Annotated in this window: 56 protein-coding genes (1 of these 56 running past the window's edge); 21 read left to right on the top strand and 35 right to left on the bottom strand. The window is 50.1% G+C overall.

The features are described 5' to 3' along the window. Positions 1–109: 109 nt before the first annotated feature. The 5 genes from LAT77_RS08725 to LAT77_RS08745 form a co-directional block, all read right to left on the bottom strand. Positions 110–844: a GAF domain-containing protein gene (locus LAT77_RS08725; RefSeq protein ID WP_290564176.1), complete on the bottom strand. Its 735-nt coding sequence runs from the start codon at positions 842–844 to the stop codon at positions 110–112. Between the two features lie 38 nt (positions 845–882). Next, complete coding sequence (locus LAT77_RS08730) at positions 883–3630, bottom strand: HAD-IC family P-type ATPase (protein ID WP_290564177.1); 2748 nt, start codon at positions 3628–3630, stop codon at positions 883–885. 59 nt (positions 3631–3689) lie between these two features. Next, on the bottom strand, positions 3690–4967 hold the full coding sequence (locus LAT77_RS08735; protein WP_290564178.1) for an acetyl-CoA hydrolase/transferase C-terminal domain-containing protein: 1278 nt from the start codon (positions 4965–4967) through the stop codon (positions 3690–3692). A 10-nt stretch (positions 4968–4977) separates the two neighbouring features. Further along, positions 4978–6339, bottom strand: coding sequence for an MBL fold metallo-hydrolase (locus tag LAT77_RS08740; protein WP_290564179.1), 1362 nt, complete (start codon positions 6337–6339; stop codon positions 4978–4980). A gap of 172 nt (positions 6340–6511) precedes the next feature. Further along, on the bottom strand, positions 6512–8230 hold the full coding sequence (locus LAT77_RS08745) for a bifunctional diguanylate cyclase/phosphodiesterase (RefSeq protein WP_290564180.1): 1719 nt from the start codon (positions 8228–8230) through the stop codon (positions 6512–6514). Between the two features lie 161 nt (positions 8231–8391). Here LAT77_RS08745 and LAT77_RS08750 point away from each other — a divergent pair, with 161 nt between their 5' ends. After that, on the top strand, positions 8392–9267 hold the full coding sequence (locus LAT77_RS08750) for an MBL fold metallo-hydrolase (RefSeq protein WP_290564181.1): 876 nt from the start codon (positions 8392–8394) through the stop codon (positions 9265–9267). A 15-nt stretch (positions 9268–9282) separates the two neighbouring features. Next, on the top strand, positions 9283–10086 hold the full coding sequence (locus LAT77_RS08755) for a TlpA disulfide reductase family protein (RefSeq protein ID WP_290564182.1): 804 nt from the start codon (positions 9283–9285) through the stop codon (positions 10084–10086). Positions 10087–10123: 37 nt separating this feature from the next. Here the strand turns inward: LAT77_RS08755 and LAT77_RS08760 are convergent, their stop codons facing one another. The 4 genes from LAT77_RS08760 to LAT77_RS08775 form a co-directional block, all read right to left on the bottom strand. After that, a complete protein-coding gene (locus LAT77_RS08760) occupies positions 10124–11290 on the bottom strand; it encodes a VWA domain-containing protein (RefSeq protein WP_290564183.1) in 1167 nt (388 codons plus the stop codon). 9 nt (positions 11291–11299) lie between these two features. Further along, positions 11300–12157, bottom strand: a complete 858-nt coding sequence (locus tag LAT77_RS08765; protein ID WP_290564184.1) for a MoxR family ATPase — start codon at positions 12155–12157, stop codon at positions 11300–11302. Between the two features lie 81 nt (positions 12158–12238). Continuing rightward, positions 12239–12442 carry a DUF3185 family protein gene (locus LAT77_RS08770; RefSeq protein WP_290564185.1) on the bottom strand — a complete coding sequence of 68 codons (204 nt, stop codon included), beginning with the start codon at positions 12440–12442 and terminating at the stop codon, positions 12239–12241. A gap of 137 nt (positions 12443–12579) precedes the next feature. Continuing rightward, positions 12580–13650, bottom strand: a complete 1071-nt coding sequence (locus tag LAT77_RS08775) for an alpha/beta hydrolase (protein ID WP_290564186.1) — start codon at positions 13648–13650, stop codon at positions 12580–12582. Positions 13651–13813: 163 nt separating this feature from the next. Between LAT77_RS08775 and xthA the strand changes: the two genes are divergently transcribed. Next, positions 13814–14629 carry an exodeoxyribonuclease III gene (gene xthA, locus LAT77_RS08780; RefSeq protein ID WP_290564187.1) on the top strand — a complete coding sequence of 272 codons (816 nt, stop codon included), beginning with the start codon at positions 13814–13816 and terminating at the stop codon, positions 14627–14629. Here the strand turns inward: xthA and yfbV are convergent. Next, entirely contained in the window at positions 14626–15051 is a 426-nt protein-coding gene (yfbV, locus tag LAT77_RS08785) for a terminus macrodomain insulation protein YfbV (protein WP_290564188.1), read from the bottom strand. The genes xthA and yfbV overlap by 4 nt on opposite strands. Positions 15052–15400: 349 nt before the next feature. On the opposite strand from yfbV, the gene LAT77_RS08790 reads away from it, so the two are divergent. Genes LAT77_RS08790 through LAT77_RS08805 form a run of 4 tightly spaced genes read left to right on the top strand, consistent with a single transcriptional unit; the run spans position 15401 to position 17814 of the window. After that, a complete protein-coding gene (locus LAT77_RS08790; protein ID WP_290564189.1) occupies positions 15401–15751 on the top strand; it encodes a Spx/MgsR family RNA polymerase-binding regulatory protein in 351 nt (116 codons plus the stop codon). Further along, positions 15741–16901, top strand: a complete 1161-nt coding sequence (gene dapE, locus LAT77_RS08795; RefSeq protein ID WP_290564190.1) for a succinyl-diaminopimelate desuccinylase — start codon at positions 15741–15743, stop codon at positions 16899–16901. The genes LAT77_RS08790 and dapE overlap by 11 nt, the downstream gene beginning before the upstream one ends. A 2-nt stretch (positions 16902–16903) precedes the next feature. After that, positions 16904–17599 carry a M15 family metallopeptidase gene (locus LAT77_RS08800; protein ID WP_290564191.1) on the top strand — a complete coding sequence of 232 codons (696 nt, stop codon included), beginning with the start codon at positions 16904–16906 and terminating at the stop codon, positions 17597–17599. Beyond that, the gene (locus LAT77_RS08805) at positions 17599–17814 is read left to right on the top strand and encodes a DUF2897 family protein (protein WP_290564192.1); all 216 of its coding nucleotides are present in this window, start codon (positions 17599–17601) and stop codon (positions 17812–17814) included. The genes LAT77_RS08800 and LAT77_RS08805 overlap by 1 nt, the downstream gene beginning before the upstream one ends. Before the next feature lie 56 nt (positions 17815–17870). Here LAT77_RS08805 and purC read toward each other — a convergent pair whose 3' ends face one another. Genes purC through dapA form a run of 3 tightly spaced genes read right to left on the bottom strand, consistent with a single transcriptional unit; the run spans position 17871 to position 20603 of the window. Further along, positions 17871–18581, bottom strand: a complete 711-nt coding sequence (gene purC / locus LAT77_RS08810; RefSeq protein ID WP_290564193.1) for a phosphoribosylaminoimidazolesuccinocarboxamide synthase — start codon at positions 18579–18581, stop codon at positions 17871–17873. Between the two features lie 17 nt (positions 18582–18598). Beyond that, positions 18599–19714, bottom strand: coding sequence for an outer membrane protein assembly factor BamC (gene bamC, locus LAT77_RS08815; RefSeq protein WP_290564194.1), 1116 nt, complete (start codon positions 19712–19714; stop codon positions 18599–18601). Next, complete coding sequence (dapA, locus tag LAT77_RS08820) at positions 19701–20603, bottom strand: 4-hydroxy-tetrahydrodipicolinate synthase (RefSeq protein WP_290564195.1); 903 nt, start codon at positions 20601–20603, stop codon at positions 19701–19703. Before dapA ends, bamC begins: the two co-directional genes overlap by 14 nt. A gap of 139 nt (positions 20604–20742) precedes the next feature. Here dapA and bcp point away from each other — a divergent pair, with 139 nt between their 5' ends. Beyond that, positions 20743–21204: a thioredoxin-dependent thiol peroxidase gene (gene bcp, locus LAT77_RS08825; protein WP_290564196.1), complete on the top strand. Its 462-nt coding sequence runs from the start codon at positions 20743–20745 to the stop codon at positions 21202–21204. Positions 21205–21482: 278 nt separating this feature from the next. Here bcp and LAT77_RS08830 read toward each other — a convergent pair whose 3' ends face one another. After that, positions 21483–22544 (bottom strand): AI-2E family transporter, encoded by a 1062-nt coding sequence (locus LAT77_RS08830; RefSeq protein ID WP_290564197.1) that lies wholly within the window; start codon positions 22542–22544, stop codon positions 21483–21485. Between the two features lie 251 nt (positions 22545–22795). Here LAT77_RS08830 and LAT77_RS08835 point away from each other — a divergent pair, with 251 nt between their 5' ends. The 3 genes from LAT77_RS08835 to LAT77_RS08845 are packed head-to-tail and all read left to right on the top strand — an operon-like array spanning position 22796 to position 25109. After that, positions 22796–24280 (top strand): M48 family metalloprotease, encoded by a 1485-nt coding sequence (locus tag LAT77_RS08835; RefSeq protein ID WP_290564198.1) that lies wholly within the window; start codon positions 22796–22798, stop codon positions 24278–24280. A gap of 50 nt (positions 24281–24330) precedes the next feature. After that, positions 24331–24687, top strand: a complete 357-nt coding sequence (gene arsC / locus LAT77_RS08840) for an arsenate reductase (glutaredoxin) (RefSeq protein ID WP_290564199.1) — start codon at positions 24331–24333, stop codon at positions 24685–24687. Further along, the gene (locus LAT77_RS08845; protein WP_290564200.1) at positions 24684–25109 is read left to right on the top strand and encodes a DUF2069 domain-containing protein; all 426 of its coding nucleotides are present in this window, start codon (positions 24684–24686) and stop codon (positions 25107–25109) included. The genes arsC and LAT77_RS08845 overlap by 4 nt, the downstream gene beginning before the upstream one ends. Here the strand turns inward: LAT77_RS08845 and hda are convergent. Together hda and LAT77_RS08855 are read right to left on the bottom strand one after the other, a co-directional pair. After that, positions 25106–25843 carry a DnaA regulatory inactivator Hda gene (gene hda, locus LAT77_RS08850; RefSeq protein WP_290564201.1) on the bottom strand — a complete coding sequence of 246 codons (738 nt, stop codon included), beginning with the start codon at positions 25841–25843 and terminating at the stop codon, positions 25106–25108. The genes LAT77_RS08845 and hda overlap by 4 nt on opposite strands. Then, a complete protein-coding gene (locus LAT77_RS08855) occupies positions 25834–27063 on the bottom strand; it encodes a DUF2066 domain-containing protein (protein ID WP_290564202.1) in 1230 nt (409 codons plus the stop codon). Before LAT77_RS08855 ends, hda begins: the two co-directional genes overlap by 10 nt. A gap of 198 nt (positions 27064–27261) precedes the next feature. Here LAT77_RS08855 and LAT77_RS08860 point away from each other — a divergent pair, with 198 nt between their 5' ends. Continuing rightward, positions 27262–28557, top strand: a complete 1296-nt coding sequence (locus LAT77_RS08860) for an MFS transporter (RefSeq protein WP_290564203.1) — start codon at positions 27262–27264, stop codon at positions 28555–28557. 67 nt (positions 28558–28624) lie between these two features. On the opposite strand, the gene pgm is transcribed toward LAT77_RS08860, so the two are convergent. Continuing rightward, entirely contained in the window at positions 28625–30262 is a 1638-nt protein-coding gene (gene pgm / locus LAT77_RS08865) for a phosphoglucomutase (alpha-D-glucose-1,6-bisphosphate-dependent) (protein ID WP_290564204.1), read from the bottom strand. Further along, positions 30259–30786, bottom strand: a complete 528-nt coding sequence (gene seqA / locus LAT77_RS08870; RefSeq protein WP_290564205.1) for a replication initiation negative regulator SeqA — start codon at positions 30784–30786, stop codon at positions 30259–30261. The genes pgm and seqA overlap by 4 nt, the downstream gene beginning before the upstream one ends. Before the next feature lie 156 nt (positions 30787–30942). Between seqA and LAT77_RS08875 the strand changes: the two genes are divergently transcribed. The 6 genes from LAT77_RS08875 (at position 30943) to LAT77_RS08900 (ending at position 34570) form a co-directional block, all read left to right on the top strand. Beyond that, the gene (locus LAT77_RS08875) at positions 30943–31728 is read left to right on the top strand and encodes an alpha/beta fold hydrolase (RefSeq protein ID WP_290564206.1); all 786 of its coding nucleotides are present in this window, start codon (positions 30943–30945) and stop codon (positions 31726–31728) included. A gap of 85 nt (positions 31729–31813) precedes the next feature. Next, positions 31814–32032 carry a DUF2788 domain-containing protein gene (locus tag LAT77_RS08880; RefSeq protein ID WP_290564207.1) on the top strand — a complete coding sequence of 73 codons (219 nt, stop codon included), beginning with the start codon at positions 31814–31816 and terminating at the stop codon, positions 32030–32032. A 2-nt stretch (positions 32033–32034) separates the two neighbouring features. Continuing rightward, the gene (ybfE, locus tag LAT77_RS08885) at positions 32035–32310 is read left to right on the top strand and encodes a LexA regulated protein (protein ID WP_290564208.1); all 276 of its coding nucleotides are present in this window, start codon (positions 32035–32037) and stop codon (positions 32308–32310) included. Between the two features lie 33 nt (positions 32311–32343). Beyond that, positions 32344–32868 (top strand): flavodoxin FldA, encoded by a 525-nt coding sequence (gene fldA / locus LAT77_RS08890; protein ID WP_290564209.1) that lies wholly within the window; start codon positions 32344–32346, stop codon positions 32866–32868. A gap of 146 nt (positions 32869–33014) precedes the next feature. Continuing rightward, positions 33015–33476 carry a ferric iron uptake transcriptional regulator gene (gene fur / locus LAT77_RS08895; RefSeq protein WP_290564210.1) on the top strand — a complete coding sequence of 154 codons (462 nt, stop codon included), beginning with the start codon at positions 33015–33017 and terminating at the stop codon, positions 33474–33476. A 59-nt stretch (positions 33477–33535) separates the two neighbouring features. Further along, positions 33536–34570: a saccharopine dehydrogenase NADP-binding domain-containing protein gene (locus LAT77_RS08900; protein WP_290564211.1), complete on the top strand. Its 1035-nt coding sequence runs from the start codon at positions 33536–33538 to the stop codon at positions 34568–34570. A gap of 160 nt (positions 34571–34730) precedes the next feature. Here the strand turns inward: LAT77_RS08900 and glnS are convergent, their stop codons facing one another. The 11 genes from glnS to LAT77_RS08955 all read right to left on the bottom strand — a co-directional run bounded on the left by glnS (position 34731) and on the right by LAT77_RS08955 (position 45209). Next, on the bottom strand, positions 34731–36404 hold the full coding sequence (gene glnS / locus LAT77_RS08905; protein ID WP_290564212.1) for a glutamine--tRNA ligase: 1674 nt from the start codon (positions 36402–36404) through the stop codon (positions 34731–34733). Between the two features lie 144 nt (positions 36405–36548). Continuing rightward, entirely contained in the window at positions 36549–37475 is a 927-nt protein-coding gene (locus LAT77_RS08910; RefSeq protein WP_290564213.1) for a biotin-dependent carboxyltransferase family protein, read from the bottom strand. Continuing rightward, complete coding sequence (pxpB, locus tag LAT77_RS08915; protein ID WP_290564214.1) at positions 37472–38233, bottom strand: 5-oxoprolinase subunit PxpB; 762 nt, start codon at positions 38231–38233, stop codon at positions 37472–37474. The genes LAT77_RS08910 and pxpB overlap by 4 nt, the downstream gene beginning before the upstream one ends. 47 nt (positions 38234–38280) lie before the next feature. Then, positions 38281–39021, bottom strand: coding sequence for a 5-oxoprolinase subunit PxpA (locus LAT77_RS08920; RefSeq protein WP_290564215.1), 741 nt, complete (start codon positions 39019–39021; stop codon positions 38281–38283). A gap of 3 nt (positions 39022–39024) precedes the next feature. Beyond that, on the bottom strand, positions 39025–39465 hold the full coding sequence (locus LAT77_RS08925; RefSeq protein WP_290564216.1) for a hypothetical protein: 441 nt from the start codon (positions 39463–39465) through the stop codon (positions 39025–39027). Positions 39466–39614: 149 nt separating this feature from the next. Further along, positions 39615–40550, bottom strand: a complete 936-nt coding sequence (locus LAT77_RS08930) for an alpha/beta fold hydrolase (RefSeq protein ID WP_290564217.1) — start codon at positions 40548–40550, stop codon at positions 39615–39617. Between the two features lie 25 nt (positions 40551–40575). Continuing rightward, positions 40576–41400: a PhzF family phenazine biosynthesis protein gene (locus LAT77_RS08935; RefSeq protein WP_290564218.1), complete on the bottom strand. Its 825-nt coding sequence runs from the start codon at positions 41398–41400 to the stop codon at positions 40576–40578. Between the two features lie 3 nt (positions 41401–41403). Then, complete coding sequence (locus LAT77_RS08940; RefSeq protein WP_290564219.1) at positions 41404–42156, bottom strand: SDR family oxidoreductase; 753 nt, start codon at positions 42154–42156, stop codon at positions 41404–41406. A 28-nt stretch (positions 42157–42184) separates the two neighbouring features. Next, complete coding sequence (locus tag LAT77_RS08945) at positions 42185–42910, bottom strand: histidine phosphatase family protein (protein WP_290564220.1); 726 nt, start codon at positions 42908–42910, stop codon at positions 42185–42187. Beyond that, a complete protein-coding gene (locus LAT77_RS08950) occupies positions 42907–43983 on the bottom strand; it encodes a phosphotransferase family protein (RefSeq protein WP_290564221.1) in 1077 nt (358 codons plus the stop codon). Before LAT77_RS08950 ends, LAT77_RS08945 begins: the two co-directional genes overlap by 4 nt. Further along, a complete protein-coding gene (locus tag LAT77_RS08955) occupies positions 43980–45209 on the bottom strand; it encodes an acyl-CoA dehydrogenase family protein (protein ID WP_290564222.1) in 1230 nt (409 codons plus the stop codon). The genes LAT77_RS08950 and LAT77_RS08955 overlap by 4 nt, the downstream gene beginning before the upstream one ends. Before the next feature lie 105 nt (positions 45210–45314). On the opposite strand from LAT77_RS08955, the gene LAT77_RS08960 reads away from it, so the two are divergent. Then, positions 45315–46205 carry a LysR family transcriptional regulator gene (locus LAT77_RS08960; RefSeq protein ID WP_290564223.1) on the top strand — a complete coding sequence of 297 codons (891 nt, stop codon included), beginning with the start codon at positions 45315–45317 and terminating at the stop codon, positions 46203–46205. A gap of 64 nt (positions 46206–46269) precedes the next feature. Here the strand turns inward: LAT77_RS08960 and LAT77_RS08965 are convergent, their stop codons facing one another. Beyond that, positions 46270–47592 carry a hypothetical protein gene (locus LAT77_RS08965; RefSeq protein WP_290564224.1) on the bottom strand — a complete coding sequence of 441 codons (1323 nt, stop codon included), beginning with the start codon at positions 47590–47592 and terminating at the stop codon, positions 46270–46272. 514 nt (positions 47593–48106) lie between these two features. Between LAT77_RS08965 and LAT77_RS08970 the strand changes: the two genes are divergently transcribed. Further along, on the top strand, positions 48107–49057 hold the full coding sequence (locus LAT77_RS08970; protein ID WP_290564225.1) for a tetratricopeptide repeat protein: 951 nt from the start codon (positions 48107–48109) through the stop codon (positions 49055–49057). 266 nt (positions 49058–49323) lie between these two features. Next, complete coding sequence (locus LAT77_RS08975; RefSeq protein WP_290564226.1) at positions 49324–50289, top strand: tetratricopeptide repeat protein; 966 nt, start codon at positions 49324–49326, stop codon at positions 50287–50289. Between the two features lie 171 nt (positions 50290–50460). Here LAT77_RS08975 and sucD read toward each other — a convergent pair whose 3' ends face one another. The 5 genes from sucD to LAT77_RS09000 form a co-directional block, all read right to left on the bottom strand. Next, complete coding sequence (sucD, locus tag LAT77_RS08980; protein WP_290564227.1) at positions 50461–51333, bottom strand: succinate--CoA ligase subunit alpha; 873 nt, start codon at positions 51331–51333, stop codon at positions 50461–50463. After that, the gene (gene sucC, locus LAT77_RS08985; protein ID WP_290564228.1) at positions 51333–52502 is read right to left on the bottom strand and encodes an ADP-forming succinate--CoA ligase subunit beta; all 1170 of its coding nucleotides are present in this window, start codon (positions 52500–52502) and stop codon (positions 51333–51335) included. Before sucC ends, sucD begins: the two co-directional genes overlap by 1 nt. Before the next feature lie 132 nt (positions 52503–52634). After that, entirely contained in the window at positions 52635–54218 is a 1584-nt protein-coding gene (odhB, locus tag LAT77_RS08990; RefSeq protein ID WP_290564229.1) for a 2-oxoglutarate dehydrogenase complex dihydrolipoyllysine-residue succinyltransferase, read from the bottom strand. A 15-nt stretch (positions 54219–54233) separates the two neighbouring features. Then, the gene (locus LAT77_RS08995) at positions 54234–57038 is read right to left on the bottom strand and encodes a 2-oxoglutarate dehydrogenase E1 component (protein ID WP_290564230.1); all 2805 of its coding nucleotides are present in this window, start codon (positions 57036–57038) and stop codon (positions 54234–54236) included. Positions 57039–57199: 161 nt separating this feature from the next. Beyond that, positions 57200–57476, bottom strand: partial view of a succinate dehydrogenase iron-sulfur subunit gene (locus LAT77_RS09000; RefSeq protein ID WP_290564231.1) — the end only. It continues 437 nt past the right edge of the window; 277 of the gene's 714 nt are visible here — the last part of the coding sequence; its start codon lies off the right edge, out of view; the stop codon is at positions 57200–57202.

Here is a 57476-nt window from a genome sequence, read left to right on the forward strand (position 1 = left end):
ACCAACCAGACCATAGCTACAAGAAACACCTTCTTAGTTTAATAAATCCAACCAGTCAGGGACTAGTTGACAGAAGTTGAATTAGGATTGAAAAACAGTGATTCCAACCCTAGAATGCAAATAGCCGATTAATATAAACCAACGGGTTGCCTGGTTGCCGTGCATCGGCAATCACAATACCGTTCACACTGGCTTCGATACCACGTTGCAAAATTAACATCTGCGCTTCCGAAGCTTCGCGTCGTTCTTGTTCATGTTGTTGCTGCAACACCAGTGCAACCCAATCACGGGCTTGCTGAATGAGCTTTAGTTCATATCGCTTTGGCAGTCGCGGCTGGGAAAAATAAACGGCGAATGTCCCCGCCACATCACCTTTCTGATTGCTAAAAGGATGCGACCAACAGGCTCTTAGCTGGTAGCTACGAATCATGTCTTGCGCGGACTGGAAATACTCGTGGGTCAGCATGTCTTTGACAATCACAGCCTCGTTACGCGCCGCAGCAGTGCCGCAGGCACCAACGCCTTCGGCAACAGGGAGTCCATTAAGTTGTTGAGCAAAATCCGCTGGCAAACTGGGACTGGTCACACAAGATAGCGTCGCCGTTTGCGGGTTCACCATCATGATAGATGCGTAGGCACGGTCGATTTGTGCCTCAATCAGCACACAAATCGCGGAGAGTTTATCGCCAAATGGCGCATCGCTAATCATTAACCGCAGTAAGGTTAATTCAGCTTGATGAAGGCGCCGCAAGCGCACTAGCTTGCGTGTCAATATAATAACCGACACAACAATTGCGCCGGCAATGACCAATATAATCGCGTTCACGAATAAAGAGGTGCTCATAATTACCCTAATCTATCGTTATTATTATTTAGGACTCGTTAGTCGAAGCTGCACACTCGCCGCCGAATCATTTTCTCTAATTCAAGTAATAGAAACACAGCAATACCTATGGCTACTGTAGCTAAACCATGCAACCACAACAGACTTTCGGTTTGAAATAAGCGCTGCAAAATTGGCAGGTAGGTAAAAACTAACTGCAAAACAAACACCAACGACACCGCGATGAGAATCGCCTTGGTGCCTTTGACACCATCACGAAACAGTGAGCCTCGGCGCAAATAACGCACGCTAAACAAATACCAAACTTCCATGGCCACTAATGTATTGACCGCGAAGGTGCGCGCGTAATTTTCGCTGTAACCGGCGGCCAACGCCCATTGGAACACGGCAAAAATCCCGACGGTAAACAACACCGACACAACCATAATTCGCCATAACAAAAACCGTGAAATTAACGCTTCTCGGGCTTGCCGCGGCGGCCGCTCCATGACGTCACGTTCAGCCGGTTCAAACGCCAATGCTAACGCCAACGCAATCGAGCTGACCATATTAACCCACAAAATTTGCAGGGGCAAAATCGGAAGCGTCAAAGCGAACAAAAGCGCTAAAATAATGGCCAGGGACTCGCCACCGTTCACTGGCAATAGAAAGCCAATCGCTTTTTTCAAGTTATCATAAACGGTTCGACCTTCTTTGACAGCATCGACTATAGTCGCGAAGTTGTCGTCGGTCAGCACCATCTCGCTCGCTTCCCGCGCTGCTTCAGTCCCGCCCTTACCCATGGCGATCCCGACTTCAGCACGCTTTAACGCGGGCGCATCATTGACGCCGTCACCGGTCATCGCCACCACGTGACCATGTGCTTGTAAAGCACTCACTAGACGCAATTTGTGCTCCGGCGTGGTGCGGGCAAAAATGTCGATGGTCAACACCCGATCACGTAAGGCCTCATCACTGAGCACTTCAATTTCATGGCCTTCCATAACTATATCTGTATGTTCTAAGCCGAGTTCTCGACCAATGGCTTGGGCGGTGGCGGCGTGATCGCCGGTAATCATCTTGACATTGATGCCAGCCTGCTTACAAATTTTAATCGCGTCCTGTACTTCCGGACGCGGCGGGTCAATTAAGCCACAAAAACCGAGAAATTGGACACCATCCGTTAAGCTATCTGCATCTATCGTGCTGGTTTCTGCCGTCACCCACTTATAGGCAAAACCCAGCACACGTTGACCTGCTGCTGCAATTTTATGAATGGTATCTTTTTGCTGCTGTTGTTCATCGTCCGACAGTTCACATAAGTGAACAATTCGCTCAGGAGCGCCTTTAATCAGTATCAAACGTTGATCACTAATGTCACCCGGTACTTGGTGCAGCGTCGCCATATACTTGTGCCGAGAATCGAACGGAATCGCGTCAAGGCGGGGAAAGTCGTGCTGCAATTGCCGATACGACTGACCGTCCTTCTGCGCTAATACCAAGAGTGCGGCTTCCATTGGATCACCGCTAATGCCACCGTCTGTAGTATTCAGTTGCGCGTCGTTGCACACAGCGCCAGCAACAATCAACCAAGGTAGGTGTTGCCCATCACTCGCCTTGACCATGAGATCTTGGTGGTTCTGGCGAGACTTTGCAAACGCTTCTGCGACTTTCGATGCGGGTCGCAGCTTGCCCTCCAAGCTATATCCACTGCCTTCCACATGCCAACGTCCCGACGGTGTATGGACCTCACTCACCATCATTTCGTTGCGCGTTAATGTCCCCGTTTTATCCGAACAAATCGTTGACACTGCCCCCAAAGTTTCCACTGCCGGCAGTCGTCGAATAATACTTTTTCGCGCCGCCATGCGCGTCACGCCAATAGCTAAAGCAACGGTTAAAATCGTCGGCAGGCCTTCGGGGATCGCGGCGACAATTAAGCTGACCACGGCCATAAAGAGATAACTGGGGTCGTTGCCGCGCAACAAACCAAGCAGGAAAACGGCAAGGCCGACAATCAGGACGACAAAGGTCAAATAACGGGCAAATTGGCTCATTTGCTGCAACAACGGTGTTGTTAACGACTCAACGCGATGCAGCATTTTGTTAATTCGGCCGAGTTCGGTGTCACTGCCGGTGGCAATCACCAACGCTAATCCGCGACCTTGAGTAACCATGGTGCCCGAGTATGCCATTGCGGTTCGGTCAGCGAGTACTGCCTCGGCAGGGTTTTCTTGTGCTTGCTTTTCAATCGGTACCGACTCACCCGTAAGCGCTGCTTCCTGCACTTGCAGGTGACGCGCTTGAACAATTCGGACATCCGCTGGCACTTTGTCGCCAGCCTCAAGAACAATGAGATCACCCAGCACCAATTCGCGGGCGGGAATTTGTTGCTTTTCACCGTCCCGAATCACCACAGCATGAGGGGTTAACATCTGATGAATCGCACTCAAGGCTTTTTCGGCTTTGCCTTCCTGGACAAAACCAATCACCGCATTCACAACCACCACGGCAAGAATCACCGCCATATCTAACCATTCGGCGAGGAAACCCGCCAATACAGCAGCGACGATCAGGACATAAATGAGTAGATTATTAAACTGCCGCAGTAACCGTTGCCACGCCGGTGTGACTGCCCGACTAGGCAACTCATTAACGCCATAGCGCTGACGCCGTTCATCGACCGAACTACTGGTGATACCTCGACTGACATCAGACTCAGTTGCCGCAGCCACCGCTTGAACCGACTGCGCATGAGCATCGACGACAAACTGAGTTCGTTCTTGGACGACTTTTGCTGCTGGCATTGAGCTCTCCTGCACGCTCTAAGCTGAGGCGCTGAATGCTCTCAGCACCTGTCACTCAGTTACATTTTCAAGCCCCACAACTCGCGAGCTTCACGCGCTAAATCTTCCTGAAACTGTGGCGCCGCCACTCGAATTAACTCGGCCGCACGCTCGCTCATGCTTTTCGCTCTGAGGTTCGCTACACCATATTCAGTGACAATGTAATGAACGTGAGCACGCGTTGTCACCACGCCCGCACCAGGACTCAGAATGGCACTAATGCGCGAGACTTCACCACCACGAGCCGTTGCAGGTAAAGCGATGACAGAACGGCCACCTTCGGACAAACTAGCACCGCGGACGAAATCCATTTGCCCACCCACGCCCGAATAAATCGACGTGCCCAACGAGTCAGCACACACCTGCCCACTCAGATCGACCTGCAATGCACTATTGATCGCCATCACTTGTTTATTCTGGCGAATCACCGAGGTGTCATTGGTGTATTCCACATCCAAAAACGCCACTTCCGGGTTGTCATCAACAAAGTCATACAACGCCTGACTGCCCATCGCAAACGTGGTCACAATGCGTCCGCGATGTTTGCGCTTCTGAGAGTTATTGATAACGCCAGAGCGCACCAACGGCAGTACGCCGTCCGAAAACATTTCAGTATGAATGCCCAAATCACGACGGTCACCTAAACACGCCAAGGTCGCATCTGGGATCGCACCTATCCCCATTTGCAAACAATCGCCATCGCCAATCAAACTCGCCACATTGCGGCCAATTTGCTGGGTAATCGGGTCTTGTTCCGCAGGCGTATGCAGAGGTAACGGCGCTTCTTGCTCAAAATAGCGGGTAAAGCGGTCAATATGGACAAACGAGTCGCCATGGGTCCGTGGCATTTTCGGGTTCACCCAAGCAATCACTTTCTTGGCCACCTGTAATGCCGCCCGCGTCGCCTCCACGGAAATACCCAAGCTACAATAACCATGGGCATCCGGCGGCGAGACTTGCACTAAAACCGCGTCAAGCGGTTGCTCACCAGAGCGGAATAATTTAGGAATTTCGGAAAGAAAAATCGGTACGTAATCCGCCAAGCCGTCTCGGACCGCAGCGCGCGTGGCTTTGCCGACAAAGAATGCCCGTTGCCGCAAATGCCCCTGTAGCTCAGGGTTACACAGTGCCCCACTGCGTTCGGTGTGTAACTGCAACAACGTCAAATTACGTCGCAGCATCGCCACTTCCGCTAACGCATCAAGCAACACATACGGTGTCGCCGCCATCGACTGACACCAAATCACTTCATCATTGCCAATCGCTGAGACTGCTTCAACAGCCGACTGTACACGCATATTCTTTTCCTTAATCGTTGATCGTTAAGATGCTCATGTAATCGGGAACATCAACAGAGAATTTGGTTTTTGCCAGTAAATGATCACGGAAACATTCAAGGGCGTTCGGTTCACCATGCACCAAATGAATTTCCGTTCCGGCTGGCAATTTCGAGTCTTCGAGCCATTGCGTCAGCTCTTGATAATCAGCATGACCAGAGAGACCGTCAAGGTTACGAATATTCGCCCGTACCGGAATCCAATCACCATGAATCTTAATGCTCTCAACCCCTTGCATCATTTTGTCGCCACGCGTACCGCCCGCTTGGTAACCACTAAAAAGCACGGTCGCTCGATGATCCGTTAACCAATGTTTGAAGTGATGAAGTATGCGTCCACCGGTCGCCATCCCGGAACCGGCAATAATGATGTGAGGCCCTTTCTGACTCGCGATCGCCTTCGATTCGTCAACACTATGGGTATATTCAACGACGTTCTCAGCGCGTTCGCACTGCGTCGCAGTGAGTCGATGATAGTCATGATGGGTGCGATAAATATGCGAGACTTTGATGGCCATCGGGCTATCTAAAAACACTGGAATTCGCGGGATTTTCCCTTCGTCCATTAACGAAACAATCAGATGCTGCATAAGCTGTGCACGACCGACCGCAAAACTCGGAATCAATACCGGCCCGCCGTTTTTCGCCGCTTCATTAATAATCTCCGCGAGTTCTTCACGAACATCGGTATCCTGATGACGGCGATCCCCATAGGTCGACTCCAACATCAGCACATCAACCGGTGGTAATGGGGCCGGCGGTTTCATTAACAGGTCATTCGATCGGCCGACATCGCCAGAGAAGCCAACACGTTTTCCATTGCTACTCAAAACCACCGCTGCGGCACCGAGAATATGTCCAACCGGATGCAGCTCTAGCTTGATGTCCCCGACTTGAAACTGCTGCCGAAACTCAACGGTGCGAAACAATTGAGTGGCTTTTTCGCCTTGTTCAGCGGTGTATAGTGGTTCCGGAGCTTCATGTTTACTTAAACCATGGCGCCCCAAAAACTTCGCATCTTCTTCTTGAATCTTGCCCGAGTCTGGCCACAGCACTTTGCACAAATCAGCGGTGGCATCATGGGCATACACCGGACCGCGATAGCCATGCTTGTATAAAACCGGCAGGAAACCACTATGATCGAGGTGAGCATGGGTCAAAACGACGGCATCTACCTTGTCGATGCCTAATGGCAACGGTTGCCAGTTGCGGCGCCGCAACCACTTATAGCCTTGAAACAAGCCACAATCGATTAAAATTCGGGTGTTCTCCGTTTCAACCAAGTATTTCGAACCTGTGACTGTTTCCGTGCCACCAAGAAAAACGATACGCATGTGCGACTCCCATTAATGAACATCAGCCTAAGTATGGTCGATTTCTCCCCAGTTCGTTTTGTTTTATCGCAAATTATTGACCGGCAAATAAAACTTAAACAACCACTGGTTCTGCACTATGACAGCAATAGGCATCGAAGAGAAGTTACCAGACCATATAGAAATCATTCGGTTAGCCAAGTTCCTTGGCGAATCGTTGTAACCAACTCGCGGCAGACTCTGGCCGATGAAAAAAGAAGCCTTGATACTGCTGACAACCGCGCGAACGTAAAAAATCGAACTGCGCTTGGGTTTCAATCCCCTCGGCCACGCGTTGCATTCCGAGGTTCTCGCCCATGAGCAGAATCGTGTCGAGCAAGGTTCGACCACGCTCACTTTGCAGACCACCTTCAACAAACGCTCGATCAATTTTAACTTCACTAACGGGGATCCATTGTAATCGGCGCAAATTTGAATAACCGGTACCGAAGTCGTCAATTGAAAAGGTCACACCGGCTTTGCTCAGGGTTTCCATGGTGCGTTTCACGTGATCAATATCGTGGACGAGCAGGCTCTCGGTAATCTCAAGTTTTAGATTTTCTGGCGGCGCCTCAAAACGACTGAGTGTCGATAGCACCATTTGTGCGAATTTTTCACTGCGAAATTGCCGCGGGCTGACATTGACAGCGATTTGGAATCCAGGAGCCATGTGTTTAATCTCCGCTAAGATCTTAGCCACAGATGCCAACATGAACTCACCAATCGGTAAAATTAAACCTAATCGTTCAGCTAACGGAATAAACTGAAACGGTGGAATAAATTCGTCGTAATAACGCCATCGCACCAACGCCTCTGCCGAAACCCAGCGCCCCGCTTTGTCGACTTTACTCTGTAACCAGCACTCCAACTGATTTGTTTTCAAGGCGTGACGAAGTTGTTCCTCAAGGCGAAACTCTTGTACCACTTGAGACGTCATCACGTGCTTGTATTCTGAATACTGATCGCGCCCCGCCGCCTTTGCTTCATGCACCGCAGTTTCAGCATTCGCGATCAACTGTGTGGCCTCAGAACCACGCTTAGCTTTCGCCATGCCAATGCTTCCAGTAAAAAAATAACTCCGGCCGTTAACAATCACCTCTTGGCGTAGAAGTGCGAGTAGTGAACGGCTGCGTTCATGATTGAATTCACCGGGCGCGTCATCGTCAACGGGTACCGCAAGCCAAAATCTGTCTTCAATGTCCTTACCGACGAAGCCATCAAAATCTGCCACAAAGCGTTCCAATCGACGACCAATAACACGCAGAATATCACCACCCTCCTTGTAGCCAACGACAATATTCACACGATTGAAGAAGTCCATGTTAATGGCGATGACTTTAATACTTTGTGTTTGCAGCACATGGTCAACTAAGCGTAAGAAATGCGAGCGGTTGGGCAAACCAGTTGAGTCATCAAACAAGGATAATGCTTCAATGGTTTCAGCAGCTTCGCGTTCGGCACTGATATCACGTAGGGTTGCAACATACCGGACTTGTCCTTGCCACTTGATACGACTGAGGTGAATCATTACTGGGAACCGAGTACCATCGCGGCGCCTAGCTTCAAGTTCACGCGTTTTGCCGATGACTCTCGGCTGCGTATCGAGCTGCTTGCTCGCTTGGTGTTTCATCTGGTTGTGGTGTATGGCCATGGAGCTTGGCATTAACACAGTCACATTCTGACCTAATAGCTCTGTTTCCGAATAACCGAACAAACGCGACACTGCAGCGTTTAAGGTTAAAATTTGACCATCAAGGTCGGTCACCAACACGGCATCAAGCAGTTGGTCGAAAATAGACTTGGTCCACGGTGACCAAGACTCCGGGCAATGTTGAGAAAAAGCTGCATCCGCAGCATGAGTTGGTTTTTGCATAGTCACCGAATAGCAATCAAACTAAACCCGCAGTTTACTGAATACCACTTTATAAGTAATCGCCTGTTTGCGACCTGATTTTGACGTAGCGCAATCTTTTCTCGCTTTTCAACGTATTCTAACTATGGCAAATTAGCGTCACGTTGCAAACAGGAGTAGTTATGGCCGATCCCGATTTTCAAGTACAAGCATTTCTCGATGACGATAGCGAGACCTTCACCTATGTGGTCTACGAGCACGATGGCGGGCAAGGTGTAATTATCGATCCGGTACTGGATTTCGATATTAAATCCGGTCATACCGCGCATCATGGTGCGCAGCGGGTACTTGAGTTTGTTCGCGCTAAAAACTTAACGATTCCGCTAATACTCGAAACTCATGCCCATGCCGATCACTTGTCCGCGGCACCATTTCTGCGCGAGCATTTAGGCGCAGAAATTGGCATTGGCGCACAGATTCGTGACGTCCAGAAGATTTTTAAAGATGTCTTTAATCTTGAACGCTCATTCCTCCCCGACGGCAGCCATTTTGATCGTTTATTCAAAGACGGTGACACCTTCGAGGTCGGCAGCTTGCGTTTTCAAGTTGTGCATACGCCCGGTCATACCCCTGCTGATCTAACCTATGTGGTGAACGATCAAGCGATGTTTGTCGGTGACACGCTCTTTTTACCGGACGTTGGCACGGCTCGCTGTGATTTTCCCGGCGGTTCAAGTCAAACTTTATATCAGTCCATTCGCAAGTTACTTAGCTTTCCTGTCGACACCCGTATGTATATTTGCCACGACTATCCGCCAGAAGGACGCGCCCATCAATTTGTCACCACGGTTGGTGAACAGCGTAAGTCGAGTATTCATATTCGCGATGGTGTCAGCGAGGCTGAATTTGTGCACATGCGCGACGAACGTGATGCAACACTTGCGATGCCACGCTTAATTATCCCGTCCATTCAGGTCAATATTCGCGCGGGTGAGCTGCCGCCAGCCGAAGATAATGGTACCGTATATCTGAAAATTCCATTAAACACGCTGCAATAAAGCTAGGAAACTCTTATGTCGATTACCTTTGGTCCATTTGCATTTGCTACCACCCATCTCATCTTTATTGTTGCTGCTCTTCTTGCTTTCGTGGTGGCTTGGCTCGTTAGTCGACGCAGCAATCACCGCGTTGCGGACTCGGTCTTTAATGTTTTGGCCGTTGGCTTAATTGTCGCGCGCGCAAGTTTCGTCATTCGTTATTTCGAGCTCTACGCCGAAGCGCCATGGCAAATTCTCAATGTTCGCGATGGTGGTTTCGACCTTTGGGCCGGTGTCATTGGCGGTGCTTTGATGGCAGTTTGGGAGGTGGTTCGCCGCCGCAGTGTGCTGCAGCCATTAGCCATTGCCTGTGTCTCGGGTGTTTTGGCCTGGGGTGCTATGACGACGTGGTACGATTATAAATATGGCGAGGAGCTTTGGGTACCCGAAGTTCGATTAGCAACGCTGGATGACCGGCAGGTCTGGCTCAATCGCGAATATCGCGGCAAGCCTCTTGTGGTTAATTTGTGGGCGACTTGGTGTCCGCCCTGTGTGCGCGAAATGCCCTTGCTTGAAGACGCTCAGCAAAAGTGGCCAGACGTCGCGTTTGTCACCGTCAATCAAGGCGATGACCTTGACCTCGTCTTGGCATTTATTCAAGAGCAAGGCCTCAATCTTGACGACATGCTGATGGATTACAACAGCACCCTGAGTACTGAAATAAATTCATTTGCACTGCCAACTACGCTCTTTTTTAATGCCGAAGGCATGCTCATCGACAGTCACGTCGGCGAATTTTCCGCTGCTCGTTTACAACAAGCCGTCGATCAGATTCGTTAATACCTTTAACCGCTGGGCATTGAGTCCAGCGGTCATTTTACAGCAAGGTTTCTATCGCTCGCCCAAGCCCTTCCAACGTAAACGGATACATGCGTTGTTGCATAATGTCACTGATCATACGAATCGACGAATAGTATTGCCAACGGCTCTGCGGTTGCGGATTGATCCAAACCGCTTTCGGGTAGTTCTGCAACAAACGTTCCATCCAGACTTGGCCGGGCTCCTCATTCCAATGTTCAACACTACCACCCGGATAAGCAATCTCATACGGCCCCATGGTTGCATCGCCGACAAAGATTAATTTGTAGTCACTGCCATAGGTGTGCAAAAGATCGCGCAGTGGTGTTTGTTCCTGGCGACGGCGTTTATTGTTTTTCCACACACCTTCATAGACACAGTTGTGAAAATAGAAAAACTCGAGATGCTTAAATTCCGAGCGCACTGCTTGGAAAAGCTGTTGGCATTCATAAATGTAGTCATCCATAGAGCCGCCGACATCGAACAAGATCAACACTTTGATAGCGTTATGCCGCTCAGCCTGCCAGCGCAAGTCGAGCATGCCTTGTTTACCGGTGGCGCGAATAGTCTCAGGTAAATCCAGTTCCGTGGCCGCACCTGTCCGCGCAAAACGACGTAACTTTCTCAGTGCGAGTTTAATCGTGCGATTATTCAGTTCTTCATCGGTATCGAGATCTTGAAACTCGCGTTTGTCCCACACTTTTACCGCACGGCGCGCACCGTTTCCGTCTTGACCAATGCGGATGCCCTCGGGATGATACCCATAAGCACCAAAAGGTGACGTACCACCGGTACCAATCCACTTATTGCCACCGGCATGGCGCTTCTGTTGTTCTGCTAAACGCTCACGAAATTGTTTCAGCAACTCGTCTAAACCGCCGAGCGCTTGCAGTTTGGCTTTGTCTTCGTCGCTGAGCTGGCGTTGCAATGACCGCTCTAACCACTCTTGCGGAATACTCGCGGCAATATCGACTTCGTTGACGCCTTCAAAGTAACTCGCAAAGGCACGATCGAACCGGTCATACTGACTTTCATCTTTGACCAGCGTCATCCGCGCAACGACGTAAAAATCATCGACATTAGCGAATACCACCTGCCGCTCGAGAGCGTTGAGCAAGTCCATTAACTCAGTCAAGCTGACCTTTAAGCCATGGTCACGGAGCTTGAAGAAAAACTCAATTAACATAGCAAGGCCTTAACGCGTCTGCCGACGACTCATAAACGCAAGCTTTTCAACGAGCTCAACATCCTGTTCATTTTTCAGCAAGGCACCAAACATGGGCATAAGTCCCTGCCCTTGATTGGCTTGCAATTGTTCTGGGCCAATATCTTCCGCCAATAACAACTTCAACCAGTCCAGCAACTCCGATGTACTCGGCTTTTTCTTTAAATGCGGCACGTCGCGTAAGTCAAAGAAAACATCGAGAGCAGTGCTCAATAGACGCTGTTGGATATTGGGAAAGTGCACCGCAACGATTTGTTGCAATGTATCCGCGTCTGGAAAACGAATGTAATGGAAAAAACACCGACGCAAAAATGCATCTGGCAGCTCTTTTTCGTTATTTGACGTAATGATCACAATCGGCCGATGACGCGCGCTAATTTGCTCACCGGTTTCGTAAACATGAAACTCCATCTGGTCGAGTTCGTGCAAAAGATCGTTCGGGAATTCGATATCAGCTTTATCAATCTCATCAATTAGCAGAACCGGTCGTTTGTCGGCGGTAAATGCCTGCCATAATTTGCCCGGTTTAATATAGTTCGCGATGTCATGCACCCGTTCACTACCGAGCTGACTGTCACGCAAGCGCGAGACTGCATCATATTCGTAAAGGCCTTGCTGGGCTTTGGTCGTCGACTTAATGTGCCAACGTAACAAGTCGGTACCGAGCGATGCCGCCAGCTCTTCGGCTAATTTAGTCTTACCGGTTCCCGGTTCACCTTTAATCAATAATGGCTTTTCCAACGTTACGGCTGCGTTAACCGCTAAGGCAAGTTCAGCAGAAACAATATAGCTCTCAGTGCTCTGGAAACCAGCGGAAAATTGACTCATAAATAAAAATCCTGTCAGCGCAAAAAGTAAAACGCCATGATAACAAAATCATGGCGTTTCAGGGGAACGACGAGAAACGTTTTATTTTTTCATGCCAGTCAGGAAGCCACCGATTCCGACAATGGCTAAGACCGCGCCGACAATTAAAAACCACATGGCGTTGTCAGTTGGCTGGCCAGTAAAGGCCTCAGTCACCTGAGACGCCGCGGATTGCTTTTCCTGCCAACCGAAATACAGCACAATCAGGCCGGCGACTAAAATGGCTAACGATACAAATTTATTCATGCAACATTGCTCCTTGTCTCACCGAAAATATTATTGTTTGCTATCCAGTAATTACTGCTGTTTACCATTTCAGCCTAGTCTAACTTGGCTCAAAGTCCAATAAATGACTGTAAGTTTTTCGAAATGATAACAAGTCCTTACGGCTCCCAACGCTTCACTTTCTGGCGAATTTCGCCACTTTCAATCCAGCCCTGTACCTGTTCAGCAAGTCGATAACCTGCATCCGTAGCCTGTTGCCAAAACTTTTGCCGAGCGGCGACATCGAGTTGAGCGAAATCATGACGGTCTGGGATCTTTTGATAGGGCAACTGATCAATAAATTCTTGGGTTGGCATAATAATCACCGCATTCGGCCAACGATCGGGGCCGGTACGGCGTTTTTTCAAGCCTTTATCGAACCAGCCCGGAATAATATCGCGTTGAAAATGGGGATAGAGGATTAACCCTTCGCGTTGACCTAACGGTAAATCAAAATGATAGTCGGTCACACCACCGTCGCGATAAACCCCTGGCGGCGCGCCGGGAATATCACGGACACCCGCAAGCACCATCGGAATCGAGCCGCTCGCCAACAACGCATGGCGAAAATTATCTGCGGTTAACTGTACATGACGCGTCGGCAGGTCATTCCAATCGCGCCCCAAAGGCGGTTTTGCCGCTGGATGATGAAACACCACGCGCTCAAAACTACTCGCCAAAGTCTTGCGCGAAATAGCATTCAAGGCCGCCGCTTTGATTAAACCTATGCCTTGCCCTAAGCGACTTTCCGAGGCGACAATGCCTTTGCTGCGGACGACAATCATGTGATGGCGAAACGTGTCTTGCTGGAGCATTTCAGTGATGGCATCATCTGGAACGTATTCATGTAAAAGCGCAATGGCTTTGTCCGTGATCTCTTTCACATCCGGCTTCTCGCTGTAAACCGTCGCCCGATACAATTTACTAAATAAAGCACTCGCTGCAGCCGCATCACTGCGCCCCAAACTGGCAAAGCGCCATGCCCCGGCTGACGTTCCTAACAGCTCTAAGGGTTGCTGGCGTTGGGCAAAAAACTCGCCAAACAAGTAGTGATCCAGACCTTGCAATACGAACCACTTGGGACCACCCGAGGCACCGAGCAGCAAACTGATATCCTGTTGCTGAAGCCCATGTTCTTGAATGTGTGCATACGCGCGTGCGCCGGCTTTGATTTCTGCCCAATCTGTCATGCTATTGCCTTTTTATTGTTATCACTGTTCCTGCTGATTCGCAGTCGCCAGTATACTGCGACTGGCGTTGAATTACAGCCTTGAGTCACCAGCTGCATTCTCCGCCGAGCAGTGGTATCCTTGCTTGACTCTATTTATTAATTGCTGCGAAAAGAATCGTCCTATGAAATTTATTAGTTTTAATATCAATGGCCTGCGTGCACGACTACATCAGTTACAAGCGCTCATCGACAAACACCAGCCGGATGTCATTGGTCTCCAAGAAACCAAAGTTCATGACGAAGCCTTCCCGCTTGCGGACGTCGAAGCCATGGGCTATCAAGTTTACTTCTTTGGTCAAAAAGCCCATTACGGCGTAGCCTTACTCACCAAAGTACCGACGCAGGATGTTACTTATGGCTGGCCAGGCGATGACGAAGACGCTCAACGCCGGATGATCATGGCAACGGTCACTGCGCCGGACGGCGAGCAAATTCGGGTCATGAACGGTTACTTCCCGCAAGGCGAGTCGCGCGACCATCCGATCAAATTTCCCGCCAAAGAAAAGTTTTATCAAGACTTAATGGCTTACCTCAACAGCACGCAGTCGCCTGATCAACCTGTGTTACTGATGGGTGACATGAACATTTCCACGACTGATCTAGACATTGGCATCGGTGAAGCCAATGCAAAGCGCTGGTTGAAAACCGGTAAATGTAGCTTTTTACCCGAAGAACGTGAGTGGATGCAGCGTCTCTTAGATTGGGGCTTTATCGACACCTATCGCCAACTTAAGCCAGACGAGAATCAGCAGTTCAGCTGGTTTGACTATCGTTCACGTGGGTTTGACGATAACCGTGGACTGCGTATTGACCTAATTTTGGCCACCGAAGCATTAGCTGCACGGTGTATCGATGCTGGCATTGACTATGAGCTGCGCGGCATTGATAAACCGTCTGATCACGCGCCAATTTGGAGTGAATTCAAAACCAAATCTTAATGTTCTTCCGGCGGCAACACCGCTAAGGCTTTGCGCAATACTCGCGCAAGATCAATATACGCTGGGCCCGGTCGATGACCGGGCAAGCGAATATCCTCTCCGGCTTGATTCAATTTATACTGTAAATCTAAAAACCAACTTTTAAGCGGTGGCGGCAACAGTCGATAGCTACGCTTGCCTAACCAATAATAACCTTGCAGTGGCAGCAGCAATAAAAATAGCGTGGTTGCAATAATTTGCGGCAGATAATCGGCACCTAAATACTGAAATTGGACATAGAAATTCGCCACCGCAGCGACCGGAATAACCTTAACACCCAACTTCAGCGCAGGAATCACCCGCGACTCTGGAAGATTGCCAACCACAGCGTGATTCGGCCAAATCTTCATGTAATCCAGACCATTTTTAAAAGTTTTCCACATAATGCTCTCAAATACGTGCTTCTGATGGCTAATTATCCACTGATTTTATCGTTGTCGATATAGTACACACAAAAAGTTTGCTTTTCGATCAGTGGCCAGACGACTGAACAAAACTCACCCAGTCAATTTAGTTATTACATATCATAAACTTAAAGAGTTGAATCCAGCTAATTAACAAGGTTATCCACAGAAAAAGTGGATGACTTTGGATAATAAAAGTTATCCACAACAAACTCCGCTTAGGGTGACTTGGGCGAAGCTTGCAATGCAGTGTATACTGCGAAAATATCCATTTCGTTCACGCTTGAGCTTACCATAGCCTGAGCATGTCAATAAAAGGAATCACATTATGAGCGCCGTTGTATTCGGTATTAAAAACTGCGACACCGTTAAAAAATCCTTAAAGTGGCTGAAGGAACATAACGTTGATTTTCAGTTTGAGGATTTAAAAAGTGCCCCGCTTGCCGCTTCTACCATCGAACATTGGGTAAAAACACTGGGGGCCGATACCCTCATCAACAAGCGCGGTACCACGTGGCGGAAACTACCGGACGACGATAAAGGCGAGTTAACCTTGCCGCGCACTGTGCACTTGATTCAAAGTCATCCAACCTTGATTAAGCGCCCTTTGGTGGTCCTCGACGGTAATATCATGGTCGGTTTTGACGAAGGTAGTTGGCAGGAGTTTTTTGGTGTCTGATTTAAATCATCCCACACTCGAATTAGCGCGCGATTTAATTGCTCGGCCGTCCATTACCCCGCACGATGCGGGCTGCCAAAACGTTATGGCCGATCGTTTAGCTCGGTTAGGGTTCAACATCGAAACCATGGTGTTCGAAGACACAACGAACCTCTGGGCGCGGCGCAATAGCAGTGGCCCACTGTTTTGCTTTGCCGGCCATACGGATGTTGTGCCTCCAGGTCCTGAAAGTGATTGGAACACCCCACCCTTTGAGCCCACAGATATTAACGGCGTACTTTATGGTCGCGGCGCTGCCGATATGAAAGGCAGCCTAGCAGCGATGATCGTAGCCACTGAACGCTTTATTGCCAAACATCCCGACCATGCCGGAAGCCTCGCCTTTCTGATTACTAGTGACGAAGAAGGCCCTTTCATAAACGGCACCGTGCGCGTGATTGAAACCCTCGAAGCGCGTAACGAAAAGATTAATTGGTGCGTCGTCGGTGAACCGTCGAGCACGCAGTATTGTGGTGACGTGATTAAATATGGTCGGCGCGGCAGCATGACCGGCTACCTCAAAGTTCATGGCATTCAAGGCCATGTTGCCTATCCACATTTGGCGAATAACCCTGTTCATGCAGCGGCACCCGCGTTGGCTGCGCTGGCTAACGAATTATGGGACGAAGGTAACGACGCCTTTCCACCCACCAGTTTTCAAATTGTCGATGTTCATGCCGGCACCGGTGCCACAAATGTTGTTCCAGGAAAGCTTTCTGTAACCTTTAACTTACGCTTTAGCACCGAATCCACGGCCGACAGCCTGAAAGCGCGTATTTATAAGATTCTCGACCAACACGGCTTAACCTATGAGTTAGATTGGATTCTGAATGGCCTGCCGTTCCTGACCGATCACGGTACCTTAGTCGATGCGGCAACGGCTGCTGTCACCGATGTCATTGGTAAAGCGCCGACCTTATCAACCGCTGGGGGCACCTCTGACGGCCGTTTCATTGCTCCTACTGGCGCTCAGGTTCTTGAACTTGGCCCTGTTAACGCCAGCATTCACAAAGTTAATGAGCACGTGTCCCACGATGATCTAATAAAGCTCACCGATATGTACGAACGCATATTGCAGCGGGTGTTGGTTGAAACGGATATGGGAGCCTGATCATGGCCGCGGAGAAGCAGCTGACTTGGACACAATTGACCGGCCGCAATGCGGATCATGTCGTTACTGTCCCCGGTGCAAGCTCCGCACTGATTCGTTTGCAACCTGCGGTAGTCGCAGCTTTTCTGCGGCTGCAAACGGCCGCAGCGAGCGCGGGGCATAATTTACATATTGCCAGTGGCTTTCGCGACTTTGAGCGGCAACGTGTCATTTGGACAAGAAAATGGCAAGCCAGTACACAAGACCAACAGGCTTTAGAAACGATCCTGCATTGGTCAGCGTTACCGGGAGCATCACGTCACCATTGGGGAACGGACGCGGACTTCTTCGATCCGTCCGCATTAGGGACTGCGACCTTGCAACTTGAGCCTTGGGAGTATGAACCCGGCGGGCCTTTTGCGTCACTATCCGCATGGCTGACGGAGCATGCCGCTCGTTTCGGTTTTTATCGCTGCTATGCCGATCCCGCAAGTAGTGGCGTTGCTGTTGAACCATGGCACTTTTCCTTTGCGCCAATAGCACAGCGCTATCCTGAACAGTTGAATTGTGCAGCGCTCAGACAACTGTATCTCGATTCTGAGCTACCCGGCCACGCAATAATCCTGCCCCAGCTCGAGCAACTTTTAGCCAAGTATGTTTGGCAAACCACCCCAGCACCAGCAGTAGCGCTTGCTGCACCATTGAGTGAGGATCTCTGATGTCCATTGGTGCTTGGCTAATTATCATTCTGGCCTTGGGGATTATTCTTAGCAATATCATGTTGCTGAAAAAGACAGCCAACATGAAAATGCCGAAAAGGAAAGAGAAGGCTGAACCCAATGAGGATGTTGATGACTCAGCAGATGCATGGGACAAAGACAATTGGGGTAAAGATGACTGGCAAAAAGACAACTGGGACGATGAGCAAAAATAAACGACCCCGCAGCGTGCGGGGTCGTTTATTTGATCAGCTCACTTACATACGCAGATTTACAGCGGCACACCTAAACGTTTTGCCACTTCTTCGTAAGCTTCAACCACACCACCTAAACCTTGACGGAAGCGGTCTTTGTCTAACTTAGTCTGGGTTTCTTTGTCCCATAAACGACAACCATCTGGGCTAAACTCATCACCCAGCACGATTTCGCCATGAAAAACACCGAATTCGAGCTTATAGTCGACTAACAACATACCCGCATCTGCGAACAAAGGCTTGAGCACGTCATTAACGGCGAACGTTAGACGCTTCATTTCTGCCATCTGTTCTGCAGTTGCCCAGCCGAAAGTCTCAACGTGTGATTCATTGACCATAGGATCATGCAAGGCGTCGTTTTTCAGGAAAAGTTCGAACGTCGGAGGACTCAACTCCAACCCTTCTTGCACACCCAAACGACGCACGAGAGAGCCGGCAGCGAGGTTACGAACGACACACTCCACCGGAATCATATCGAGTTTCTTCACCACACACTCAGTGTCTGACAACAGCGCTTCCATTTGCGTCGGAATTCCCGCAGCGGCCAGCTTTTCCATAATGAAGTGGTTGAACTTATTGTTCACCATGCCCTTGCGAGCAAGCTGTTCGACCTTTTCACCATCAAAGGCTGACGTGTCGTCGCGGAACTCTAAAATTAGATATTCCGGGTTCTCAGTGGTAAACACAGTTTTCGCTTTACCGCGGTACAACTCATCTCGTTTTTGCATGGAAATTTCTCAAGTTCCTAGTCAGTATTATCCTGGAATGCAGCTGCAAACACAGGGAACCAAGCGTCCAGTTGCGCAGCGCTCACTGGCTCGTCATCAATTTGCGCGACAATATATGTCGTACCATCACGCTCATCTACCGTGAACACCACGTCGGTGCCACGACTTAAATCTAAATCACCATCGGCGGAACGCGACCAAAATGCCAAACGACGGAAGAAACCGCGTTTACCACCTGGTTCATACGCTGTGTAGTACGTTCCTTCACTTTGGTTCAAGTCTTCGATGACAAAGCCGGCGCGTTCTAAAACACCCGGCATCAACGCCCAGGCCACGTTAAAGCTACTATCAAGAATCATTGCTGCTGTTGCATCAGCCGTTTCGCCACGACGAATTTCCACACCGGCACGGGCTGATTGCAAACGCTCGCCTTCATAACTGACCGCTAAACGACGGGAAACCGCATTGAGGAAATCAGCTTCGAGATCACGCTGTAGCATGACCGGAATTTCCTGACGAGAAACCGCGCGACCATCACGCAACCACTGAATATCAGTCGCGGTAACGTCTAACGTCGAGCTCCGGCGGTGACCTGCCGATTGCATTTCGATCCGCAACACTTGCTCGGATGAGAAATTGATACGACTACGCGTAAACAGTGACAAAAATCCGCCTTGGCGTTGTGAATAGTGTTCTTTACGATACGGTGCAGTGACAATCAAACGTTCAGCATCACGTTCTACAACACGCGCTCCGGTTTCTGCCACAGCCTCTTCGACCGCGTTCCAAATCCAGCTTGGCAGGTCTTCAACGCCTTCCACTGCATCAAATGAGATTCGCGTATCACGGGTCGCTTCATCGACACGGCTTCCGGGCGCTAAGGTTAACACCTGTGCTGGCGAACGCACGCTGACAGCAGCGCCTAAAGAACCTTCGCGCTGTTGATCCGACAACTCTGGAATTTGAAATTGCGCACGTTGTGCACGCGCATCAAGGTCGGAAGGAAAAGTTAATTGGCCACGATCTTCAACTTCAAGATAATCAAAACCACCTTCTGCTAGCTCGCGTTTTGCCGCACAGCCACTTGCTAAGATTACCGCTAAACCGATAATCCCTAATTTATTCAACGTCATCCGAACTCCGCTCTGTTAAGTATCCTGCATCTCTGAGTGCTTGTTCGATTACTTTTTCGTTCTCAAGTTCCGGTGGTGTCAATGGTAATCGATAATTAGGTTGAATCCAGCCCAATCGAGCCATGGCCCACTTCACTGGAATTGGATTCGCTTCAATAAACAAGGCTTGATGTAACGACGCCAATTTTGCGTCAAATTCTTCTGCAGCTGCACGATCGCCGCGGCAAGCGGCGTCAACCATACGCTTCATCGTTTGCGGCATGAGGTTAGCCGTCACGCTAATCACGCCATGGCCTCCGGCCAACATAAATTCACGTGCAGTCGGATCATCGCCGGACAGTAACAAGAAGTCATGGCCACATAAACGCTGAAGTTCAGCCACGCGTTCAACGTCGCCCGTTGCTTCTTTTATGCCGACAATATTTTGGTTCTGCGCCAGCTCAGCGACTAATTCCGGCAACATGTCACAGCCTGTGCGGCCGGGTACATTGTAGAGAAACTGCGGCAAATCGCTGGCTTCACTGACATGTTTGTAGTGCTCTAACAGACCACGGCGACTGGGTTTATTGTAATAAGGGGTGACATTAAGGAATCCGTCTACCCCTAACACAGCAATGCGCTCGGTGAGTTGCACTGCTTCTTGAGTTGAATTTGAGCCATTGCCTGCAATAACGCGAATTCGGCCATCTGCCAATTCGACGGTGGCACGAACAACATCAACATGCTCATCATGGCTCAACGTTGGCGATTCACCCGTCGTTCCCACGGAAACGATTGCGTCTGTGCCATATTGCACATGGAATTCAACCAATTCGGCGAGGAGTTTATAATCAACATTACCGTTGCTGGTAAACGGGGTGACGAGCGCCACCATACTGCCGGTTAGCATAGATTCTCCCTCTTAAAATAAGGGCTCAATCTTACTTGTGTGGCACGTTAATGACAAGAGCAGTTCACTGGCTTCTGCACGGTTTCTATGCTTTCATGTGCTAACGAGGCTTTACATTTCAATGTGAGGAAAATAATTCATGAAAACTTTGCAAGTGGGCGACGCCGCTCCAATGTTCACTTTACCCGACCAAAATGGCGACGCCGTCAGTTTAAAAGAACTTCTTAAAAGCGCTCAAGTTCTGGTTTATTTTTATCCGAAAGCGATGACCCCAGGCTGCACTGTGCAAGCTCAGAAGCTCCGCGATGCGCGCGATGAACTCGCTGCCAAAGGTGTCACTGTCGTCGGTATCAGTCCTGACGCGCCGAAGCGTCTAGCAAAGTTCACCGAACGTGACGAACTTAACTTTACGCTGCTCAGCGATGAACAACATGAAGTTGCCAATGCATTCGGTGTTTGGGGTCCAAAAAAATTCATGGGCCGCGAATACGACGGCATCCACCGCATCAGCTTCCTCATCGGCAAGGACGGTAAGGTCGCTCACCTCTTCGACAAATTCAAAACCAAAGATCACCACGAAGTCGTTCTCGCCGCGCTTTAGGCTTTGGCTTCGGCTTTGGCTTCCGTGGGTGGGGTTGTGGATGTTCAGAGACGCCGTAAACCCATCCATGGGGGCTTGGACGCGGCATCCATGCCGCGTACACTCTGCCCATCCACAACCCCACCCACTCGCGCTAAGCCGCCGCAGCCATGCCGCGTATACTCTGACCATCCACAACCCCACCCACTCGCGCTAAGCCGTCGCAGCCATGCCGCGTACACTCTGACCGACCGCAAACTCACCCACTCACGCTAAGCCGCCGTAGCCATGCTCACTCGTTAAGCGATTTCTTCTTTGTGCGAAGAGAGTGCGGTAATGACGGCTTTGACGAGGCTGGCAAGCGGGATGGCGAAGAAGACGCCCCAGAAGCCCCAAATTGCGCCGAAGATGAGCACCGCCGCGATAATGTAGACAGGGTGCAGTGCGACGGCTTCGGAGAAGAGAATGGGTACGAGGACGTTGCCGTCCAAAGCTTGCAGGATGCCGTAAGCAAAAATCAACCAGAATAGGGTCATCGACAAGCCGAATTGGAACAGGCCGACGAGCGCTATCGGTATGGTGACGACGGCGGCGCCGATATACGGTACGAGCACGGAGAAACCAACGAGGGTTGCCAGCAGTGCCGCGTAACGGAGGTCGAAAAAGTAAAACGTTGCATACGCGGCTAGTCCGACGATGATAATTTCGAGCGCTTTACCACGAATGTAGTTCATGATCTGCAGGTTCATTTCCGTTCCAACTTGGCTAATCAAGCGACGTTGTTCAGGCAGGATGCGGTTGAAATGATTGAGCAGTAGGTCTTTGTCTTTGAGCATGAAAAAGACCAGTAATGGGACGATGATGGTGTACACCAATAGGACTGCGAGCAGCATTAAGGTGTTCCACGAGCGCTCGAGGATGGTTTGTCCGAGCGTCAGCAAGCGGTCATTCACTTTATCCGTAAACAGTTGCAGTTGTGATGCATCGATAAATGCAGGCGCGACGTCTTCGACGCTTTCCATCATTTCTCGCCAGGCTTGGGCGATTTGTGGCAGCTCGGCGAGTAAATTGACGCTTTGTTGCCAAATGACGGGAACTAAAAACACGATCGACGCGAAAAAAAATGCCAAAAAGAAAGTAAAGACGAGAAACACGGCATAGAGTCGCTTGAAACCGAATCGTTGCAGCCGGTTGACTGGCCATTCAAGGAGGTAAGCAAGCGCGATAGCAACGAGGATTGGTGCCAGAACGGTACCAAAGAATATGATGAGGCCAAAGCCTATCAATAGTAATAGGGTTAGCGTGACCGCATTGGGATCGGAGAATCGTCGTTGAAACCAATCACGTATGTATCCAAGCATTACAGCACATCCTCTTTAATGTCCGCGCGGCGCTATTCTAAGTCGGCGCGGATGTCACTCTATACTAACGCAGAACACTCGACAATGACTACTCGCCTTATTGCCAATTCCGCATTCGATTAGGCGGTGCATTTCCGTTTAGAACTGGTAAACTCACGACATGAACTTGTCGTTGATGTTTTTCGTAGTACGGAACTACGGACAAGAAATAACGTCTCAGCTAGTATTGCAGCACAAGGAGATTCCCGCGCATGTTGAAAGCCTTCTGGCCCAAGCTTTTATTGCTGTCATGCACGGCTTTATTGGTTTTTTTTCTGCCTTTTTCGCAACAAAATGCGCAAGCTCAAAGTCGTGAAGTTCCCACCATTGGCACGACGGGCGGCGCTTTTATGTCGATTGAACGGGAGCGTTTAATCGGTGAACACTATATGCGGGAGATTCGCGGCTTAGCGCCGGTCATTGACGATCCTGTATTGCGTGAATACTTAAATGGTGTCGGCAATCGTTTGGTGCGCCATGCGGATAATGTCCGCTACCCTTTTCACTTTTTCTGGATCCGTGACGACAGTATTAACGCCTTCGCTTTCTTAGGTGGCTATATTGGCGTCCACTCTGGGCTGGTTTTAGAAGCCCGCGATGAGTCGGAACTCGCTGCGGTGCTTGCCCACGAAATTGCGCACGTCACGCAACGTCACATTGCCCGTAACATGGAGCGGATGACGGCAGCAGCACCTCTGACGTTGGCGCAAGTCCTCGGTGGTATTTTGGTCGGGATCGTGAATCCGCAACTCGGTATGGCGGTGTTGTCAACCGGCCTTGCGGGTCTACAGCAACGGCAAATTAACTACACGCGTCAATTTGAACTTGAGGCAGACCGCGTGGGTATGACCACGCTTGCCCGTGCCGGCTATGACCCAGAGGGCGCGCCGCGCTTCTTTAGTCGTCTTGCTGCTCGTTATCGTTACGCCACCCAACTGCCGCAATTTTTAATGACGCACCCTTTGCCTGAATCTCGGATTGCCGACACGCGAGCGCGGGCACAGGCTTTAGGTGCTGTGCCGCTCGATCCGGTACTTGATTTTGAGCTCGCTAAAATGCGCTTACGGGTGCGCTACTCGAATCGTTCAGCACGCGATTTATTGCTCGACTTTAATGAAGAGGCTCGCCGTGCGACGCATCCAATTCAGCAGCAAGCCTTTCAGTATGGTCGGGCGTTGGCTTTGCATCAATTAGAGCGCTTCGCTGAAGCGCAAGCAATCATGGAGGATCTAATCGCCGCCGAGCCGATGAATTTGTTTTATTTAGATACCCGTACCGATGTTTACGTTGGTCAGCAACAATATCAGCAAGCAGTCGATTGGCTAACGCGGGAATATATGCGCCGTCCGAATAACCAAGTGGTGACGTTGAATCTGGCATATGCGGCAAACTATGCTCAAGAGTTTCAGCTTAGTCGAGTGATTTTAAATGACTATTTAGTGCACAACAAACAAGATGTGGTGGCTTGGCAATTGCTGCAAGAGGCGCATCAGCGTGGAGGAAACGCCGTGGCTGCCCATGAAGCGACGGCCGAGATCCTCGCCTTACGGGGTAATTTCCGCTTAGCAATTGAGGAGCTACATTCGGCTTTTAGTAAAGCTGCGGAAAGTAATACTTCGACGCGCCAGCGCATTCAAGCTCGGATTCAGCAATTCCGCGCTCTTGAAGCCGAAAAGAACCGTGCTTTTGACTTTTAGCGAAATCTCAGTAAAGTGCAGCAAAACTTTTATTGTTGATAAGGACTGACATGGCCGCTTTTACCATTTTTCATAATCCACGTTGCTCAAAAAGCCGACAAACCTTGCAGCTGCTGCAAGAGAATGGCATTGAACCTACTGTCGTGGAGTATTTAAAAACACCACCGTCAGGCGCCGACATTCTCAAGCTTGCGGCGAATCTGCGTCGCCCTGTGGCTGCTTTGTTGCGCAACAAAGAAGATGAATACAAAGCATTGAAACTGAAAGAGTTTAATGGTTCCGACGCTGAATTAGCCGACATTGTTGCCAGCCATCCAAAACTACTTGAACGCCCTATCGTTGTGCGTGAGAGCGATAATGAAGCGCGTATTGGTCGTCCACCCGAAACTGTCTTGGAGCTCCTGTGAAACCAGCTTGGTTAACTTCTGCCGCGTTTTATCGCAAACTGACTTTGGTATGTTACCCAAGTTTATTAGTCTTCGTTATTCTTTGGCATGCGTTGCTCGCACCCAATGAATTTTTAAGCACTTGGTTAGTTTTAGCCATTTGGGTTACGCCCTTGCTGTTTCCGCTAAAAGGCATTTTACAGGGAAATCCCTATACCCATGCATGGTCGAACTTCATTCTCATTTTCTATTTTTTGCATAGTTTAACGACGTTATACACGCACCCCGACGAACGTTTGTGGGCAGCAATTGAATTGTTATTGACCACAGGTGCGTTTATTGGCGCGACCTACTATGCGCGTTATCGTGGTCGCGAATTAGGGTTGGGAATTAAGCGCAAGAAAGATGAGGCGGTCGTCACCAATGCCGGTAAACGCGGTTAAAGTTTCAAAACTTGTTTGACGAACGGTACGGTTAATCGTCGTTGCTGGGCCATTGATGCTTTATCCAAGCGGTCCAGTAACGCCATCAAGGCATGCATATCGCGCTCGACGCGCAATAACAAAAACTCGCCAACCTCTTTTGGTAATTCAATGCCGCGCATCTTCGCATGTTGATGCAAGGCACGAAATTTTTCGGCATCGGTTAACGCATCAAGCTTGAAAGTTACGGCAATTTGCAGTCGTGAGCGTAAATCGGCAAGCTCAATCGGCATGGTATTCGCATTTTGTTGTGCGCTCATGACCATCCATCCATGGCGTTGATCAGTCAGCCGATTAATCAAAGCAAATAACCCTTCTGCCCATTCACGATTCGCTGTCACTGCATCAATGTCATCCAAGACTATTAAGTCGTAGGTTTCTAAGCCGTGCAGAATTTGTACCGCGTTAGGTTGCTGAAGTTCACTCAGCGGTAAATAAATACTCTGAAGTTGGCCTTCAGCCGCCGCTTCGGACAAGGCGCACAGCAAGTGACTTTTGCCCTGCCCGTGACCACCAACCAATAATGAAAATTGCTGCTCGGGTCGCCACGCTTGACTTAACAAGCCGCGCAGATGTTTCACCGCCGCTTCATTTTTACCACTGACAAAGGTGGCAAAACTGGCGTGAACCGGCAATTGTACCGGCAGCGCCAGCTGGCGATGATGTTGTTGATCATGCCTCAGTGTTACTGCCATTCGAACTCCACATCAGGCTCATCGCTCAACACGACTTCGCTCACGGCCGGCTCGTCAGTATCACCTTCGGCAACCGGCGACAAGCGCAATGCCGTGCGGCGTAATCGGCGGTCAAAGTCCAAGGCTTGGGCCAAAGCCTGCGCTCCACCGCGAATCACCACGGTAAAGTCCGCAACACCTTGCTGGAACTGTTGCAAATGCACCGACTGCACTTGCGCTTGTGACGTAAGTAAATTCTCAGCACTCAAAACTTGGCTAACTTGCCGCAAACCGACGATACGAACGCGAATCTGCGCCATTTCACGGTCGCCACGACTAATAAAAATCGCGGCGATCCGATCCGAGACTTCATGGACAAATTGCTCGGCTAAGCTCGCTTCGTCGTCGCCAACCATAAAGGTGTTGAAACTCATATCGCCGACGATGACCGTCGCTTCTAAGATCAGTGGTCGTTCATCATCTAATGGTTCGTCAGTTACAACTTCAACCTCAATTCCTTCTCTATCGTCAACGTTCTCGGCAAAGTAATCCTCTTCCACTTGGCGATACATCCGCGCACTGACAATACCACTGACCGGATAACGCTCTGACGCGCGCAGGACTTCGCGTTGGAAACGTCCCCAAACGTCGCGCGGACCGATTGCCATTTGATCTTCAAGATCCATGAGCGGCATTAAAATCTCGACGCCACGACGTTGCGTGGTGGCACGGAGGGCCTGCAAAAACTCTCGCTCTTCACTGCGGGTCACGAGCCGAACCCCAAGTTCAGGGTGATCTTCAGCCAGCCACAGTAGTAAGTTCGGCCGTTGTCCGGTCCACAGCGGCACATTTGCCTGCTGCAGTAATTGGCGCACTCGGGTTTCGTCAAAGCTTGCCTGTAAGTACAGCTGACCGTCACGCTGCTGATAACCAAACTGCAACAGGTAATCATTTACTTGCCGCAACTCTGCACGCACGCGTTCGTGCTCGAGCACTTCAGTAGTTCCCGTTAAACGCACTAAAACTTCTCGAAAAATAGTGGGCAATTCCCGCTGCCGTTCATTTCGGGTTTGACCCTCGACGGCAATTTCACCACGCAACAAATCACTCAGCGGCCCTTGCAGAGCCTGCACCGGAAACACCATCAGTAGCGCTAAAAACAACCCCACAACCGAAACTGTAATGCGTGTTTGTGCTGACTGCTTAAACTGTCTTTGAGTTTGGGAAAAATGCTTGCGCACAATAACCGCCTTATTAACTTCGTTACTTTGATGATAAACGCCTGCCGAGGTAACGGCAAGTAACAAACTGTGGATAAGTACTGGAGATTTTTGGGGAAATTGTGGCCAAATTCGATTCTCACTGTTAAAGTACTTGCTACCCCAGAATGTCACGACAAAACCGTACTTGCGGACCAGACCACAAGGATCGCTACCTCGATGCTCAGACAACAAATTCGCGCTGTCAGCTCACTCCTTTCGACCATGACTTTGATCGGCCTCTGCGTCGGTATGACCAGCACCTTGCTGGGTCTGCGCGGCACCATGGAAGGCTTTTCTACCGTCACGATCGGCTTAATTATGTCGGCGTATTTCGTCGGCTATCTCTTTGGCGCAACACGAGCGCCAAAAGACATTCGCCGCGTCGGCTACATTCGAGCGTTCGGCGGTCTTGCCGCGCTTGCTTCCGTCGCCGTTTTAGTCCAAGCCATCTGGATAGATCCGATCGTTTGGTTTGTCATGCGTTTTGTCAGTGGTTTTGCTATCTCCGCGCTCTTTGTGATTGCCGAAAGCTGGCTCAATACTATGGCAGATAACCGCAATCGCGGCGCCATGTTATCGGTGTATTTAGTCTTAATTTACGCGGGGCTGGTGGTGGGTCAGCTTATTCTTGGCTTCGCCGATCCGGCAACCTTTGTGCCGTTTGCCATTATTGCGCTTTTGATCAATTTGTCGCTGATCCCCATTCTGGCAACAGTCACCGTCGAACCGACAACCCATGAATCGCGCAAAGTACCACTAAAGTTTTTAATCGAACAGGCTCCGCTTGGGATTGTCACTGCCTTCATCGTCCAAGCCTGTAGCGCCATGTTCTATGGTGTCGGTCCGGTCTACGCGACGGCGATCGGCCTTAACGTTGGACAGGTGACGGTCTTTATGGCCGCTTTCTTATTCGGCGGCATGCTCTCGCAGACGCCGATCGGCTTACTGTCAGACCGCTTTGATCGTCGCTTAGTCTTGGCCTGTTGTGCCATCGTTGCCGCTGGTCTTGCACTGATCTTGTCACAAATTCCAGCATCGCAGCCAATCCTTATCTATGTGGTGATGGCGGCATTGGGTGGCGCCTTGTTACCCCTCTATTCATTGGCAATGGCGCACACCAATGACTACCTAACCAAAGACCAAATGATTGGAGCCACAGGTGCGATTATCAAAGTCGGCGGTGTCGGCGCAATTGTCGGCGCACCGCTCGCAGCAATCCTGATGCAGTTCGGTGCCATGTATCTATTCTTTGTACTCATGGCAATCTTTACCACAACCGTGTCTGCTTATGCCTTTTACCGCATCAGCAAACGCGAGCGTGCGCCCGATCAGGTACATTCACCACTTACCGCCTTGGCACCTGCAGCGCCGTCTGAGGAATTACTGGCCAGCTTGGTCGAAGAGGCGAACGAAGACTTTGACGAGCCGGACGGCAATATCCCGGTTAAACCCGGCTCTAATGGCGTGGTTTAAAGTTTACCCGAACAAAAAACGGAAGCCTGTCGCTTCCGTTTTTTATTTCCAGCGGTCACCTAACAACTTAAGCTTGCAACCATTCAGCCAAGTGGTGCTGGGCTTCTGCTTGAATCGCCGCTAAGTGCTCTGGGCCTTTTAAACTCTCTGCGTAAATTTTATAGACAGGCTCGGTGCCCGATGGACGCACGGCAAACCAACCGTTCTCGGTCGTTACTTTAATGCCGCCAAAACCAGCTTGGTTGCCCGGTGCACGATTTAATACCGCGGTTACCGGTTCGCCGGCTAAAACTGACAGCGCGGGTGGTTGCGCGGCTAAATCTGCAAACGCCGCCATTTCCGCTGCACTTGCTTTGCAGTCGAGACGGGCATAGCTCGATTGGCCATAGTTGGCTTCCAGCTCGCGATAATAATCACTGGGTGACTTGCCGGTCACCGCTTGAATTTCCATGGCTAACAAACACAGAATAATACCGTCTTTGTCGGTGCTCCATGCGTGACCTTGACGGTCTAAGAAACTAGCACCGGCGCTTTCTTCACCGGCAAAAGCTAAATCACCGGCGGCTAGACCTTCAGCAAACCATTTAAAACCAACTGGTACTTCCATCAATGAACGACCTGCGCCAGCCACTACGCGATCAATGATCGCGCTCGACACTAAGGTTTTGCCGATGGCTTTGTCTGCAGACCAGTCGCGGTGTGAGCACAAGTAGTCAATTGCGACTGCCAAATAATGATTCGGATTCATCAGACCGTCTGGCGTGACAATGCCATGACGATCATAGTCCGGATCATTACCGAGACCGAGGTCAAAATCGTCTTTCAATGCTAACAGACTGGCCATGGCATCGGCCGACGAGCAGTCCATGCGAATCGCGCCGTCTTTATCTAAGGCCATAAACGAAAAACTTGGATCCGCATGATCATTAAATAAGGTGATATCGAGATTGTATGCTGCTTTGATGGCTCGCCAATACGCCGCGCCAGCACCGCCCATGGCATCGACACCAACACGCAAGCCAGCTTTTTGGATTGCAGCGATATCAATCACTTGGTCAAGTTGCGACACGTAAGCGCTGATCCAGTCAATTTTCTTCACCCGCTTGGACTTTTTCGCATGGGCAAACGAGGTGACATTCACGCCAATCAGTTCACTACTTAAAATTGCATTCGCATACTTCTCAATGACCTTGGTGACATCACCGTCGGCCGGGCCGCCATGTGGCGGGTTATATTTGAAGCCACCGTCTTGTGGTGGATTATGCGACGGCGTAATGACGACGCCATCCGCTAGCCCTTCAGTGCGCCCGCGATTGTAAGTTAAAATTGCATGACTAATCACTGGCGTTGGCGTGTAACCTAAGTCGGATTGAATATGCACTTCTAAGCCGTTGGCAATAAACACTTCTAACGCAGTTATGAACGCGGCTTCGGAAAGTGCATGAGTATCTTTACCCAACATAATCGGGCCGGTAATGCCCTGCTCTTCACGATACGCCACGATGGCTTGGCTTATCGCCAATATATGTGCTTCATTGAACGAATGTTTAAGTGCGCTGCCGCGATGCCCCGAAGTTCCGAAGCTAACTTGTTCTGACGCTTTCCCCGGATTGGGCTCATTGACGTAATAGGCCGCCATTAAGGCCGGAATATTAATGAGATCGTCTTTGCTCGCTATGGTGCCGGCGCGTGGGTGCTTACTCATGATAAAAAGTCCCTAATCTGTTCCGCTTCGCTGCCGTCATAGCCCATTTCTGTCGCCACAGCGTTCAAAATTGATTTCTTTTTCGTGGTGTTGTTGTTAGTCACCACCCAATAAGGCGAGCCGGGAATCTGCTTGGGATTGGTACTGTTTCCGGCAGCGAGTAATTCCTGTTCTGAGGTCGCAAAGTACAAGCGGTTACGACCACGAATCTCCAAAACCTGGGCAAATTGCTCCGCATGACAACGATGCAATAAGGAAAGGATAAACAAAAAGCGACCAACAGCGCCCTTTTGCGCCGCAATATCGGCCCGATCCAATATATCGAAAACGCTCGTACCCTGAGCGTGTGCGCTGACTGGTGCTGTCTTCGCTAAGGCCATGCCTTGACTGAGGTTGGATTCTTGCACCGCAGTTGGGCTTAATCCTAAGAGTCGGCGTAAAATAGTCGAGGCACTTTCGCCAATGTGCTGAGTATGCGCAGCAATGTACGCATAGAGTTCTTCATCGATCTCAATCTTCTTCATAGGTCGTGAACTTCCAAGTCAATCGCGTCAGCTGTGAGTCAGCTTATTTCTGTACGCAGGAAGTATACCGAAGTCGTTTGCTATTTGCACCGCACAAGCAGCTGGGCGACAATAGAAAAATTGCACATGCGCAGCGAACATGAAGGAATCAAATCTATGGGCGACGCAGTAAAACTAAATTATGAAACGGCTGGCAAGTCTGAAAATCCAGCGTTAATTCTAATTCATGGGCTTTTCGGCGATGCCGATAACCTAAAAAGTATCAGCCGTGAACTCAGCGATGACTATTACATCATCAATGTCGAGCTGCGCAATCATGGCAGTTCGCCGTGGACCGAACGGATGCCGTTTGTTGACATGGCCGCTGATATTGAAGCCGTCATGGCCGCAGAAAATGTTAGCAAAGCTCACCTGTTAGGTCACTCACTCGGCGGCAAAGTGGCGATGGAATTCGCCTTACGGCATCCTGAGCAAGTGCTATCCTTAATCGTTGCCGATATCGCCCCAGTTGCTTATGACGCACGTCACACCAGTATCCTAGATGCACTGGAAGGCGTTGACTTGAGTGGCCTCAAAAGTCGTCAAGATGCCGACAAACAGCTCAGTGACAGCATTGATGAAGCCGGTGTGCGCATGTTCCTACTAAAGAACCTGCGCAAAAACGACGCGGGTGAGTGGCATTGGCGCCTGAATCTTGCTGGCCTGCGCAACTGCTACGAGGACTTAATCGGCGCCCCGCAAGACAGCGGTGAGTACGACGGTCCTGTGCTTTTTATTCGTGGCGGTCGCTCCGACTATATCCAAGAGTCACATCGCGACGCGATCACCACTCGATTCCCGAAAGCAGAAGCAAAAACTATTGCTGAAACCGGACATTGGTTGCATGCGGAAAAACCGGCCGTTTTTAATGGCATTGTCCGTCGTTTTCTTGAGGAACTTTAGAGCCGAAAAAGTCCCAGCCTGACTCGCGCACGGCGGTGCTTTGTGGTATCCTCCGCGCCGAAACATTAGTGGAGTATCGAACGCCATGTTTGCTGAAAATTTAGAACAAATTGAATCACTCATGACTAACTTTGCCATTGCCGCATTGTTTTTATTGATCGGTTTAGCCATTCAAGATGTTCTAAAAAAAGGTAATGTACCGAAGTTTGGTCGCATTGCCGTCTGGCTTGTGCTCTTCTTGGGAATGCTAGGCTTCATTGCCAAAGGCATTATTCAGTTTGTTCTTGAAGCGCAATTACAATAACCATGGCGAAAGAAAGTAGCGACCTCGTAACGCCTGATTTATTTCAGAGCGAACGTCGCCCGGGGCGACCTCGAACCAATCCGCTTCCCCGTGAAGTGCAGGTGCGAGTCAATAAACGTCGACAATTGCAGCGCGACCGCAAAGCCGGTCTTCGCCGTGTTGAATTGAAACTCGACGAAACCATGTACGACACATTGAACCGTCAAGCCGAAGAGCAAGGGATCAGTCGCAGTGCGCTGATCGAGCAAATTTTGCAACACGCTCTGGCTGGCAAGTAACACATACATTGATCACTTTGGAATGACGTAACTATGGCGACTGTTGGTTTATTTTTTGGTAGCGATACCGGCAACACTGAAGCTGTTGCACAGATGATCCAAAAAGAATTAGGCAAACACCTAATTGACGTAAAAGACATCGCAAAATCCACCAAGGAAGAAATTGCCGATTATGACTTACTCATTTTTGGCATTCCGACCTGGTACTACGGTGAAGCTCAATGTGATTGGGACGACTTTTTCCCAGAACTCGAAGAGATTGACTTCGAAGGTAAAGTGGTCGCGATTTTTGGTTTGGGCGATCAAGAAGACTATGCTGAATATTTCCTCGACGCCATGGGTATGATCCGTGATATCGTCGAAGCCCGTGGCGGCATTATTATCGGGAATTGGCCAACTGACAGCTACCATTTCGAAGAATCGAAAGGCATGGCCGATGCCAACCACTTTGTTGGCCTCGGTATTGATGAAGATCGTCAGCCTGAACTGACGAAAGAGCGCGTTGAGCAATGGTGCGCTCAGTTGCGCGACGAAATGGGCCTTGACGAACTCGGTTAATCCCCTATTGCCACTGAAAAATAACGAAGAACGCCCGTTTTTACGGGCGTTCTTCGTTTCACTTCGAGAATAAAGCGGCTTTTATTTCATTCCCTTAGCAGTTGTGGCTATAATCGAGAACGGTACAGAAACAATGAGGATTGATAATGAGTAATGCTGATGTTCAACTCAAGAAAGCAGGGTTAAAGGTCACGTCACCACGGATTAAAATTCTGGAGGTAATGAAAAACCCCGCGCACCAGCATGTCAGCGCCGAAGAGGTGTTTAAGATTCTCCTTGAGCAAGGTGATGAAGTTGGCTTAGCAACTGTGTATCGCGTACTCAACCAATTTGATGACGCCGGAATTGTCACCCGCCACCACTTTGAAGGCGGTCGTTCGGTTTTTGAGCTGAGTGCCAAAGACCATCATGACCACCTAGTCTGTCTCGATTGTGGTCGAGTCATCGAGTTTGAAGATGATGTCATTGAAAAACGTCAACTGGCAGTCGCCAAAGATAACGGTTTGACGTTAACGAACCACAGCCTGTATTTGTACGGCGAATGCAAAAACGCCGACACCTGTGCGCACAACCGCGATGATGCTGAACATACGCGGATTGATGTTTAAGCTGAATAATTTGTAAAAACAGGCCGCCAAGGCCTGTTTTAATTTGTAAGGTAACGTTTATGCAGTGGATGATTTATGGTGCCTACGGGTACACCGGCGAACTGATCGCGAAAGAAGCCATCAGTCACCAACAAAAACCAATTTTGGCTGGACGAAATAGTGCGAAAGTTACCGAACTCGCCAATTCGCTCGGCTTCGAAGCACGTGGCTTCGCGTTAGAGAGCGTCAGTCAAGTGGCCAAACAACTCCAAGACATCGACCTTGTGGTGCATTGTGCTGGACCGTTCGAGCTTACAGCGGAAGTGATGATGAAGGCATGTATTGCCAGCAAGACTCATTACTTGGATATCACCGGCGAACTGGAAGTGTTCGAACTTGCCGCGCGCTTGAATCAGCAAGCACTCGAAGCTGGCGTCGTACTCTGCCCTGGTGTTGGCTTTGACGTCATTCCAACCGATTGTGTTGCCGCTCAATTAAAGCAACAACTGCCCGACGCGACGCACTTACGTCTAGGTTTTGATTCACGTTCACGGATGAGTCGTGGCACCGCAAAAACCAGTGTTCGCCGTATCGGTGAAGGTGGTGCAGTGCGAAAAAATGGCAAGATTATCAATGTGCCATTAGCCTACAAAGCGGAGAAAATCGATTTTGGTGGTGGTGAGAAACTCGCGATGACGATTCCTTGGGGGGATGTTTCGACCGCCTATTACAGCACCGGGATCGGCAATATCGAAGTGTTTATTCCGGCTCATCCTAAATTAGTCAGCCGCATGCGGCGGATGAATTGGTTCCGCTGGTTATTCCGTACCGAAATGATGAAAAATTGGTTGATGAAGAAAATTGACAGTCAACCTGCCGGTCCGAAAGACGAAGAGCGCGAGAAATATTACACCTGGGTGTGGGGCGAAGCCAAGAATGATCAAGGCGACATCGTTACTATACGTAAACAAGTGCTCAATGGTTATACCCTGACAGCACAAGGCGCGGTCACCATGGCAATGCATGTTTTAGCTAACCCACCTGCTGGTGGCTTTTATACACCATCGAAGTTGTATGGCGCGGATTTGGTTGAGAAGTTCTTGTATTCGGCGTAATACGCTGGTCAGTGCATGGGTTTAGTGGTCGGTAAACCACTCATTCTTGCCGAGACTTACTGCATGAAAAAACGCGAACTGCTCACCCAGTTCGCGTTTTTGTTTGGTCTCCAACTAAGCTTACCAGCCGTGCTTAGACAGCCGTGCTTAGCAGCAGCACTTAATCATCGCCGCTAATTTTCGCCCAGCTATCGCGTAAGCCAACGGTGCGATTAAACACCAGCTTCTCCGCTGTGGAATCGCGATTATCTAAACAAAAATAACCCGTTCGCTCGAACTGGAAACCCTGCTCTGGCTGAGCTTGAGCAAGTGACGGTTCAACATAACCATGCGCCACCAGCAACGACTCTGGATTCAAGGCTTCCTCTAAGGTTTCTGCTGCACCCGGGTTAGGTATGCTAAACAAACGATCATACAAACGAATTTCCGCTGGTATCGCATGTGCCGCAGATACCCAGTGAATCACGCCTTTGACCTTACGACCATCCGCTGGATCTTTGCCGAGCGTATCTGCATCATAGGTACAGTAAATCGTGGTAATTTCACCGTTCGCGTCTTTCTCAACACGCTCCGCTTTAATCACGTAGGCATTGCGTAAACGCACTTCTTTACCCAGCACTAAACGTTTGAACTTCTTGTTCGCTTCTTCGCGGAAGTCTTCCCGTTCGATATACACTTCACCACTGAATGGCACGTCGCGCTGACCGAGCTCTTCGCGGTTCGGATGATTCGGCGCTTGCAACATTTCACTACTGCCCGCAGGGTAATTCTCAATCACGACTTTCACTGGATCTAAAACCGCCATCGCCCGCGGTGCGTTTTCGTTCAAATCATCGCGGATACAGGCTTCTAAAATACCCATTTCCACCATGTTATCCATTTTCGTCACACCGATGCGGTGAGCAAACTCGCGAATTGACGCCGGTGTATATCCACGGCGGCGCAAGCCGGCAATCGTCGGCATGCGTGGGTCGTCCCAACCACTCACGTGATTCTCAGTCACTAACAGGTTCAGTTTGCGCTTACTCATCACGGTATATTCGAGGTTTAAACGCGAAAACTCGATTTGCTGTGGGTGGCATGGAATTGAAATGTTATCGAGTACCCAGTCATACAACCGACGGTTGTCTTGGAACTCCAAGGTACACAATGAATGGGTAATGTTTTCCAGCGCATCGGAAATACAATGGGTGAAATCATACATGGGATACACGCACCACTTGTCACCGGTTTGGTGGTGCTGAACGTGCCGAATCCGATAAATCACAGGATCACGCATACACATAAACGGTGAGCTCATGTCGATCTTCGCGCGCAATGAGCAATGCCCTTCCGGATACTCACCCGCCGTCATCTTCGCGAACTCCGCTAGGTTGACGTCAACCGGCGTATCGCGGTACGGACTATTTTTACCCGGCTCTTTCAACGTACCGCGTAGTTCACGAATCACTTCTTGAGCAGAAAAGTCGACGTAGGCCAAACCTTTCTCAATCAGTTCGATGGCGAAACCATGCAAAGCATCAAAGTAATCCGAAGAGTAGCGCACTTTACCTTGCCATTCGTAGCCTAACCAACGCACATCAGACTTAATTGCGCTGACGTACTCCATGCTTTCTTTCAGCGGGTTGGTGTCGTCAAAGCGCAAGTTGCACGTTCCTTGGTAATCTTCAGCGATACCAAAATTTAAAACGATCGACTTGGCATGACCGATATGCAAATAGCCATTCGGCTCCGGTGGGAAACGCGTATGCACCTGCGAGTGCTTACCTGAAGCTAAGTCTTGATCAATAATTTTGCGAATAAAATTCGTCGGACGCGAGGCACTTTCGGCCATTCAGGATTCTCCGTTACTACCATGCTTGTTATCGGCAACTGGGGACAATAACTCACCGCAGTTGCACATGCAAAGAAGCGCTGCACTCATCCATGCAACGCGTCGAAAAAACTTGGGTGCTATGATCGCAATATTATGCGCTGCTTACAAGCCGAAAAAGCGAAGATATCGTCGCATTTGTTGTTGAGCCTCAGCAAGAAGGATCGGTTGGAAGCGAACTTTCGCTCCCGGCGCACATTGAGCGAGGTTAAAACCGTCGAGTGGCAGGATGTTACCCAGTTTCGGATAACCTCCCAGTGTTTGCCGATCTTCTAACATAATAATAGGTTGTCCATCCGGCGGCACTTGAATGGCCCCATAACTGACACCCTCCGACAAGAATTTACCTTCTGGTGCTTCAATAGCAGCACCCTGCAGGCGTGCACCTTGGCGGTTGCTGTCGCTCGACAAGGTAAATTCCTGTTGCCAGAAGGTCTGCCACGCTGCTTTGCTAAAGTAATGCTGCTGGTAGCCTGGAATCACATGAAGCACCACGTTTTGGCTCCACTGCGGCAAGTAATTTTGCGGAATCTGTCGACTTAATGGCTCGTGCTGCAAATGTCCACAGGGTAGTTCATCACCCGCTTGCAACGGCCTGCCATCACCTGCGACGCCACCTAACTGGTCACGCATGACCGTCGCCCGACTCCCGAGTACCAACGGCGTTTGAAAACCACCGCTCACCGCTAAATAGGCACGGAAACCATAGCGCGGCGTGGAGAACTTCAAGCGGTCACCTTGGCGCACCCAAAAACTCCGCCAAGGCACTTGCGGGACATCATTCACGGTCAAATTAAGATCGCCACCGGTAATCGCCACCATGGTTTGCGTGCGTGATTCAAGCTCTAAACCGCCGGCGGTAATCTCAATGACTGCCGCGTCAACTGGATTATCGAGCAAACGATTGGCCCAATACGCTGAGTTTGCATCGAGTGGTCCGCCACGAGTGACACCAAGGTGCTGAAAGCCTAAGCGCCCAGTATCTTGAATGAGACTGAGAATGCCGCCTTTGATGACACGAAACCCGGTCATGACGATGCTCCTTGTTCGACAATCGCCTGATAGGTGGCTAAATCGATTGCTTTGAATTGGATTCGATCGCCCACTTGCACCGCGGTCATTGGCTGCCGTTGCGGATCAAACCATTGCACTGGACTGCGACCAATGATGTTCCAACCACCGGGCGAATCTTGCGGATAAACCGCAGATTGCTGCTCGGCAATGCCGACACTACCCGCAGCAATGTGTGTGCGCGGTGCATCTAGTCGAGGTACGCTGAGCGACTCTGGTAACGAGCCCAAATAAGCGAATCCGGGCGCAAATCCAAGTGCATACACTTGCAACTGCTGGCCGGTATGCGCGGCGACGACTTGCTCGGCGGATAACCCAGTGATGGTCATAACCCGTTCAAGATCCGGAGCTAATGACGGATCATAGCAAACCTGAACCTCGACCAATTTACCTGGCGCATTGGCGTCCTCTGCAGACCACGGGCTACACAGCCAAGGGACTTCTGCAATCAAGTTTTCCATGGCGATTTGTAAATCGTAGGGACGTACCGCCCGCGGCTCGTAATAGACCAACAGGCTTGCATAAGCGGGGACGACCTCGCTGACGACACTGCCTAGCGAGTCTAAAATACGTTGCCGAATGGTGGCTAAATAGCTCGGCAAACAAGCGTCAATCTCATGACCAAACTCGATCAATAAAGCATCAACGCCGGCATAACAAAATTCGGCATTCGGTTGCTTAAATTCTGGATCTTCGACAGAGTTGACCGTATTGGTCATAGGGCGACTACTCCTTTACTAAAAACCGTGGATAGCGTGGTGGCGAATTAAGCGGTTAATGCCGCCCGAATTGCGCGTACAGCGGCCAGTGCCTGCGGTGTGTCACCATGAACACACAAGGTATCAATATGCAGCGCTAATGGTTCGCCGTTCTGACTGCTGACCGTTCCAGCAGCGAGCTGCAATGCTTGGGCTACCATAGCATCTAAATCACTCAAGACAGCTCCGACTTGGTTGCGCGGAACGAGATTTGCGTCCACTTGGTAGGCGCGATCAGCAAACCCCTCAAACCACAATTGAATACCAAATTCAGCAGCGGTAACCCGCCATGGCTCAGGATCAAAACGCGCTGGTAGCACCAAAGGCAATGTCGGGTCATAGGCCTGAACTGCGGCTAAAATAGCGCGAAATGTCGTCTCGTGCTGAATCATGTCATGGTAGAGCGCACCATGCGGCTTGACGTAACGAACTGCGGTTTGATGCCGACGGCAAAAGCCATCAAGCGCACCGATTTGATAGAGCACAGTCGCAGTAATTTCATCCGCGCTTAATGCCATCGAACGGCGGCCAAAGCCGACGAGATCAGGATAAGCTGGGTGCGCCCCAATTTGCACCCCATGAGCCGCCGCCAATGCCACTGTTTTGTCCATGGTGACCGGGTCTGACGCATGAAAACCACAAGCGATATTGGCACAATCGATCAGCGGCATAATGGCGTTATCGTCGCCCATCCGCCACGCCCCAAAACTTTCACCTAAGTCACAATTTAATAGCAGCGGACGACTCATAACTTACTGTCCTTGTTGATACTTCTCAGAAAATCGAAGTTGCATGAGGAAGAGCGCATACACACCAATGCCGACGGTCGCCAGCCACATCGTTGGCCAAGCGAGATACCATAATCGGTGCTCAAAATAGATGGCGATTGTTGCCACAAGGCCAAAAGTGGTTAACGCTGTCGCCGCCCAAGTCCCCCACTGCGCCAGTCGCTGGACGCGATCAAAACGTAAAAGTCCGAGCACAGCACCTAAGATCACCCCCCAAGCAATCGGACTAAAGATTTGATACCAGTTTAATCCGGTTGACTGAATCAGCCTTAACAAGTCCTGTGCATCCGACAATAGAAAAATCAAACCCATAGGCGCGGTCACCAAGGCGATGGTCTTCTGAATTTTTTTATCTTTGCTAACGGGTTGCGGCAGATGTGGTTCTGGTTTGTTTTTGGTGGACATAAAAATCTCATTCGCGATTACCAACAATGGTGAACTATCATGCCAGATACTGCTTGGAAAACAAACCAGACCTTGGTCGAAACGACTGCGAACGTAGGCGTTGAGTAGATAAATTAAACGACAAGGCCAGCAATCGCTGGCCTTGTCGTTTACAGTGTTTGCAAGAACTGCAACATGGTTCGATGCACTTGCTCCGGTCGTTCTAAGTGCGGTGTATGCCCGACCTCTGGCAAGGCCAAAAACTCCACCACCTGAGCATCCGCACGGACACCTTCGGCTTGACTGAAAGGCACGACGTTGTCGTGTTCCCCCCAAATCAACAGCGTCGGCAAGTCATAGGCTCGCGTTTGCCGATAAAAACTCGGGTGATCTTCGGTTGTAAAAGCATAAAATGACGATGTCAACGCACGGGTAAAACCACGAATTTGCATTTGTGCTTCATACGCCGCAATCATGCGTGCGCGGACATGCTCAGGCAAATAATCTGCATCAAGACTCGTTCTTAACGTCGGCACATAGAAGGCCGAGATCATATAGTGCCCCATCCGTTCAGGCATGGGGGGTGGCTGCAAGGGTTGATGCAACGGCGCTAAGAGAATTTGACCGCGTACGCGATCAGGATGATTCGCTGCGCTGCGCATGACCACCGCGCCGCCCATGGATAAACCTGCTAACACCACCGGTTGGTCGATATGTAAGGCATCGAGTAAATCAATCAGTTGACGTTCAAATACTTCACCGGTAAACATCACCCGCGGCCGTTCCGAGTAACCGCGGCCATACAAGTCATAGGACAATACCCGATAACCCGCTGCCACTAATACATCCGCAGTGTCGCCCCACGCTTCGGCGGGAATGCTAAAACCGTGGACTAAGACGACGACTGGCCCATCTTCAGGACCCTGCAAGTGATAATGGGTGTAACCCTGAGTCAATTGCACCATAGCCCCCGGCGCTTCAGCGCGCACGGCTTCAGTGTAATTACGGTTTTCGGCGAAGTTTTGGCGGTGACTAACAAAAACAAAAATTAGGATCGCAATCAACAACAGAATGAGTGCGACAGCAAACCATTTTAGAATCTTCATGAACTCAGTCTCATCGGCGGCAGCACTAGTCTGCCAAGGTGATCATACCTTGCATATAATCGGCGACTTCGCCGTGCAACTCAACCCGTTCGTGCTGATCGCCGGTGATTCGGCAGCGCACTAAACCGCCTCGGCGAGATAGCTGCTGGGCGTCGAATTCGCTGCGTTGCCCTTGCCCACGTTCAAACCAATAGGGCGCTAACTCGCAATGAGCAGAGCCAGTCACCGGATCCTCATTGACGCGCAATTTTGGGAAAAAGCAGCGGCTGACAAAATCACAATCGTCTCCGGGCGCGGTGACGACCACGCCACGACCGTCGAGTAAACTTAATTGCGCAAAATCCGGCGTTACTGCCCGCACATCCGCAGCGTCGTTTAGTTCGACAATATAATCATAGGCACTGGCGACTGCGACCGGCGAAACACCTAAAGCAGCTGCGAAAAAACCGAGCAGTGATTCGCCAGCTTCGCCATCGATAGCGACTGGATAGGAGGCCGGAAAATCCATGATCAGGCCGCTTCCCGTATCCGGTTTACGGACAATCAGTTCACCACTGCGGGTAAAGAAATGGAGGCTTGGCTGGTCATAGCCTAAATGTCGGTACAGTACATGGGCTGCCGCTAACGTGGCGTGCCCACACAAATCAACTTCTGTTTCTGGGGTAAACCAACGGAGTCGAAAACCTGCCCCTTCGGGCACAAAAAATGCAGTTTCCGACAGATTATTTTCCTCTGCAATCGCTTGCAGTACGTCGTCGCTCGGCCATGAACTCAGCGGACAAACGGCTGCCGGATTGCCGGCAAATGGACGATCACTGAATGAGTCTACCTGATACAGTTTGATTTGCATGTTCTATCCCATTTTCATCACCACTTTGAGTGGCAAACGTTTCATCAAAAAGGCAATGAAGCGCCATGGCCAACCCGGTACAAACGCAACCGCTTTTTCTTTGTCAATGGCATTCACCATACTGCGTACACCCGGTACGGTATCACACATAAACGGCGTATTCTTGACCTTTTCGTTGATTTCCGAGCGAATAAAGCCCGGTAAAATGCAACTCACTGCAATGGGCAAGCCACTCCGAATCATGTCCGCACGGATACCTTCGGTGAGGTTGAGCAAGGCAGCTTTCGTTGCTGCATAGGTGGTCATCGCCCGCGGCATTCCTCGCAATGCACTAATCGAGGCGATGGTCACTAAGTGACCATGGTTTTGCTCACGGAAAATTTCCAGTGCGGCTTCACATTGAGCAAGCGCCGCAACGAAATTGGTTTCTGCGGTCATCTTATTGTATTTAAATAATCCGGTACCCAATGAACCGCCTTTGCCCATCCCGGCATTGACGATGACGCGGTCAATACTGCCGAAGGTTTGCCGAAAATCTTGAAAGACCGAGAACACCGCATCATGGTCATTCACATCCAGTGCCTTAAGGACGACGTTCACCTCGGGGTGCGCCGCTTCAATTTCACTTTTCAGGCTTTCTAAGCGCTCAGTGCGACGGGCGCACAAACCTAAATCATGCCCTTTGGCTGCAAATTGACGGGCCATTTCCGCGCCAAGTCCTGAACTAGCGCCGGTAATAATAATTGTTTTTCTCATGATAGTTTCCGTTCAATCCACGCTAAAGCTAAATGTAAGTCAGTAAATGTCTGTACTTACCAAGAAAGTGTTGCTGCTCATTTAAGCTTAACAACTCGGGTTGCGCTTGCCCGTCTGCAGCGGTCAAGAAACGCGTCATGCCACCATTGACGAGGCGCTGGTTCAAGGTCAGCATGGCTTCATGCGGCAACGCGAGACTGGCCATAACGGATAACGCAATCGGTCCCCCAGAGGTCAAGACGAGAATAGTCTGGCGACCCTGCAACTGCGTCTGAGTTGACTGCCAAGCGCGCGTCACCCGTTCACTAAACCCTAACCAAGTTTCTTGATAATCTTGGTCATGCTGCCCACGCTGCCAGCGCAGCACGGCCTCGCGGAAAATCTGCATAATTTTTTGCTTTTCCGCCGGCGACTGGGTATTCAGTGGTTTCGGGTTCGCAAACCACGCTCGCAGATCAGCTTGGTCCTTGGCATAGGCACGAATGACCGCACGATGATCGAACTCATTCCAATCCGCCACGACGTCCACCTCAGGGCGCGCGCCATAACCGCGCAAAAACGCCTCGACGCTTTGTTCATGACGTGCTAAATCACCACGGATAATGAGGTCGATCGGCTCTTCACGCTGGGCTAAATGGCGGCCGACATGTTCAAGTTGCTCGCCGCCTAAGGGCGACAATTGGTCATAGTTTTCTTGCCCAAATGACGCTTGTCCATGACGCACTAACGAGACAAAACCGCGTTCTGCTGTCATATCTGCCGCCTCCCTTGTCGCATGAGTTTGCGGCAGCGACGATGAAGATAATGCACCACGAACCAAAAATTCTTAAATGCGGGGTTACGGGTCTGCTTATGGTAATAGCGATAATAGATTTGTTGTGCAATCACGGACAGACGGAATAAGCCAAAGACTTGATAGAAGGTCATATCGACGTCGTTCAAGTCCATCTTGTTACAGTAGTAATCGATGACTTCCTGACGCGTAAGCATACCGGGTAAATGCGACGGTTGTCGGCGTGTCGCTTTCGCCACTCGGTCATCGTCCGCTTGCACCCAATACGCTAATAAATTACCCAATTCGACTAAAGGGTCACCAATCGTCGCCAGTTCCCAATCGAGTACCGCAAGAATTTCGGTCGGATCCTGTGGATCCAAAATCAAGTTATCAAAGCGAAAATCATTATGTGTCAAACATAAACGCTCTTCTTTCGGCAGGTTCGCGCGCAACCAGCGCATGATTTTCTTACCGCTCGGTACGTTCCACGTTTTCGCCTTTTCATAACGCCCGCACCAGCCTTCCACTTGCCGTTTCACATAGCCTTCGCCCTTACCGATAGCGTCTAAACCGGCATGTTGGTAGTCCACTTGGTGTAAAGCAATCAGCTGGTCCAGCATATTCGTGCACAAGGTACGCACTTGTTCCGGACTTAAGTCGACCGCCTTCGGCAAGTTTTTACGTGGAATAATGCCGCGAATCCGCTCCATCACATAAAAATCAGTGCCAATCAGACTGGTGTCACTGCAGTAACCAAACATGGTCGGTACTTTGCTAAAATGAGGCTTCAACATGAGCTGCAAGTCATGCTCGCGCTGCATATTGTGCGCAGATTTCGCTTTCGTCCCTGCCGGCGGACGACGCAAGATCAAATCCGCATTGGCGTATTCTAGGCGATAGGTCCAGTTTGACGCGCCACCGGGAAACTGGGTAACGCTGGGCTCACCGTCAATGTCGGGACGCTTCTGCTTGATCCAACGGTCAACGGCGGCGATATCAAATTGTTCCTGCTCGCGAACCACAACACCTTGGTCAATTATTTTGCTACTCATACCTTGTCCTGTCGATATTTCTTCAGTTCTTGGCGTAAGACCATTGCTTGATGCACCTCATCAGGGCCATCGGCAAGACGCAACGCGCGAGCCATGGCATAAAATCCAGTCAACAGGTGGTCATGGCTCAAGCCACCACCACCGTGGATCTGGATGGCGTCATCGACCACATTCTGCAACAGCGTTGGTATCACCGCTTTAATGCCGGCAATTTCGCTCATTGCCGCTTTGACGCCGTGGTTATCAATCACTTGTGCAGTATACATGGTATACAAGCGCGCCTGATCAATGGCCATCCGGTGTTTCGCCACTTTCGTCCCATTCTCACCGAGCTTTAAAAGAGGTTGCCCGAATGCGACGCGACTCATGCCGCGTCTGATCATGAGTTCCAATGCCCGTTCGGCCGCGCCCAAGGCACGCATACAGTGATGCACACGCCCCGGACCTAAACGCCCTTGCGCGATCGCAAAACCAGCGCCTAAGCGACCTATCACATTCGCATTCGGCACCCGCACTTGGTTCAAGGTCAACTCGCCATGACCATAAGGTGCATCATAGTCTCCAAACACTGGTAGCATCCGCTCAATCGTCACCCCCGGTGCATCCAGCGGCACCAATACCATACTGTGGCGCTGATATTTGTCCGCAGCCGGGTCAGTTAAGCCCATGATAATGGCAACTTTTGCATGCGGATGTCCAAGCCCGGTCGACCACCATTTCGTGCCATGAATAACCACTTCATCGCCATCAGCGACAATGGTCGTTTCCATATTGGTTGCGTCCGACGAAGCGACCTGCGGTTCGGTCATGCCAAACACCGAACGAATTTCACCGCGCAAGAGAGGCTCTAACCACTGCTTTTTTTGCGCCTCGGTACCGAAATGGTAAAGCACTTCCATATTACCCGTGTCCGGCGCGTTACAGTTAAAAATCTCCGGTGCAATTAAACTGCGACCCATTTGCTCGGCGAGCGGCGCGTACTCCGAGGTCGACAACCCTTTGCCGAGTCGCGCGTCGGGTAAAAATAGGTTCCAGAGCCCTTCTTGCCGAGCCAGCTCTTTCAGTTCTTCCACTTTTGCATGGACTTGCCATTGGGTCCAATCACTGTGACCTTGGCGACTGACATAATCACGCAGAATCTCAGTTTCATGAGGAAGTACGTGTTCCTGCATAAAGGACTTCACGCGGGCGAGGTACTGTTGTGCATTCGGGTTCAAGCCAAACATATTCGACTCCTTGGCAGCTGTGCCAATCGCAAACGATAAAAACAACTCGCCTCATGCTAATAACTCCACTAAGATGAATAAAGTGAAATTTACTAAGGCACTAACATGAATGAAATTCACTTTCGTCTGGATTTAAATCTCTTGCGCGTATTGGTTTCCATTGCTCGCGAAGGCCAATTGAATCGTGCGGCGGCAGCGTTGAATATTACACCGTCGGCAGTGAGTCATGCCCTCAAACGATTACGCGACCACTTCCAAGACCCGCTGTTTGAGCGTGATCGTCAGCGCATGCGACCGACCGCATTGTGCGAAAAAATGCTTCCAGAGATGCAAGATCTACTGGCACGTATGAGTCACCTTCTCGAGCGTAGCCAAGAATTTCAACCGGGACAGACCCAGCGTACCTTTCGGATTGGCTTGCCAGAAGCGGTTGAGGCAGAGTTGTTTCCGCAACTGTATCGCCAGCTGATAGCCATTGCGCCGCACTGTCGAATTGAAAGTATCGCCATTCCTCATGCGCAGTTGCCGGATTACCTCCTGCATCGCCAAGCGGATGTCGCGATTGATGTCGCGCTACCGCTGCGCAGCCCAATTCAACAGCGACCGTTGTCACAAGAGTCTTTTGTGGTGATTCGCCGCGAGCGCGACAAGCAGCGACTGACCCGCGAAGATTATTTGACCGCGCGCCATATTGCCGTCTCGTCGCGGGCGCGTGGAACGGTTTTGGAGGATTACTTGTTACGCGAGCTCGGGGTCGAGCGCAACTTAGTTGTGCGCGTGCAAAGCTATCAAACTGCCGGCAACCTTGCCGCCAATAGTGACGCGCTGCTGACCTTACCAGAAACCATTGCCGACCGTCTGGTCACGCAATTCCCGTTGCGGAAATGGCCGGTACCACTGCCGATTGCCAGTACCCGACTGCAAGTGTATTGGCATGATGCCCACCGTGCCGATCCGGGCACGCAATGGCTACTCGAGCAGATATCGAAACGATAAAAAATGCCGCGGCTTCAAGGAAGACCGCGGCATGCACACACACAACAAAGATGAAACGGATTAATTAATGATGATGACCACTTTCACTTAGAAATCCGTGCCAGCTCACCGCAGCAGGCGCAAACTCTAATGCAATCCGCTCTTCAACGACACCGTCGTGTAAATCAAAAATAATCACTTCTTGTGCCAGAGGATCGGTAATGAACGCATCATGACTGGTCGCACTAAAGGCAATCGCTGGTGCTTGACTGCCGACACTATCGAGTACTTTGACGACGCTTTGAATCTCATAATGGTCGGCACGGAAGCGCACCACGGTTAAATGACCCGTATCATCTAAAATGGCAAATCGATTGCCACTATAATTAAAACCAGCGGCACGGATTTGCGACTCTGCATTGTCCTCACCGCGCCAATCAATGTGGTGCATATCACCGTCATCAAGGTGCAACCAATACAGTTCCTGGCCGGCACGACCGACAAAGTTCTGCGTGTTATCGTGAGCATACAAGGTGCCAATGCGGCTACCCGCGGCTTCAATTTGCTCCGAGTTGGCTAATTTATGGGCGGCAAAACCACTTTCATTCTCGGTCACAACCAACACGCCGTCAGCACAGCCAAACGTTACATACACACTCGTCGTTGCACTACCATGTAAACTTGGGCATGGCTCTTGAAAACGTTGCACAAAATCAAAATGGTCGCTATGACGCTCATAGACTTCGACAAAATCAGGGAGGACGCCTTCGACATCAACACTACGATAACTGACAAACAAGTCATTGCCACGGATCTCTGCGGCACCATGCTGATTACGAGCTAAGTGTAGGTCCGCAAGAATCCGACCTTCACTCAAACTGTGATCACTCAACGCGGCTACCTTTGCTGCAACACCCGGTACGCCATCAAAAAAGACTGCGCCACGTGTTTCAAACCAGTCATAGTGTGTCGGCAATTCGCCGTAAAGTTTAAAGTCCAACAAGCTCGGTTCGTGTTCATGATGATGATCATGATCACCATGGGCTTCGGTCTCCAAACCAGAATCGATAAAGCTAACGACGCCATCGGCACGTTCGATTGCTACGGCATAGCGATATCCTGGGCTTGAGTAAATGCGGGCAGCTGGATTATTCAAGTGAAAATCAGCAATGATTGCTTCGTCATGTAAATCTAAGACGTAAGCATGGTCATCGTCGAACGATGTCATCACCAGCCGACCTGAGCGATCATGATCGTGGCCATGATCATGATCGTGATCATCGCCGCCACCATGGCTCGGTGGGTTAACGAGTGTAACCTCGAGGCTTTCCCCACACGCGGAAAGTGCCATCGCCGTTGCCACTGCGAGTACTGAAACTTTTAAAGAAGAAGATAGTTTTACTGTCATGGTCAGATCGATCCGTAGTTGCCGTTGTTTATTGATTTGAGTGTTATGTTATACTATTACATAAAAGATAACAAACACAACTAATCGCACGTCTGCAGTCATTTATCTCAGTTTCGCCTCGGTAAAAAAAAGCCGCGACTTCTGCAAGTCACGGCATTTGATTTGGGGAAATTGCGGATTAATCAGCTAAGCTGCCCACACACATCCGGCACTCACCAGCTTGCGCAGGGGCTGAGGCCTCGACGTAGCGCATTTTATGCCGTGCAGCACCACGATTGCTGGACACCTGAAAAACCCGGTCACGTGTCGGTTTAGGAGCTGTCGTTGTCTGAGTCTTGGTTTTGTCATGAAGTGTCATAATGGCCTCCGTGTGTACAATGTTTATATATTAGAATATTCTAATTTATTTTGCAAACAACACATTTAGTTACACTTTCTCAACAAAATAACTATACCAAAGGGTTCACCTCAACTATGCTCTAGGCAAGAGTCATTTAACTGAAGGAATGCACGTATGTTTGCTAGATTCGTAATGTTCACTCTGCTTTATTGTTCGCCAGTGTTATTTATGAGCAATGTCGCCAATGCCTCATCCACTAACGCATCGGAACCTCTGTTAGAAAACAGCGAACAACTCTGCTCGGACGGCTCCTGCCGCCCTCATATCATGATGCTCCATCGGCAAGCTCGGTGGGGGGATCTCCAGTCCGCGGCCATTGTTGCCATGCTCTATATTACCGGTGACGGCGTCAAGCAAGACATCGACTATGGCGTTCGCTTGATGACTCGCGCGGCGAAATATAACAGTCCAATCGCTATTAATGCATTAGCGACCTGGTACCGACAAGGCACCTACGTCGAGCAAGACGACGAACAAGCAGATTATTATTTGCAGCGGGGAGTCGACATTGGTTATGCACCCGCCGAATATCAAATGGCCTTGCGCCTGTATCTAGAAAACACCTCAGACAGTATCGCTGAAGCCAACGCACTACTCACCAAAGCCGCTCGCGCAGGTTCCGCTCCAGCGATGTTTCTACTCGCACGTTTAAAGCTCAATGGCGAGTTAATCGATTATGATTTAGAAGGTGCAACCGCACTTTTGCAACGTTTAAGTATGAATGGGCACCAAGAAGCGCGGGCGTTATCGCGTCAATTGGTGGCCGAACTCGAACGTGAAGCAAAAATTGCCGAACAGCAAGTCGAAGTCGATCCTCGTCTCGAAGAACTTGCCGACGCCTTGCAAGGTTCGTTGACCATGGAGCGGATTCAAATCGTCGGCACCAATCACTGGGGACGCACCGAATCGGCGCTTTCCAACGTTGCCTTTCAACGTGATGCCTTTTTTAATCGCGGCGGTATGTTTCGAATTCGTTCGCAAGAATGTGACTTTGCCACCAACTGCGCGACATCTCGACCTGAATCACGCCACAGTAGTCTCTTTGACGTGCTGTCGAACCCTTAACCTCCCCACTCAAGCAGGAGGAGTCCTCATGGCCTCCGTCCTCTCACACCACCGGGCATACAGTTCCGAACCACGGCAGTTCATACGTTACCTTTGACCTGATGGTAGCTATCCACCGGCGATATCAATGTCCTTATTGTAGATTTTTATAATTTAACGAGCCGGTTGACGTTACAAGCTGTTACAAATTTGTCCAATACAAAACTACACCTTTTGGTCTTTTTCTTCTATTTTAAAACAACAACATTTCAACAAGAGTCCAGTATATGAATACGTGGAACATAAAAATCATTCTTGCATTCGGTTTATCTGCTTCTCTGCTTGCTATGACGCCAGAGCAAGCGCTGGCGACAGAAGCCAGCGAACAAGACCAACACGCTTCCGAGCGACTCTGCGCTGACGGCTCGTGTCGCCCGCACATTATGATGCTGCACCGCCAGGCACGCTATGCGGATTTCACGTCCATGTCGATTCTGGCCATGATCTATGTGACCGGCGATGGTGTCGAACAAGATATTGACCGTGGCATTGGTTTCATGAAACAGGCGGCTCGCGGCGGTAATCCAATGGCGAATTTTACGCTTTCGACTTGGTATCGACATGGTAAATTTGTTGAGCAAGACACGGCTCTTGCGGATCGCTATTTGCAACACGGCGTCGATCACCAGTACGCTCCGGCTCAATACCAAAAAGCCTTACAACTGTATATGGAAGAAACGGAAGCGAGTACCGCGACTGCCAATCAGCTCCTTGAAGCTGCCGCAAGCCGCGGCTCAGCACCTGCTATGTTCTTGTTGGCGCGACTGAAGTTAAATGGCCAACTATTTGACTATGACCTCGAAGGTGCAACGCGGTTATTACGCCGCTTAAGTGTCAATGGTCACACCGAAGCGCGCGCTCTGTCACGGCAGCTGATCGCTGATCTTCAACAACAAGCTCGCGCTGACGAACAAACCCGAAATGATGAACTGGCCAACACCGATTTAGAAATTGCCAAACAGCTACAAGAGGCGCTCGATATTGAACGGATCAGCGTCGTAGGAACACCGCTATTTGGTCGCACAGAATCAGCCATCGCCAACGTGACGTTCCAGCGTGACGCGTTATTCGAGCGAGGTAGCATGTTTCGAATTCGCTCACAGCAGTGCGATTTTGGCACCAATTGCGCATCGGTGAGACCGAGTGGCCGCCATAGCGACCTCTTCGACCTGCTCAACGATCCCGAGAATTAATCTATCGAGAAAGTCGCTCGTTTTGGGCGGCTTTTATTCACATTTCCCAAGCAACTGGCGGATTGCCATTGTTGAGCATCTTCGCGAAGACTCTGTAATCATCTTCACTGCCATCACACCGGACACAAAAAAAGCGCCCGAAGGCGCTTTTTAATTCGCAAAAATAAGAGCTTACCAGCCCGTTTTCTCGCGCAGTGCTGCACCGATATCGGCTAGGCTGCGAACGGTTTTTACACCAGCAGCTTCAAGTGCAGCAAATTTCTCATCAGCAGTACCTTTACCACCAGAGATAATTGCACCGGCGTGGCCCATGCGCTTACCCGGAGGCGCAGTGACACCTGCGATGTAAGAAACAACTGGCTTGGTCACATTGTGTTTAATGTACTCAGCTGCTTCCTCTTCTGCGGTTCCGCCGATTTCACCGATCATGACGATCGCTTCAGTTTTCGGATCTTTCTCGAACATCTCGAGGATATCGATGAAGTTAGAACCAGGGATTGGGTCACCACCGATACCAACACAGGTCGACTGACCGAAACCTTCGTCAGTGGTTTGCTTCACTGCTTCGTACGTCAACGTACCTGAGCGAGAAACGATACCTACTTTACCTGGCTTGTGGATGTGACCTGGCATGATACCGATCTTACATTCACCTGGCGTGATCACACCTGGGCAGTTTGGACCGATCATGCGCACGCCTTTGTGCGTCAGGTATTCTTTCACATAAAGCATATCCAAGGTTGGAATGCCTTCAGTGATACAGATAATCAACTCGATACCTGCGTCAGCCGCTTCGATAATCGAGTCTTTACAGAAAGGTGCAGGTACATAAATCACTGACGCAGTTGCGCCGGTTTCTGCAACCGCTTCTTTTACGGTGTTGAATACGGGTAAACCTAAGTGCGTTTGACCGCCTTTACCTGGTGTTACACCACCGACCATTTTCGTGCCATAAGCAATCGCTTGCTCAGAGTGGAAAGTACCCTGACCACCAGTAAAACCTTGGCAAATAACTTTGGTGTTTTTATCGATCAAGATAGACATTATTGACCTCCGGCTGCTGCAGCAACAACTTTCTGAGCTGCATCTGTCAGACTGGTAGCGGCTTCAATGTTCAAACCACTTTCGGCAAGTTTCTGCGTACCTAGCTCGGCATTGTTACCTTCAAGGCGAACAACAACCGGGACTTTAACGCCCACTTCTTCAACTGCACCAATAATCCCTTCCGCGATCATGTCACAACGGACGATACCACCGAAGATGTTGACGAATACGGCTTTCACGTTGTCGTCAGACAAAATGATTTTGAACGCTTCAGAAACACGTTCTTTGGTCGCGCCGCCACCAACGTCAAGGAAGTTTGCTGGCTCGCCGCCGCTCAACTTCACGATGTCCATGGTACCCATGGCAAGGCCTGCACCGTTGACCATACAACCGATGTTACCGTCAAGGGCAACGTAGTTCAGCTCGAATTTCGCTGCGTGAGCTTCACGCGCGTCTTCTTGTGAAGGATCGTGCATTTCTTTGATTTTCGGCTGACGATACATCGCGTTGCTGTCGATGTTGATCTTACCGTCGAGACAATGCAAATTGCCTTCGTCAGTAATAACTAATGGGTTGATTTCTAACAGTGCGAAATCGTACTGCTCGAACATCTTCGCCAAACCTAAGAAGATTTTTGTGAATTGCTTCACTTGCTCTGGGTTTAAGCCCAGTTGGAAAGCCAAGTCACGACCTTGGAAAGGCTGTGGGCCTACCGTTGGATCGATAATCGCTTTCAGAATTTTTTCCGGAGTTTCTTCCGCAACTTTCTCGATTTCAACACCACCTTCAGTCGAGGCCATGAAAACGATTTTACGGGTAGCACGGTCAACTACTGCGCCAAGATAGAGCTCTTTATCGATATCGGTGCAGCTTTCTACCAGAATTTTTGCAACTGGCTGGCCATTGGCGTCAGTTTGATAAGTGACTAAGTTTTTACCAACCCAGTTCTCAGCAAATGCACGTACTTCATCAAGGCTGCTTACCAGCTTCACACCGCCCGCTTTACCGCGGCCACCAGCGTGTACCTGACATTTAACAACCCACTTGTCGCCACCAATTTTCTTGGCCGCTTCGACAGCTTCTTCAGGCGTGTCGACTGCAAAGCCTTCAGAGACTGGCAGTCCAAACTCTCTGAACAGCTGTTTTGCTTGATACTCATGCAAATTCATGATGCTTATTCCGTTTGTTCATTCAAAACGAAAGCAGCCGAGGCTGCTTACCCGATTTTCGCGCGGAATTATACGTTTTTCCCGCCCAAAATAATAGCGGCAGTCGGAAATAAGACTGCCGCTCGAGTGCTATTAGATATCCAGCAGGAGACGCTGAGGATCTTCAAGCAGGTTCTTCACGGTGACCAAGAAGCCAACCGACTCTTTGCCATCAATGATGCGGTGGTCGTAAGACAACGCTAAATACATCATCGGCAGGATTTCAACCTTACCGTCCACCGCCATTGGCCGGTCTTGGATTTTATGCATACCCAAGATTGCGCTTTGTGGTGGGTTCAGGATTGGCGTTGACAACAATGAACCAAAGACGCCGCCGTTGGTAATTGTGAAGTTACCACCTTGCATTTCGTCCATGGTCAATTTGCCATCACGACCTTTAATCGCTAACTCTTTGATACCGTTTTCGATTTCAGCCAAGCTTAGCTTGTCGCAATCGCGCAGAACTGGCGTGACCAATCCACGTGGAGTCGACACCGCGATGCTGACATCGAAGTAGTTGTGATAAACGATATCGTCGCCGTCGATCGACGCGTTCACTTCTGGGAAGCGTTTCAGCGCTTCAACCACAGCTTTCACGTAAAACGACATGAAGCCTAAACGAATACCGTGACGGTCTTCGAACTCTTTCTGATAGGTCTTGCGCAAGTCCATGATCGGCTTCATGTTCACTTCGTTGAACGTCGTTAACATGGCCGTTGAATTCTTCGCTTCCAACAAACGCTTAGCGATGGTCTTCCGCAGACGCGTCATTGGTACACGCTTCTGTGTCCGATCGCCGCTCACAGCAGGCTGGCTGCTTGACTTGCTTTCAGACTTGCTCTCAGATTTCGCTTCTTTCTTATCACCAGCAGATTTCACGTGTTTCTCCACGTCTTCCTTGGTGATACGGCCGTCTTTACCCGTGCCTTTAACATCGCTTGCGCTCAAGTCATGCTCGGCTAATAAACGACGAACCGACGGACTCACCGCGTCAGCGTCTTTGTCAGACTCACTGTCGCTGCTGTCGTCTTTGCTTGAATCGCTCGACGCTTTAGCCGCTGAACCGCTGCCGCCCTTGGTAATTTTACCAATGAGCTCTTTCGCACCGACGTTTGCGCCTTCGTCATGAATAATTTCAGCCAACACGCCATCTGCTTCCGCAACGACTTCGAGAACCACTTTGTCGGTTTCGATATCGACTAGGTTTTGGTCACGGCTAACTTTATCACCCGCTTTCACGTGCCAGGTTGCAATCGTCGCTTCAGAAACTGACTCTGGTAACTCTGGTACTTTCACTTCGATGGTTTCACCAGAAGCTTCGTCGCTAGAGTCTTCACCAGTGTCTTCGCTAGAGTCGTCAGCTTTCGCTTCTGCTTTGTCTTCAGACTTCTCTGCTTTCTTCTCAGACTTTTCTTCTTTGTCGTCTGACTTCGCAGCGCCGCCTTCTTCAATGCTACCAATGACTTCTTTGCTCTTCACGGTCGCGCCTTCTTCTGCGTTGATTTTACCAACCACGCCATCAGCTTCAGCTACGACTTCCAGAACAACTTTATCCGTTTCAATATCTACCAGGTTTTGGTCACGGCTCACTTTATCGCCTTCTTTGACGTGCCAAGTTGCGATAGTGCCATCCGCTACGGATTCCGGTAATTCAGGTACTTTAATTTCAATCGCCATGTTTTCTCTCACCTGTTAAATACTTAACGCTTCGTTAACGAGTTTCTGCTGCTGTTCTTTATGCACCGCCGCATACCCTACGGCCGGCGATGAAGATGCAGCGCGGCCTGCATAACTCAGTTTCGCACCGTCTGGGATTGCGGCCCAGAAATGATGCTGACTGCAGTACCATGCGCCTTGGTTCTGTGGTTCTTCCTGACACCAGACGAAGTCTTTCACGTGCTGATAATCTTTCAGAATTTCTGCCATTTCTTCGTGCGGGAATGGGTAGAGTTGCTCGATTCGAATAATGGCAACATCTTCCTTTTCGGCCTCGCGACGAGCGGCAAGTAAATCGAAGTATACTTTACCACTACAGAACACCACGCGTTTCACTTTTTTCGGATTGATCTTATCGATTTCTCCGATGACGTTATGGAATTTACCTTCTGCCAATTCTTCTAATGAAGAGACGGCATCGGGGTGACGCAACAATGATTTCGGTGTCATTACAATCAACGGCCGGCGCACCGGGCGCAATTGTTGACGACGAATCATATTAAACACCTGCGCAGGTGTGGTCGGTACGCACACTGACCAGTTATGATCCGCTGACATCTGCAAGAAGCGTTCGAGTCGCGCCGAGCTATGCTCGGGGCCCTGACCTTCGTAGCCATGCGGTAATAACATGGTTAGGCCACACAAACGTCCCCATTTCTGTTCGCCAGAACTTAAGAACTGATCGATGACGACCTGAGCACCATTGGCAAAATCACCAAACTGCGCTTCCCACAATACCAATGCATTCGGCTCTGCCGTTGCATAGCCATACTCGAACGCTAAAACAGCTTCTTCTGACAAGACTGAGTCGTAAATTTCGATCGGTGCTTGCTTGTCATCAATCGCCGTCAGCGGCATAAACGTCGCTGCGTCTTTTTGATTGTGTAATACCGCATGACGGTGGAAGAAGGTACCACGGCCACAATCCTGACCGGTCATGCGCACCCGGTAACCATGTTTCACTAACGAAGCGTAGGCTAAAATTTCGGCCATACCCCAGTCTAACTTGCGGTCGCCGTTCGCCATCTTCACGCGTTCTTCGTACACTTTATTCACGCGCGAATTGAGTTTGAAGCCGCTTGGTACGTGACTGACTTTCTCACCGAGGTCTTTTAGCTCTGCCAAGGTAATCGACGAGTCATACTCAACGTTCCAGTCTTTATCCACAAACGGCGACCAGTCGACCGAATGATTTTTCATTGGCCGCCACTCGTCAACCACGCAATCGCCTTTGTCGAGCGCATCACGATAGTCGCTGACCAGCTTCTGCACCGCATCTTCGTCAACCACACCGGCGTCAATCAAACGTTTCGCGTAGATGTCACGCGGCACTGGGTGCTTCTTAATTTTTTGGTACATCAGCGGTTGAGTTGCATTCGGCTCGTCTGCTTCGTTGTGGCCGTGACGACGGTAACAAACCAGATCAATCACCACGTCACGCTTAAACGTGTTGCGATAATCAACGGCCAGTTGCGCAACGAACAATACTGCTTCTGGATCGTCCGCGTTGACGTGGAAAATCGGTGCCTGCACCATTTTCGCGATGTCCGTACAGTACTGAGTTGAACGCGCGTCTTCACGTTTTGACGTGGTGAAACCAACTTGGTTGTTGACGACGATCCGGATGCTACCGCCAACTTGGTAAGCGCGGGTTTTTGACAGGTTAAAGGTTTCTTGGACGACCCCCTGCCCGGCGATTGCTGAGTCACCGTGAATGGTAATTGGCAGTGCTTGTGAACCGTCTTTGCAACCACGACGATCCATCCGTGCACGAACAGAACCCATCACCACTGGATTAACAATCTCAAGGTGCGACGGGTTGAATGCCAATGCAAGGTGGACATTACCGCCGTCGGTTTCAAAGTCCGATGAGAAGCCCATATGGTACTTCACATCACCTGCTTTGTCGGTGGTGTTCTTACCGGCGAATTCGTCAAATAATTGTTGTGGATGTTTGCCGAGCACGTTGATCAATAAGTTCAAGCGGCCCCGGTGCGCCATACCAATCACGACTTCTTTTGCGCCTTGTGCACCAGCGCGACGAATCAGAGATTTCACCAATGGCACTAATGCGTCACCGCCTTCCAGCGAGAAGCGTTTCGCGCCTGGGAATTTGGTGCCTAGGTATTTTTCTAAGCCGTCCGCTGCAACGAGCTCTTTCAAAATTTTCTGGCGATCTTCCTCAGAAAACTTCGGTTGGCCTAGTTGCGATTCTAAGCGTTGCTGAATCCAGCGTTTTTCTTCGGTATCCACAATGTGCATGTACTCGGCACCAATTGGGCCGCAGTAGATGCTTTCCAGCGCGTTGTGAATGTCTTTCAGTTTCGCGGTTTCTTTGCCGATCACCAATGAGCCAACATTGAACTCAGTGTTCATGTCGTCTTTGGTAAGGCCATGAAATTCCGGGTTTAGATCCGGCACATTTTCCTGCTTCCACAACCCAAGTGGATCGAGGTTAGCGTGCTGGTGACCACGGAAGCGATAGGCGTTGATCAGTTGTAGTACTCGTACCTGCTTTTCAGCAAGCTCCGAGTTTAAAGAGCCAGAGCCTGACTGCTTTAATTTATTCTTCGCGGCTTCGCGAAATTGATCACGAATTTCACTGTGCTTAACTTCCATCGCGGTGCCGTCAGTTGGCAGGCTGTCAAACAGCTCGCGCCACTCATTTGGGACTGCGCTCGGGTCATCAAGATACAGTTCGAACAGCTCTTCGATATAAGCTGCGTTACCTCCAGAAAACTGGGAGGACTCAATCCAGGCTTGCATTGCGCCTTCTTGCATTGCTTTTCCTTTCACTGGTTTGGACTGCGAAAAACAGCAGATACGCGTTAAAACCACAACCGCTTCAACTTACAGCGATCTTTTTAAAAAAATAGCCATCCGTAGCGGGATGGCTATTTGTACAACGTTACCACTACTATATCAGAACCCGTTCCGTTTCGCTAAACAGCGCGGGCTAATAGCATGGATTTGATGTGTCCAATAGCCTTTGTCGGGTTCAATCCTTTCGGACAAACGTTGACACAGTTCATAATACCGTGACAACGGAACACGCTAAATGCATCGTCGAGCTCATCGAGGCGTTCTTCGGTTGCGGTGTCACGGCTATCGATTAAGAACCGATAGGCATGTAACAGACCCGCAGGGCCAACGAACTTGTCTGGGTTCCACCAGAACGACGGGCATGAGGTTGAACAACATGCACATAAAATACACTCG

Source organism: Aliidiomarina sp. (assembly GCF_022565475.1).
GTDB lineage: Bacteria > Pseudomonadota > Gammaproteobacteria > Enterobacterales > Alteromonadaceae > Aliidiomarina.

What these genes read in the sequence shown, in the direction of transcription:
- fldA (WP_290564209.1), top strand. Translation starts at nt 32,344, where the DNA reads ATGGCGACTGTTGGTTTATTTTTTGGTAGCGATACCGGCAACACTGAA.
- sucD (WP_290564227.1), bottom strand. Translation starts at nt 51,333, where the DNA reads ATGTCTATCTTGATCGATAAAAACACCAAAGTTATTTGCCAAGGTTTT.
- xthA (WP_290564187.1), top strand. Translation starts at nt 13,814, where the DNA reads ATGAAATTTATTAGTTTTAATATCAATGGCCTGCGTGCACGACTACAT.
- LAT77_RS08830 (WP_290564197.1), bottom strand. Translation starts at nt 22,544, where the DNA reads ATGCTTGGATACATACGTGATTGGTTTCAACGACGATTCTCCGATCCC.
- LAT77_RS08800 (WP_290564191.1), top strand. Translation starts at nt 16,904, where the DNA reads ATGGCCGCGGAGAAGCAGCTGACTTGGACACAATTGACCGGCCGCAAT.
- LAT77_RS08765 (WP_290564184.1), bottom strand. Translation starts at nt 12,157, where the DNA reads ATGAGTCAATTTTCCGCTGGTTTCCAGAGCACTGAGAGCTATATTGTT.
- LAT77_RS08735 (WP_290564178.1), bottom strand. Translation starts at nt 4,967, where the DNA reads ATGCGTGTACAGTCGGCTGTTGAAGCAGTCTCAGCGATTGGCAATGAT.
- LAT77_RS08770 (WP_290564185.1), bottom strand. Translation starts at nt 12,442, where the DNA reads ATGAATAAATTTGTATCGTTAGCCATTTTAGTCGCCGGCCTGATTGTG.
- LAT77_RS08860 (WP_290564203.1), top strand. Translation starts at nt 27,262, where the DNA reads ATGCTCAGACAACAAATTCGCGCTGTCAGCTCACTCCTTTCGACCATG.
- LAT77_RS08910 (WP_290564213.1), bottom strand. Translation starts at nt 37,475, where the DNA reads ATGACCGGGTTTCGTGTCATCAAAGGCGGCATTCTCAGTCTCATTCAA.
- dapA (WP_290564195.1), bottom strand. Translation starts at nt 20,603, where the DNA reads ATGCTAACCGGCAGTATGGTGGCGCTCGTCACCCCGTTTACCAGCAAC.
- odhB (WP_290564229.1), bottom strand. Translation starts at nt 54,218, where the DNA reads ATGGCGATTGAAATTAAAGTACCTGAATTACCGGAATCCGTAGCGGAT.
- bamC (WP_290564194.1), bottom strand. Translation starts at nt 19,714, where the DNA reads ATGACGTTGAATAAATTAGGGATTATCGGTTTAGCGGTAATCTTAGCA.
- LAT77_RS08945 (WP_290564220.1), bottom strand. Translation starts at nt 42,910, where the DNA reads ATGACAGCAGAACGCGGTTTTGTCTCGTTAGTGCGTCATGGACAAGCG.
- LAT77_RS08950 (WP_290564221.1), bottom strand. Translation starts at nt 43,983, where the DNA reads ATGAGTAGCAAAATAATTGACCAAGGTGTTGTGGTTCGCGAGCAGGAA.
- LAT77_RS08835 (WP_290564198.1), top strand. Translation starts at nt 22,796, where the DNA reads ATGTTGAAAGCCTTCTGGCCCAAGCTTTTATTGCTGTCATGCACGGCT.
- LAT77_RS08745 (WP_290564180.1), bottom strand. Translation starts at nt 8,230, where the DNA reads ATGCAAAAACCAACTCATGCTGCGGATGCAGCTTTTTCTCAACATTGC.
- LAT77_RS08875 (WP_290564206.1), top strand. Translation starts at nt 30,943, where the DNA reads ATGGGCGACGCAGTAAAACTAAATTATGAAACGGCTGGCAAGTCTGAA.
- LAT77_RS08730 (WP_290564177.1), bottom strand. Translation starts at nt 3,630, where the DNA reads ATGCCAGCAGCAAAAGTCGTCCAAGAACGAACTCAGTTTGTCGTCGAT.
- LAT77_RS08900 (WP_290564211.1), top strand. Translation starts at nt 33,536, where the DNA reads ATGCAGTGGATGATTTATGGTGCCTACGGGTACACCGGCGAACTGATC.
- yfbV (WP_290564188.1), bottom strand. Translation starts at nt 15,051, where the DNA reads ATGTGGAAAACTTTTAAAAATGGTCTGGATTACATGAAGATTTGGCCG.
- LAT77_RS08930 (WP_290564217.1), bottom strand. Translation starts at nt 40,550, where the DNA reads ATGAAGATTCTAAAATGGTTTGCTGTCGCACTCATTCTGTTGTTGATT.
- LAT77_RS08995 (WP_290564230.1), bottom strand. Translation starts at nt 57,038, where the DNA reads ATGCAAGAAGGCGCAATGCAAGCCTGGATTGAGTCCTCCCAGTTTTCT.
- LAT77_RS08725 (WP_290564176.1), bottom strand. Translation starts at nt 844, where the DNA reads ATGAGCACCTCTTTATTCGTGAACGCGATTATATTGGTCATTGCCGGC.
- LAT77_RS08955 (WP_290564222.1), bottom strand. Translation starts at nt 45,209, where the DNA reads ATGTTTGGCTTGAACCCGAATGCACAACAGTACCTCGCCCGCGTGAAG.
- purC (WP_290564193.1), bottom strand. Translation starts at nt 18,581, where the DNA reads ATGCAAAAACGAGATGAGTTGTACCGCGGTAAAGCGAAAACTGTGTTT.
- arsC (WP_290564199.1), top strand. Translation starts at nt 24,331, where the DNA reads ATGGCCGCTTTTACCATTTTTCATAATCCACGTTGCTCAAAAAGCCGA.
- LAT77_RS08750 (WP_290564181.1), top strand. Translation starts at nt 8,392, where the DNA reads ATGGCCGATCCCGATTTTCAAGTACAAGCATTTCTCGATGACGATAGC.
- LAT77_RS08920 (WP_290564215.1), bottom strand. Translation starts at nt 39,021, where the DNA reads ATGAGTCGTCCGCTGCTATTAAATTGTGACTTAGGTGAAAGTTTTGGG.
- LAT77_RS08970 (WP_290564225.1), top strand. Translation starts at nt 48,107, where the DNA reads ATGTTTGCTAGATTCGTAATGTTCACTCTGCTTTATTGTTCGCCAGTG.
- LAT77_RS08940 (WP_290564219.1), bottom strand. Translation starts at nt 42,156, where the DNA reads ATGAGAAAAACAATTATTATTACCGGCGCTAGTTCAGGACTTGGCGCG.
- LAT77_RS08975 (WP_290564226.1), top strand. Translation starts at nt 49,324, where the DNA reads ATGAATACGTGGAACATAAAAATCATTCTTGCATTCGGTTTATCTGCT.
- LAT77_RS08755 (WP_290564182.1), top strand. Translation starts at nt 9,283, where the DNA reads ATGTCGATTACCTTTGGTCCATTTGCATTTGCTACCACCCATCTCATC.
- LAT77_RS08760 (WP_290564183.1), bottom strand. Translation starts at nt 11,290, where the DNA reads ATGTTAATTGAGTTTTTCTTCAAGCTCCGTGACCATGGCTTAAAGGTC.
- LAT77_RS08960 (WP_290564223.1), top strand. Translation starts at nt 45,315, where the DNA reads ATGAATGAAATTCACTTTCGTCTGGATTTAAATCTCTTGCGCGTATTG.
- glnS (WP_290564212.1), bottom strand. Translation starts at nt 36,404, where the DNA reads ATGGCCGAAAGTGCCTCGCGTCCGACGAATTTTATTCGCAAAATTATT.
- hda (WP_290564201.1), bottom strand. Translation starts at nt 25,843, where the DNA reads ATGGCAGTAACACTGAGGCATGATCAACAACATCATCGCCAGCTGGCG.
- ybfE (WP_290564208.1), top strand. Translation starts at nt 32,035, where the DNA reads ATGGCGAAAGAAAGTAGCGACCTCGTAACGCCTGATTTATTTCAGAGC.
- bcp (WP_290564196.1), top strand. Translation starts at nt 20,743, where the DNA reads ATGAAAACTTTGCAAGTGGGCGACGCCGCTCCAATGTTCACTTTACCC.
- LAT77_RS08790 (WP_290564189.1), top strand. Translation starts at nt 15,401, where the DNA reads ATGAGCGCCGTTGTATTCGGTATTAAAAACTGCGACACCGTTAAAAAA.
- LAT77_RS08775 (WP_290564186.1), bottom strand. Translation starts at nt 13,650, where the DNA reads ATGACAGATTGGGCAGAAATCAAAGCCGGCGCACGCGCGTATGCACAC.
- LAT77_RS08965 (WP_290564224.1), bottom strand. Translation starts at nt 47,592, where the DNA reads ATGACAGTAAAACTATCTTCTTCTTTAAAAGTTTCAGTACTCGCAGTG.
- sucC (WP_290564228.1), bottom strand. Translation starts at nt 52,502, where the DNA reads ATGAATTTGCATGAGTATCAAGCAAAACAGCTGTTCAGAGAGTTTGGA.
- LAT77_RS08880 (WP_290564207.1), top strand. Translation starts at nt 31,814, where the DNA reads ATGTTTGCTGAAAATTTAGAACAAATTGAATCACTCATGACTAACTTT.
- LAT77_RS08935 (WP_290564218.1), bottom strand. Translation starts at nt 41,400, where the DNA reads ATGCAAATCAAACTGTATCAGGTAGACTCATTCAGTGATCGTCCATTT.
- pgm (WP_290564204.1), bottom strand. Translation starts at nt 30,262, where the DNA reads ATGAGTAAGCACCCACGCGCCGGCACCATAGCGAGCAAAGACGATCTC.
- seqA (WP_290564205.1), bottom strand. Translation starts at nt 30,786, where the DNA reads ATGAAGAAGATTGAGATCGATGAAGAACTCTATGCGTACATTGCTGCG.
- fur (WP_290564210.1), top strand. Translation starts at nt 33,015, where the DNA reads ATGAGTAATGCTGATGTTCAACTCAAGAAAGCAGGGTTAAAGGTCACG.
- LAT77_RS08925 (WP_290564216.1), bottom strand. Translation starts at nt 39,465, where the DNA reads ATGTCCACCAAAAACAAACCAGAACCACATCTGCCGCAACCCGTTAGC.
- LAT77_RS08805 (WP_290564192.1), top strand. Translation starts at nt 17,599, where the DNA reads ATGTCCATTGGTGCTTGGCTAATTATCATTCTGGCCTTGGGGATTATT.
- pxpB (WP_290564214.1), bottom strand. Translation starts at nt 38,233, where the DNA reads ATGACCAATACGGTCAACTCTGTCGAAGATCCAGAATTTAAGCAACCG.
- LAT77_RS08740 (WP_290564179.1), bottom strand. Translation starts at nt 6,339, where the DNA reads ATGCGTATCGTTTTTCTTGGTGGCACGGAAACAGTCACAGGTTCGAAA.